At 46.4% G+C, this 57,671-nt stretch carries 54 protein-coding genes and 3 pseudogenes (1 of these 57 running past the window's edge); 36 read left to right on the top strand and 21 right to left on the bottom strand.

Features of this window, described 5'->3' with window-relative positions; all coding sequences use genetic code 11:
* The 6 genes and pseudogenes from GJ688_RS21540 to GJ688_RS08680 form a co-directional block, all read right to left on the bottom strand.
* Window positions 1-297 (bottom strand): annotated as a pseudogene (locus GJ688_RS21540) (sugar diacid recognition domain-containing protein); its annotated part reaches 96 nt to the left of the window's first position; the annotation flags it as partial.
* 143 nt (window positions 298-440) lie between these two features.
* Window positions 441-932: a DoxX family protein gene (locus GJ688_RS08700; RefSeq protein WP_155476163.1), complete on the bottom strand. Its 492-nt coding sequence runs from the start codon at window positions 930-932 to the stop codon at window positions 441-443.
* 125 nt (window positions 933-1,057) lie between these two features.
* Window positions 1,058-1,561 carry a DinB family protein gene (locus GJ688_RS08695; RefSeq protein WP_155476162.1) on the bottom strand — a complete coding sequence of 168 codons (504 nt, stop codon included), beginning with the start codon at window positions 1,559-1,561 and terminating at the stop codon, window positions 1,058-1,060.
* Between the two features lie 105 nt (window positions 1,562-1,666).
* On the bottom strand, window positions 1,667-3,220 hold the full coding sequence (locus GJ688_RS08690; protein ID WP_155476161.1) for a divergent polysaccharide deacetylase family protein: 1,554 nt from the start codon (window positions 3,218-3,220) through the stop codon (window positions 1,667-1,669).
* An 89-nt stretch (window positions 3,221-3,309) separates the two neighbouring features.
* Window positions 3,310-3,468, bottom strand: coding sequence for a hypothetical protein (locus tag GJ688_RS08685; RefSeq protein ID WP_155476160.1), 159 nt, complete (start codon window positions 3,466-3,468; stop codon window positions 3,310-3,312).
* Between the two features lie 196 nt (window positions 3,469-3,664).
* Window positions 3,665-4,738: a cation diffusion facilitator family transporter gene (locus GJ688_RS08680; RefSeq protein WP_155476159.1), complete on the bottom strand. Its 1,074-nt coding sequence runs from the start codon at window positions 4,736-4,738 to the stop codon at window positions 3,665-3,667.
* A 413-nt stretch (window positions 4,739-5,151) separates the two neighbouring features.
* Between GJ688_RS08680 and GJ688_RS08675 the strand changes: the two genes are divergently transcribed.
* The 4 genes from GJ688_RS08675 (at window position 5,152) to GJ688_RS08660 (ending at window position 10,339) form a co-directional block, all read left to right on the top strand.
* Window positions 5,152-7,050 (top strand): efflux RND transporter periplasmic adaptor subunit, encoded by a 1,899-nt coding sequence (locus GJ688_RS08675; protein WP_155476158.1) that lies wholly within the window; start codon window positions 5,152-5,154, stop codon window positions 7,048-7,050.
* 2 nt (window positions 7,051-7,052) lie between these two features.
* Window positions 7,053-7,775 carry an ABC transporter ATP-binding protein gene (locus GJ688_RS08670; protein WP_170291810.1) on the top strand — a complete coding sequence of 241 codons (723 nt, stop codon included), beginning with the start codon at window positions 7,053-7,055 and terminating at the stop codon, window positions 7,773-7,775.
* Entirely contained in the window at window positions 7,776-8,993 is a 1,218-nt protein-coding gene (locus GJ688_RS08665) for an ABC transporter permease (protein WP_155476157.1), read from the top strand.
* 161 nt (window positions 8,994-9,154) lie between these two features.
* Window positions 9,155-10,339, top strand: a complete 1,185-nt coding sequence (locus GJ688_RS08660) for an MFS transporter (protein ID WP_155476156.1) — start codon at window positions 9,155-9,157, stop codon at window positions 10,337-10,339.
* Window position 10,340: 1 nt separating this feature from the next.
* On the opposite strand, the gene GJ688_RS08655 is transcribed toward GJ688_RS08660, so the two are convergent.
* Window positions 10,341-11,108 carry an EcsC family protein gene (locus tag GJ688_RS08655; RefSeq protein ID WP_155476155.1) on the bottom strand — a complete coding sequence of 256 codons (768 nt, stop codon included), beginning with the start codon at window positions 11,106-11,108 and terminating at the stop codon, window positions 10,341-10,343.
* A gap of 75 nt (window positions 11,109-11,183) precedes the next feature.
* Window positions 11,184-12,893 carry a methyl-accepting chemotaxis protein gene (locus GJ688_RS08650; RefSeq protein WP_170291809.1) on the bottom strand — a complete coding sequence of 570 codons (1,710 nt, stop codon included), beginning with the start codon at window positions 12,891-12,893 and terminating at the stop codon, window positions 11,184-11,186.
* Window positions 12,894-13,156: 263 nt separating this feature from the next.
* Here GJ688_RS08650 and GJ688_RS08645 point away from each other — a divergent pair, with 263 nt between their 5' ends.
* From GJ688_RS08645 to GJ688_RS08630, 4 genes are all read left to right on the top strand, one after another.
* Complete coding sequence (locus GJ688_RS08645) at window positions 13,157-13,888, top strand: nucleotidyltransferase family protein (RefSeq protein WP_155476153.1); 732 nt, start codon at window positions 13,157-13,159, stop codon at window positions 13,886-13,888.
* Between the two features lie 212 nt (window positions 13,889-14,100).
* A complete protein-coding gene (locus tag GJ688_RS08640; protein ID WP_235910877.1) occupies window positions 14,101-15,600 on the top strand; it encodes an AAA family ATPase in 1,500 nt (499 codons plus the stop codon).
* A gap of 12 nt (window positions 15,601-15,612) precedes the next feature.
* Window positions 15,613-16,191: a hypothetical protein gene (locus GJ688_RS08635; RefSeq protein WP_155476151.1), complete on the top strand. Its 579-nt coding sequence runs from the start codon at window positions 15,613-15,615 to the stop codon at window positions 16,189-16,191.
* A gap of 19 nt (window positions 16,192-16,210) precedes the next feature.
* A complete protein-coding gene (locus GJ688_RS08630; protein ID WP_155476150.1) occupies window positions 16,211-16,744 on the top strand; it encodes a hypothetical protein in 534 nt (177 codons plus the stop codon).
* A 67-nt stretch (window positions 16,745-16,811) separates the two neighbouring features.
* Here the strand turns inward: GJ688_RS08630 and GJ688_RS08625 are convergent, their stop codons facing one another.
* On the bottom strand, window positions 16,812-17,993 hold the full coding sequence (locus GJ688_RS08625) for a VanW family protein (RefSeq protein WP_155476149.1): 1,182 nt from the start codon (window positions 17,991-17,993) through the stop codon (window positions 16,812-16,814).
* A gap of 256 nt (window positions 17,994-18,249) precedes the next feature.
* On the opposite strand from GJ688_RS08625, the gene GJ688_RS08620 reads away from it, so the two are divergent.
* Both GJ688_RS08620 and GJ688_RS08615 read left to right on the top strand, forming a co-directional pair.
* Window positions 18,250-18,486 (top strand): hypothetical protein, encoded by a 237-nt coding sequence (locus GJ688_RS08620; protein WP_155476148.1) that lies wholly within the window; start codon window positions 18,250-18,252, stop codon window positions 18,484-18,486.
* Between the two features lie 126 nt (window positions 18,487-18,612).
* On the top strand, window positions 18,613-19,005 hold the full coding sequence (locus GJ688_RS08615; RefSeq protein WP_155476147.1) for a hypothetical protein: 393 nt from the start codon (window positions 18,613-18,615) through the stop codon (window positions 19,003-19,005).
* A 93-nt stretch (window positions 19,006-19,098) separates the two neighbouring features.
* Here the strand turns inward: GJ688_RS08615 and GJ688_RS08610 are convergent, their stop codons facing one another.
* Window positions 19,099-19,638, bottom strand: coding sequence for a nitroreductase family protein (locus tag GJ688_RS08610; protein WP_170291808.1), 540 nt, complete (start codon window positions 19,636-19,638; stop codon window positions 19,099-19,101).
* 201 nt (window positions 19,639-19,839) lie between these two features.
* Here GJ688_RS08610 and GJ688_RS08605 point away from each other — a divergent pair, with 201 nt between their 5' ends.
* The 6 genes from GJ688_RS08605 (at window position 19,840) to GJ688_RS08580 (ending at window position 29,503) form a co-directional block, all read left to right on the top strand.
* Window positions 19,840-20,121, top strand: a complete 282-nt coding sequence (locus GJ688_RS08605; RefSeq protein ID WP_155476145.1) for a hypothetical protein — start codon at window positions 19,840-19,842, stop codon at window positions 20,119-20,121.
* 119 nt (window positions 20,122-20,240) lie between these two features.
* Complete coding sequence (locus GJ688_RS08600) at window positions 20,241-21,503, top strand: hypothetical protein (RefSeq protein ID WP_155476144.1); 1,263 nt, start codon at window positions 20,241-20,243, stop codon at window positions 21,501-21,503.
* Between the two features lie 104 nt (window positions 21,504-21,607).
* Window positions 21,608-24,484 carry a DEAD/DEAH box helicase gene (locus tag GJ688_RS08595; RefSeq protein WP_235910872.1) on the top strand — a complete coding sequence of 959 codons (2,877 nt, stop codon included), beginning with the start codon at window positions 21,608-21,610 and terminating at the stop codon, window positions 24,482-24,484.
* 128 nt (window positions 24,485-24,612) lie between these two features.
* Window positions 24,613-25,929 carry an amidohydrolase gene (locus GJ688_RS08590; protein ID WP_328597341.1) on the top strand — a complete coding sequence of 439 codons (1,317 nt, stop codon included), beginning with the start codon at window positions 24,613-24,615 and terminating at the stop codon, window positions 25,927-25,929.
* A 282-nt stretch (window positions 25,930-26,211) separates the two neighbouring features.
* A complete protein-coding gene (locus tag GJ688_RS08585; protein WP_170291807.1) occupies window positions 26,212-27,471 on the top strand; it encodes an HD-GYP domain-containing protein in 1,260 nt (419 codons plus the stop codon).
* A 133-nt stretch (window positions 27,472-27,604) separates the two neighbouring features.
* On the top strand, window positions 27,605-29,503 hold the full coding sequence (locus tag GJ688_RS08580) for a coiled-coil domain-containing protein (protein ID WP_155476141.1): 1,899 nt from the start codon (window positions 27,605-27,607) through the stop codon (window positions 29,501-29,503).
* 68 nt (window positions 29,504-29,571) lie between these two features.
* Here GJ688_RS08580 and GJ688_RS08575 read toward each other — a convergent pair whose 3' ends face one another.
* The gene (locus GJ688_RS08575) at window positions 29,572-29,787 is read right to left on the bottom strand and encodes a Sec-independent protein translocase subunit TatA/TatB (protein WP_328597340.1); all 216 of its coding nucleotides are present in this window, start codon (window positions 29,785-29,787) and stop codon (window positions 29,572-29,574) included.
* Between the two features lie 188 nt (window positions 29,788-29,975).
* On the opposite strand from GJ688_RS08575, the gene GJ688_RS08570 reads away from it, so the two are divergent.
* The 10 genes from GJ688_RS08570 (at window position 29,976) to hisIE (ending at window position 38,287) form a co-directional block, all read left to right on the top strand.
* Window positions 29,976-30,299, top strand: a complete 324-nt coding sequence (locus GJ688_RS08570) for a YerC/YecD family TrpR-related protein (protein ID WP_155476140.1) — start codon at window positions 29,976-29,978, stop codon at window positions 30,297-30,299.
* Window positions 30,300-30,372: 73 nt separating this feature from the next.
* Window positions 30,373-31,581, top strand: coding sequence for an ATP phosphoribosyltransferase regulatory subunit (hisZ, locus tag GJ688_RS08565; RefSeq protein WP_155476139.1), 1,209 nt, complete (start codon window positions 30,373-30,375; stop codon window positions 31,579-31,581).
* Window positions 31,582-31,669: 88 nt separating this feature from the next.
* Window positions 31,670-32,332 carry an ATP phosphoribosyltransferase gene (hisG, locus tag GJ688_RS08560; RefSeq protein ID WP_155476138.1) on the top strand — a complete coding sequence of 221 codons (663 nt, stop codon included), beginning with the start codon at window positions 31,670-31,672 and terminating at the stop codon, window positions 32,330-32,332.
* A gap of 3 nt (window positions 32,333-32,335) precedes the next feature.
* Window positions 32,336-33,616, top strand: a complete 1,281-nt coding sequence (gene hisD, locus GJ688_RS08555) for a histidinol dehydrogenase (RefSeq protein ID WP_155476137.1) — start codon at window positions 32,336-32,338, stop codon at window positions 33,614-33,616.
* A 112-nt stretch (window positions 33,617-33,728) separates the two neighbouring features.
* Entirely contained in the window at window positions 33,729-34,850 is a 1,122-nt protein-coding gene (gene hisC / locus GJ688_RS08550; RefSeq protein ID WP_155476136.1) for a histidinol-phosphate transaminase, read from the top strand.
* Complete coding sequence (hisB, locus tag GJ688_RS08545) at window positions 34,850-35,440, top strand: imidazoleglycerol-phosphate dehydratase HisB (RefSeq protein ID WP_155476135.1); 591 nt, start codon at window positions 34,850-34,852, stop codon at window positions 35,438-35,440. The genes hisC and hisB overlap by 1 nt, the downstream gene beginning before the upstream one ends.
* Before the next feature lie 54 nt (window positions 35,441-35,494).
* Entirely contained in the window at window positions 35,495-36,106 is a 612-nt protein-coding gene (gene hisH / locus GJ688_RS08540; protein ID WP_155476134.1) for an imidazole glycerol phosphate synthase subunit HisH, read from the top strand.
* On the top strand, window positions 36,100-36,837 hold the full coding sequence (gene hisA, locus GJ688_RS08535) for a 1-(5-phosphoribosyl)-5-[(5-phosphoribosylamino)methylideneamino]imidazole-4-carboxamide isomerase (RefSeq protein WP_155476133.1): 738 nt from the start codon (window positions 36,100-36,102) through the stop codon (window positions 36,835-36,837). Before hisH ends, hisA begins: the two co-directional genes overlap by 7 nt.
* The gene (gene hisF / locus GJ688_RS08530) at window positions 36,831-37,616 is read left to right on the top strand and encodes an imidazole glycerol phosphate synthase subunit HisF (RefSeq protein ID WP_155476132.1); all 786 of its coding nucleotides are present in this window, start codon (window positions 36,831-36,833) and stop codon (window positions 37,614-37,616) included. The genes hisA and hisF overlap by 7 nt, the downstream gene beginning before the upstream one ends.
* Window positions 37,604-38,287, top strand: a complete 684-nt coding sequence (hisIE, locus tag GJ688_RS08525; RefSeq protein ID WP_155476131.1) for a bifunctional phosphoribosyl-AMP cyclohydrolase/phosphoribosyl-ATP diphosphatase HisIE — start codon at window positions 37,604-37,606, stop codon at window positions 38,285-38,287. The genes hisF and hisIE overlap by 13 nt, the downstream gene beginning before the upstream one ends.
* A gap of 61 nt (window positions 38,288-38,348) precedes the next feature.
* On the opposite strand, the gene GJ688_RS08520 is transcribed toward hisIE, so the two are convergent.
* The 4 genes and pseudogenes from GJ688_RS08520 to GJ688_RS08505 form a co-directional block, all read right to left on the bottom strand.
* On the bottom strand, window positions 38,349-38,702 hold the full coding sequence (locus GJ688_RS08520; RefSeq protein ID WP_155476130.1) for a DUF4405 domain-containing protein: 354 nt from the start codon (window positions 38,700-38,702) through the stop codon (window positions 38,349-38,351).
* 675 nt (window positions 38,703-39,377) lie between these two features.
* Window positions 39,378-41,213, bottom strand: a complete 1,836-nt coding sequence (locus tag GJ688_RS08515) for an APC family permease (protein ID WP_235910871.1) — start codon at window positions 41,211-41,213, stop codon at window positions 39,378-39,380.
* A 257-nt stretch (window positions 41,214-41,470) separates the two neighbouring features.
* Window positions 41,471-42,735, bottom strand: a pseudogene (locus tag GJ688_RS08510) (ISL3 family transposase).
* A 281-nt stretch (window positions 42,736-43,016) separates the two neighbouring features.
* Window positions 43,017-43,511: a hypothetical protein gene (locus tag GJ688_RS08505; RefSeq protein WP_155476128.1), complete on the bottom strand. Its 495-nt coding sequence runs from the start codon at window positions 43,509-43,511 to the stop codon at window positions 43,017-43,019.
* A gap of 326 nt (window positions 43,512-43,837) precedes the next feature.
* Here GJ688_RS08505 and GJ688_RS08500 point away from each other — a divergent pair, with 326 nt between their 5' ends.
* From GJ688_RS08500 to GJ688_RS08475, 5 genes are all read left to right on the top strand, one after another.
* Window positions 43,838-44,356, top strand: a complete 519-nt coding sequence (locus tag GJ688_RS08500; RefSeq protein ID WP_155476127.1) for a hypothetical protein — start codon at window positions 43,838-43,840, stop codon at window positions 44,354-44,356.
* Window positions 44,357-46,395: 2,039 nt separating this feature from the next.
* Window positions 46,396-48,174: an eCIS core domain-containing protein gene (locus tag GJ688_RS21315; protein WP_328597339.1), complete on the top strand. Its 1,779-nt coding sequence runs from the start codon at window positions 46,396-46,398 to the stop codon at window positions 48,172-48,174.
* A 194-nt stretch (window positions 48,175-48,368) separates the two neighbouring features.
* On the top strand, window positions 48,369-49,208 hold the full coding sequence (locus GJ688_RS08485; protein WP_155476125.1) for a 4Fe-4S binding protein: 840 nt from the start codon (window positions 48,369-48,371) through the stop codon (window positions 49,206-49,208).
* 357 nt (window positions 49,209-49,565) lie between these two features.
* On the top strand, window positions 49,566-49,910 hold the full coding sequence (locus GJ688_RS08480) for a putative signal transducing protein (protein WP_155476124.1): 345 nt from the start codon (window positions 49,566-49,568) through the stop codon (window positions 49,908-49,910).
* A gap of 314 nt (window positions 49,911-50,224) precedes the next feature.
* Entirely contained in the window at window positions 50,225-50,515 is a 291-nt protein-coding gene (locus GJ688_RS08475; RefSeq protein ID WP_170291806.1) for a hypothetical protein, read from the top strand.
* A 78-nt stretch (window positions 50,516-50,593) separates the two neighbouring features.
* On the opposite strand, the gene GJ688_RS08470 is transcribed toward GJ688_RS08475, so the two are convergent.
* The 4 genes from GJ688_RS08470 to GJ688_RS21010 all read right to left on the bottom strand — a co-directional run bounded on the left by GJ688_RS08470 (window position 50,594) and on the right by GJ688_RS21010 (window position 51,788).
* Entirely contained in the window at window positions 50,594-50,866 is a 273-nt protein-coding gene (locus GJ688_RS08470) for a methyl-accepting chemotaxis protein (RefSeq protein WP_170291827.1), read from the bottom strand.
* Window positions 50,848-51,201, bottom strand: coding sequence for a hypothetical protein (locus GJ688_RS08465; RefSeq protein ID WP_155476121.1), 354 nt, complete (start codon window positions 51,199-51,201; stop codon window positions 50,848-50,850). Before GJ688_RS08465 ends, GJ688_RS08470 begins: the two co-directional genes overlap by 19 nt.
* Before the next feature lie 315 nt (window positions 51,202-51,516).
* Window positions 51,517-51,639 (bottom strand): hypothetical protein, encoded by a 123-nt coding sequence (locus tag GJ688_RS21015; RefSeq protein ID WP_268892054.1) that lies wholly within the window; start codon window positions 51,637-51,639, stop codon window positions 51,517-51,519.
* A 20-nt stretch (window positions 51,640-51,659) separates the two neighbouring features.
* On the bottom strand, window positions 51,660-51,788 hold the full coding sequence (locus tag GJ688_RS21010; protein ID WP_268892053.1) for a hypothetical protein: 129 nt from the start codon (window positions 51,786-51,788) through the stop codon (window positions 51,660-51,662).
* A gap of 1,859 nt (window positions 51,789-53,647) precedes the next feature.
* On the opposite strand from GJ688_RS21010, the gene GJ688_RS20630 reads away from it, so the two are divergent.
* From GJ688_RS20630 to GJ688_RS08440, 5 genes and pseudogenes are all read left to right on the top strand, one after another.
* Window positions 53,648-54,061: a jacalin-like lectin gene (locus tag GJ688_RS20630; RefSeq protein ID WP_155476120.1), complete on the top strand. Its 414-nt coding sequence runs from the start codon at window positions 53,648-53,650 to the stop codon at window positions 54,059-54,061.
* A 323-nt stretch (window positions 54,062-54,384) separates the two neighbouring features.
* The gene (locus GJ688_RS20430) at window positions 54,385-54,552 is read left to right on the top strand and encodes a hypothetical protein (protein ID WP_207708785.1); all 168 of its coding nucleotides are present in this window, start codon (window positions 54,385-54,387) and stop codon (window positions 54,550-54,552) included.
* Window positions 54,553-54,564: 12 nt separating this feature from the next.
* Window positions 54,565-54,708: pseudogene (locus tag GJ688_RS21535) on the top strand (tyrosine-type recombinase/integrase); the annotation flags it as partial.
* A gap of 299 nt (window positions 54,709-55,007) precedes the next feature.
* Complete coding sequence (locus GJ688_RS08445) at window positions 55,008-55,445, top strand: VOC family protein (RefSeq protein ID WP_155476258.1); 438 nt, start codon at window positions 55,008-55,010, stop codon at window positions 55,443-55,445.
* Window positions 55,446-55,817 carry a hypothetical protein gene (locus tag GJ688_RS08440; RefSeq protein ID WP_155476119.1) on the top strand — a complete coding sequence of 124 codons (372 nt, stop codon included), beginning with the start codon at window positions 55,446-55,448 and terminating at the stop codon, window positions 55,815-55,817. It abuts the gene before it with no gap.
* On the opposite strand, the gene GJ688_RS08435 is transcribed toward GJ688_RS08440, so the two are convergent.
* Both GJ688_RS08435 and GJ688_RS21005 read right to left on the bottom strand, forming a co-directional pair.
* On the bottom strand, window positions 55,804-57,186 hold the full coding sequence (locus GJ688_RS08435) for a methyl-accepting chemotaxis protein (protein WP_155476118.1): 1,383 nt from the start codon (window positions 57,184-57,186) through the stop codon (window positions 55,804-55,806). The two genes, GJ688_RS08440 and GJ688_RS08435, sit on opposite strands and share 14 nt — an antisense overlap.
* A 268-nt stretch (window positions 57,187-57,454) precedes the next feature.
* Window positions 57,455-57,583, bottom strand: a complete 129-nt coding sequence (locus tag GJ688_RS21005; RefSeq protein ID WP_268892052.1) for a hypothetical protein — start codon at window positions 57,581-57,583, stop codon at window positions 57,455-57,457.
* Window positions 57,584-57,671: the final 88 nt, after the last annotated feature.

The following is a 57,671-nucleotide window of genomic DNA, read 5'->3' as shown; positions in this document are numbered from 1 at the left end:
TATTTCTATCGTTCCAGCAATACCAAAAGTGCCAATCTTTTGACCGTTAAATTTAACAGCCAGATTGATTCCCACTTTTAAGGTTCCATTGGATTTTGCCACTTCTTCGGCAGTAACGGGGTATCTATCTATATTGCTATTCATAATTCTTTGGGAACCCATATGGATGATGCCGACTCGGCTGCGTTTTGAGTCGGCAATAATACGACCACTTGGATCGCAGACAATCGTATCGAAACCTGTCTGTTCTAAGATGAAATCAACTAATTCAAAGGCTACCCGTTCGCTTAAGTTCATTCGCTGTATTCCCTCCACCGGAAACACCGTATTCGATCTATATGTAACTTTTTCGACATTAGTTTCATAGATCCCTTTTTCACTAATAGTATAAAAATTAAAAAAGGGGGATGTAAAAATCCCCGAATATGGTTGCGTAGCTTTTACTGTTTATTTTGGAATCGTTGACGAAGGACTGGCAGAATAAATCGATCTAAACCGATGATGCCAGCAACAGGCCCCGCAGTGAGCAGGAGCAGTTGTAAGACAAGCATCTCCGGATTGGTGCTTGAAGTACCCGCCCAGAGGTAATTTAGATTCATAAAGGCGCCTACAAGGGCGGCGAAAGTAGTAAATAAGCCAAGAACTAAGGCAATGCCCACGAGTACTTCACCGTAAGCAACGAGGTAGGAAAAGAGCTTGGCGTTAGGCAAGGCGATACTGTTGATTAAATTGGCGTACCAACCATGAACTTCCGGATGAGCCCCTTCAGCCGCCTTGGCGATGGCGCCTTTCAAAAATCCTGTTACGGCTGTACCAGCACCTGCTCCCGTCCATGCAGGGTTCCCGACTTTCTCCAAACCTGATGATAACCATTCATAGCCTAGCCAAAGCCGAACGAGTAACCACAAAATCCCTAAATTTTCTCGTTGCAACCCAATAATCTCCTTTCACATCGATTTCATTACGCTTATCCTGTACAACCTTTTGAGAAACCATACGAAAGAAGCCGGCCCCCAAAAAGGGCCGGCTTCTTTCGACTCCGCTATAGGGCGGTTCGCTATAGTTCCGGTGTTTCCATCCCGTATTGACTCCATTCTTCCCGGGAAGGACCATAGATTCCGGGAACAGATAGACCGGCTTGACGCATCAAAACGGTCATCTGCCCCCGGTGATGAATCTGATGGTTGATTAGCACCTGTAAGGTGAAGCTATTCTTCCATGACTCTCCATATAGATTTCGCTCTTCTTGAAGCCTGTCGTCCGTCCAAGAACGCTCCATAGAGGACAGTAGGTTCTGACTGGTTTGCTTATAGGCATCAATGATTTCCTGGGCAGTAGCGGGGACAGGAGATTCGGGGTCGACGGAGGAGAACTCCAATCCTGTTCGAGTCATCATCTCTGGAATCGTCGTTACGATGTGCCAGGCGATGCGTCCTAAGGTGCGATCTTGAGCGGTGACAGACTGTTGCAGCGAAAGGTCTGTTAGAGCGTTGAAAATTCGCAGGGTTCCTTCCGATTCGGAACGCCAGACTTGATAGAACTCAGGCAGAGAAGTGAACATATGAGGTCCTCCTTGTGCTCCTTATTACATAATCTGCCCAAAAGTTCGGTTTCCATGGAAGGTTTTCCTGCTGCTCCGATAATTTTATAACTCATCTTATTTCCGCTAGGGTGAATTCAAAAGATCCGATACAAAAACAAATTCCACGCCCATTTTCTCTAGTGGAGAAATCATCTCTTGAATTGCCTGTGCGGTGTAAGGCCCTTGACCACCTACGTGTCCAATCGCGATTGCCTGGCCCTTTTGGAGAGCCATTTTTCCTGCTTCCAACAACTGTTGTTTGACGTATTCAAGGGAGCCGTCTTTATTGTGGTCCAAAAAGACATTTCGCTGTAAAAAGGGAACTTTCACTTCCTTAGCCAGACTCGGGAAGACCGACTCATCGGTGGTCCGGCTGTCAACAAAAATCCACTGGTGCTTTTTGATTTCCTCCAGGGTAAACCGGGCGGAAGTCTTATCTTGGCTTACGCCAACCCCCATATGGTTATTCACACCGATAGCGAAAGGCATGATGCTTTTTGCGTCATCGAGGATGTTTTTTACGTCTTCGTGACTCATACCTTTAGCGATGTAACGAGGGCCATGCCACGTGACAGGCACTTGGTTCGATTCCATCGGCATATGTACCATCACCTCAAAACCTAAGGTATAGGCACGGGCAGCTAATTCTTTCGAGTCTTCAAAAAAGGGCATGATGGCCATCGTCAGCGGACGATTGATGGAGAAGAACCGATCAACACCACTGGCATGGTTGCCAAAATCGTCGATGATGATGGCCAGTTTTCCTTTTTTTCCTTGAGACGTGTTTGTGGATACGGTCGATGTGAGCGGTTCCATGGGACTATCGACGTTCAGAATCTCTGGAATCTCTTCCGTCGACAATTCATCGGTCATCGTCTTTTGGGCCGGATCTTTCGAGAAATAGCGAACGACCCCTTCGGCGATTCGTTCAGCAATGGCATCTTGAAAATTCTTTTGCCCGAATAAAGTCCGGTCATTATCGTTGGTGATGAAGCCCATTTCGACGATCACCGACGGCAGTTTCGTGTACTCCAATACATAATAATCACCGGATACAGGCTGATGGCGGTATACTTCTCCTTTTTTTGCCTGTTCTGAATAGAAACTGTTCAGTTCTTTTTGTAAGACAAGAGCTAATTCTTTCGATTGGGGCGTATGCGGCTCTTGGGGATGATAGAGCAGAATGGCACCGCGTACATTGGGACTGCTGGAAGAGTTCATATGTAGGCTCAGCAACAAGTCTCCCTTATTTTGATTGGCCCAGTCAATACGGTTGTTCAAGTCGGTACGGTAACGGCGAGGATCATTGGGGGGGAGGTTGCTTAAATCTTGATCCGTCTCGCGGTTGACGACGACTTCGCCGCCTCGTTTTTCGATCGCTTGCTTGAGGGCTAAGGATACATGAAGATTGATCGTCTTTTCTAAGGTTCCGTCTTTGGTATTCGCACCGCCGTCGATTCCGCCATGGCCCACATCGATGAGGATTTTTTTTCCGTGGAGGGGAGGATGAGCCACCGGTTCTTCCGAGGGCGGGGGAGAGGGACTGGAACGGAGGTACCAATATAAGCCTGATCCGATCGCGGCAAGGATGATTGCTGCTATAGCCAATACCCATCTTCGTTTTGCCACCAATATCATTCCTGGCGCGCCTCCTATTGAAAATTTAAACCCAGCCGAAGGGGCTGGGAGTGGCGTTATGGAAACATTCGGTTGAATCGAGATTCATTTTATGAAGGGGTCGTATTTTTTGTATTAGATTGTTCGGGATGACCTCCGTCATTTTGTTCATCCTTCTCTTTGTACGGTTCAAGTGCTGCATTCTCGTCGCTGTAACGTAACAGAGTTTGCTTGCCAATGTAGGTACCATTCTTCCCGATATGTTTCATTGGCGTCACCTCCACTACAGGATTATGAGTAGAGAAGGCCGCTGATGCTTTTTTCCAAAAATAAGCAAGGGCGCCTCTCCTTTGTAAGGATGGGCGCCCTTAAGCACACTTTCATACTTGTAGCGGTTGATTTTCGCAAAAAAGAGGTCATCCAATGAATCAATGGGGACGATTCCACATCATGGTCGGGGATGAACTAACTGGCCGCCGCCGTGCCTGTATCTTCACAGCTTTGGTGAGACGAATGAAAGGAATCGTTTTTGCCAGTTGATCTTTTTCGGCGGAGTCGGCCATATTCCCGAGAACCCCAACGGCTCAATGCATCGTCCTCTTGAATATTCAGCGTTACATTGTGAATATTGGGGTAGATTTTTTTCAAACGATTTTCGATTTCATATTTCACGTCTTCAGCTTGAGCGACGGACATGTGTTCCGGCAGTTCGATGGTTCCATCTACATCCAGATAAGAACCTTCTTGGACCACATCTAGTTCATAGACGTCCTCAACACCGTCGACTTTCATGATGGTATCAGCGATTTCATCGACCACCTCTACTGGTGCTGTAAAACCGATGAGACCCTTTATATTCTCCCAAGCGACTTTTACAGCGATGCCAAACAGCAATACCCCGATGATTAATCCGGCCAATCCGTCCCCCCAAGGAAAGATATCTAGATAGGTCAAGGTAATGCCGGTGCTAGCGATGACGATGGCAACGGTAGCGAGTAAGTCCTCGAAGAAGACGAGACGAGTTTCAGGAGAAGCTAAGTGGTACTTTTCGAAAGACAATTTGATCAAAGCGATTCCTCGGGCCTCTGATTCGGCCTCTTGACCGATGTCTTTCATGGCCTGGTATAACACATAGCCGTCGACAAGTAAAGAGGCGGCTAGAACGGCCTGGTTCCACCAGAAACCACTGACCGTAGTCGCTGCAGGATGGAGAAAAATAGCCTGATAACCATGTTGAATCGTTTTAACGGCGTTTATTCCCATGAAGATGGCTACAAAAAGTACGATCAGGTTGGACAGACGGCCGAAACCGTTGGGGAATGAGGGATTCGGTTTGCGGGCGGCGCAGACAGAACCGAGAAAAACGGCGGCCTGTGCCGAACCATCGTTGAAACTATGGACAGCCTCGGCTTGCATAGCCGGGGAGCCCGTCGCTTGACAGGCCGCCCACTTGAACACTGCAAGCAGGTAGTTGCCCAGGGCGCTCTGCAGAGCCGTGAAGTTGGCCTGTTTTAGCAAGTCTAACGCTTGCCTACCCAATGATAAAATCAACTCTCCTTCTTAATCCCGGTGGTTGTGATCTCTATGGTGCTGGCCCCATGATGACAGTCACAGTTTCATGTGTATTACAAGAAGACTTGACTCATCACTATTGTAGAGGATATTCCCGGGAGTTTCCAACGCTTCGAGAGGCGAAGGTAGCGACTGAAAGACCGTATGTGCTCGATTGTACCGTCCTTATCGATTTTAGTGAATTTCTTAGTCTCTCTCGCTGTTTTTCTCGATACTGCATATCCGTCACCCAGCTAACTTGCATATATATGGGATTGCTCCCGTAAAGATGCCCTAGTATTCGTACATACAGAATTGTAATATTCTTGTATGCAAAATATCTCACTATGTTTTGCACTGTTAATCTGATCAAACTATGATTAAGGAGAGCGAAACCGGAAATGGTAAAGCGAAAGCTAGTTGCAGTGGGAATCGGTGTTCTCCTCATCGCTGGTACAGGCTACGGTGTATACGCCAAAGAAGTGGCGGCCAAGGAGAAGGCTTTATCGGTCCAGTGGGCTTCTGTGGAGCGAGGGGATGTTACGGAAACGGTCTCCGCCTCAGGTACTGTTCAGACGCCGGAACAAATAAAGATGAGTTTTTCCGGAAGTTCCGGTAGACTGACATCGATTACCGCAAAAGTGGGCGACCAAGTCCAAGCGGGTCAAGTATTAGCCACTGTAGATAACCTTGCCGTAAAAGCACAAGTCGCCAATGCCCAGGCAAACGTCATCTCTGCCCAGGCAAAACTGGCCCAAGCCCGCCAGGGAGCTACCGCAGAGGCGATTGCAGTACAGCAAGCCAGCGTAGATAAAGCGAAAACCGCTTGGGATGGGACAAAACAAGCCTATGAAAATCAATGGGTACTCTACAATGATCGTACGGCAGCCCAACAAGCCGTGACCAATGCACAGAATCAGTTAGATAACGCCAAGATTCAAGTCCAATCGGCTCAAGCAGGCTTAGAAGGGGCCAATGCGAAACTGGCTGCCGCCCAAAAAGGGCCTTCCGACGCAGACGTAAATGCAGCCCGAACGAGTGTCGATGTGGCTCAAGAACAGTTGGATAATGCCCGGGATCAACTGAACAACGCAGAGAATCAGTTAGACTACGCCTATGCAACAGCGACATCGGCCAATAATTCTTCGAACTCAACCAGTTTAGATGTTCAAAAACAGATCGATCAAGCTCAATCTGTTCTTAACCAAGCTCGTTCTGCTTATAACCAAGCGAGAGCAAATCTGGCGAATGCCCAAAAGCAGTTGGATAATCTGGAGGCAGGCCCCGATGCGAATGTGGTCGCTCAAATGCAGGCGGCTGTAAAGCAGTCCCAAGCCGCTTTGGATCAAGCACAAGCTGCCTATAACGCAGCACAACAGAATCTATCCTATGCGAAACAAAATTACGAAAACCGAGCACAGGCAAAAGCGCAGCTTGATTCCGTAAAAAACAACGTCGATCAAGCGGAAGCGGCGTATCAATCTGCCTTAGCCCAACTCAATCAAGTTCAAGCCCCTCCAGACAGCAACACGATCCTGGCTGCCCAAGCGGTAGTGGCACAAGCGCAAGCACAGCTTCAACAGCAACAAGCAACTTTGAACAACTATACGTTGACATCGCCGATTGATGCGATCGTCACGCAAGTCAATGGCAAAGTGGGTGAGATTCCCTCGGCCAGCAATCCTGTCGTTATTTTGAATGATGCGAATACCCATAACCTACAGGTGATGGCTCAAGTCAGCCAGACTGACGTGGGTAAACTGCAAAGTGGTCAAAAGGCTGAATTCAGTTCTTCAGCTTATCCCGATAAGACTTTTTATGGGAAAGTGCTGATGATTTATCCGGAAGCGACCACGCAAAATGGTGTTACCAGTTATAACGTGCTTCTTTCCGTCGATAACAACGAAGGCTTGCTGAAAGCAGGCATGACGACGAATGTGACCATTATCACCGGTGTTCATAACAATGTCTTGTTTGTACCTGCGCAAGTGTTGAAAGAGGTAAATGGGCAGGACGGCGTCTATGTTTCCGATTCCAATGATGCGGGAACTAACGGTGGGGCAAAGCAAAATAAAAATACTAGCTCCACAACTGGCACAAACGCCAACGTTACGTTCCGTCCTATCACGACCGGTCTTTTTAGCAGTGATCGGGTCGAAATCACATCTGGATTGAGCGAAGGAGATAAAGTTGCCATGAGTCTTCCAAGCTCTGCCGATAAAAAGGCAACTGGTGGATTTAGCCTCGGCGGCGGGTCTTCCAAAGCAACGGGAGGTCTTGCTGCCAAGGGAGGGAAATAAAGGTGAACTCGGTCATTCAGATACAAGACCTAAAAAAAATCTACCGCATTGGTGACCAGGAGATTCATGCCCTCCGAGGTGTAAGCGTAGCGATTCATGAGGGTGAGTTCGTCGCCATCATGGGACCTTCTGGTTCGGGAAAGTCGACGATGATGAATGTGATTGGGTGCTTGGATAAACCTACATCGGGCGAATATTTTCTTGATGGACAGGCCATATCGCAAGCGCATGACGACGAACTTGCTCGAATCCGGAATCACAAAATCGGATTCGTTTTTCAAAGTTTCAACCTGCTTCCTCGGACGGAAGCCGTAGAAAACGTGGAACTTCCCATGCTTTATGCTGGTGTCGGTACAAAAGAGCGACGGCGGAGGGCCTTGGATGCACTAGAAGCGGTGGGGTTAATCGAACGGATTCACAACAAACCGAATGAACTTTCCGGAGGTCAGCAGCAGCGCGTCTCCATTGCAAGAGCTCTGGCAAACGAACCGGTAATTCTTCTGGCTGATGAACCGACAGGAGCCTTGGATACCCGCACAAGTATGGAAATCATGAGTATTTTCCAACGCCTCAACGACGCCGGGAAAACGGTCATCTTAGTGACCCATGAACCGGACATTGCCCAGTACGCCAAAAGAATCGTTCGATTCCGGGACGGACAGATCATCGAAGACGGTCCGGTATTGGATCGCCGGACGGCGGCCCTCCCTGAGGAGGTGGCGTAGTTGAATTATTTGGAAAGCCTACGTCTGTCCCTCCGAAGCGTCAAAGTCAACAAGATGCGTTCCTTTTTGACAGCTCTCGGGATTATCATCGGCGTCGCCGCAGTCATCACGCTGGTCGCTATCGGACAAGGTGCTTCCAATAGTATCTCCGATCAGATCCAAGGCTTAGGAAGCAATTTGCTGATTGTATCACCGGGACAAGCCACCCAAGGCGGCGTAAAATTGGGGGCCGGCTCTTTAAATACGCTTACGCTAGATGATGTAAACGCGATCAGTAAACTGAATACGGTATCCGCCGTGTCACCGGATGTACGAAAGACGGCACAGGTGGTATATCGCAATGAGAATAGCTCTACCAGCATCGAAGGAACGAATGCCGATTACCCGAAGGTACGCAGTACCGATTTACAATCGGGCCGGTTTTTCAGTAAGTTTGAAGTTCAAGGACAAGCGAACGTGGCTGTGGTGGGAACAGATGTGGTAGCCAATCTATTTGGAGATCCCAATGCGCAGGTCATCGGCAAAAAAATTGAGGTTAACCAGATGCCTTTTACGATTATTGGGATCTTGGCTAGCCAGGGCAGCGTAGGAGGGATGAGTTCAGACGATCGCATCATTATTCCTGTGACTACGGCGATGAACCGCTTGTTTAACATGAACAAAGTGAGTACAATTTTCGTATCGGCTAAATCATCCGACTTGATGGATCAAGCTCAAGCGGATATCACTTTAGCCATACGAATTCAACACAATCTACCGCTGAAAGAGGATAATGATTTTCAAATCACCTCGCAAGCACAAATCTTAAATACGGCTCAAGGGGTCACCAGCATGATGACGGCATTACTCGCCGGCATTGCCGCCATCTCCCTGGTCGTCGGGGGAATTGGCATCATGAATATCATGCTGGTGTCGGTGACGGAACGTACCCGGGAAATCGGGATTCGAAAAGCCATTGGAGCCACGCGAGGCATCATATTGCGACAGTTTCTCATCGAGTCGGTTGTGTTAAGCCTAGCCGGTGGGATCATCGGCATTCTAATCGGCCTTGGCGGCTCTGAATTGATCAGTCGGCTCACTCCGTTAACCGCCAAGGTTAGCCTATCACCGGTCCTTTTTGCCTTTCTTTTTTCCATGTTTGTGGGGATTGTTTTCGGGGTCTATCCCGCACGAAAAGCGGCCAGCTTAAATCCTATTGACGCACTGCGATATGAGTAAAGAATGGGCCTATTGATTTCAGGCAATCATAGAGGGGCAATTTCCATGCCCCTCTGCCTATCCCACTATGCTATATAATCAATGTTCTGATCCAGTGCAGGGTTATCGTAGCCTTCTCTATTGTACATAACGATCATATCTGAACGGTGTAAGGAGCAAATATGGAGAACAAACAAGCGTTGTGGACAAAAGATTTTATTTTTATCTGTCTAATCAACTTATTGATGTTCACGAGTTTTTATTTCCTTTTACCGACACTGCCTGTCTATGTGACCAATACATTAAAAGGGGACGAGAGCAGTGTCGGCTATGTCATTGGCATTCTTTCGCTGACGGCAGTGCTTGTGCGTCCTTTTTCGGGTTACCTGCTCGATGCGGTCGGCCGAAAAAAGATCTTGCTCTTTGCGCTCATCGCTTATTGCATAGTGACTGCTGCCTACCATGCCGTCACCGGTTTGGTGATACTCTTTTTGTTGCGGGCGATCCACGGAATGACCTGGGGATTTACCACGACAGGGGCCGGTACGGTAGCGTCTGATGTGGTTCCTCCAGTACGTCGAGGGGAAGGGATGGGTTATTATGGCCTTTCCAACACCTTGGCTATGGCTTTAGGGCCGAGTTTAGGGCTCGCTATCTTGAATTATTCCGGATTTTCCCTTCTCTTCTCAGGAAGTCTTCTCCTGGCTTTTGGGGCCTTGCTCTGTGTTTTCGGTATCGATTATGACGAAAGCGCCCACAAAGGCGGGGAGATGAGCAAGGAGAAACCTGCCTTTGGGTTAAACAGTCTCTTTGAAAGACAGGTCTTTTCCCTTTCAGGGAATATGTTTTTTATCGCTATCGTCTATGGCGGTATTGTTTCCTTTATCACCCTCTATGGGAAGGAGAACGGGATTCAAAACGCCGGAAGCTATTTTCTGATCTTTGCCTTGACTTTGCTCATCGTTCGGCCCTGGGCCGGGAAATCCTTCGACCGAAAAGGGCCTCGGCAGATCATGGCCATCGGATACAGCGGCATCGCAGCGGCGCTAGTGCTGCTTTTCCTGTCTCACGGTTACACCGGTTTTGTTCTCTCGGCAGTCATGATGGGAGTCGGATTTGGTATTGTCCAGCCTACGTTGATGGCGATGGCGATCAATCGGGTGCCCCCTTATCGAAGGGGTGCGGCGAACGGTACGGTTCTCAGCGCTTTTGACTTGGGAATTGGCTTAGGTTCCATCGTTCTCGGCTATATCGCCAAAATGGTGGGATTACATACCATGTACCTGTTCTGTAGCGTCGTTGTCGTCATACCGGCAGTGCTGTTTTTCCTCATTGAGGGGGCAAGATCGGAAACAGCCCCGAGCTGAGTTACCTCGGATCGGCATATAGTTCTTCAATGCAGAGGGACTGCAGGTAGCGAAGTCGAAAAGCGTTTTGCGCCACTTCACCTAACGTGCCTGTCAAGGAAAAGTTCGCCCATGCGCTTACAGGCGTTCCGATGACGGGGATGAAACCCAGTGTTTTTTTCGTTTCAATTCCTTCACGATATTCTGTATAAAATTCTCGCCAGTCAAAGTCTAGGTCGGCCGAGGGACGAGCCATTATAGGAAGTCTGTCCCAGTGGCGAATTTTACGGTAGATCCGTTGTTGAGACTCACCGGAAGCGAAGGCGAGAAGAAACAGATGGATGAGGTAGTACCGCTCCGTGGGTCTGCGAATATCATATCCGTAGGCCCAGGCCATCTCCTGGAGCATTTTAATTTTTATGGCGATAAGGGCTGGAAAATCGATGGCGGCCAATAGGATTCCACCCATTCCCGTGCCAGTGCCTTCAATGGCGGCCACTTTTTTATACTTTTGAATGATAGCGGAAGCTTGCTCATCCATTAACTGCAACGTGGCTGGCCGCGGTTCAGATGGCACAGGCAGCAAAGATACTCCGGTCATAAACGCTTTGATTGCGACTTCTAAGGCGGTCGTTACAGTAGCGTGCACTTTTTCGGGGATGAGGTTGTCGATCTTTTTTTGCATCTGACGAACCATCCGATCTACGAGACCGGTTTTTTTCTTCAACATCTCCCGATCCCATTGAGTCAGCATGTGGTAGATTTGCCGTGTATAGGCGTCCAGGAACACCCCTCCTTCCTAGCATATAAAATAATAATCGGCAAGACCTGCTGGACCGAAAATGGTTACAGCAGGTCTTTTTTACTAGTTTAACTTAAAACCTGAAATTTGATGTTGAAGTTTTGTCGCTAACAGGGATAAATCTTCCGAACGATGGGCGATGTCGTCTACCATCGATGATTGTTCAGTTACCGACGCAGATACCTCTTCTGAGGCAGATACGGCTTCTTCGAGGTTCATGGTTATGCCTTGAATAGCATTTTCAACTTGCTCAATAGTAGACAAAAGAGAAGCGAAGAACTGTTGAATACGCTTGGCATCGGACTCTGTCTTGCAGGCATTCCTGTCAATATCGGTCAATGATCGACCTATGCGATTGATAAATTCGGCCTGTTGCTCTACGGCGATCAAGCTGCCTTGGATAGATTGAAGTGCCTGAGAGGTCTCGCTTTTTATACGTCCGATAATCCTTTCAATCTGAGCAGAGGATTTTTTCGAATCTTCTGCTAACAGGCGAACTTCTTCTGCAACGATAGAAAACCCCTTTCCTTTTTCGCCAGCTCGAGCTGCTTCAATCGCTGCATTGAAGGAAAGCAGATTTGTTTGATTAGCGATGTCGGTGATCATGGTAACAATTTTGCTTATTTCCTCTGAATAGCTATGGAGCCTGTTCATTGTAGAGGTGGCGATTTGTACGGTCTCAGTTAACTCGTTTAGATGTTCATAGGCATCATTAATTATAAGGCAACCCTTTTGGGTTGATTGTGTTGACTCAGAAGCACTGGTTACAGAGGAGCTTATCTCTTGTTGACCAAGTTCAATAATCCTGCGAGCATCGGTCATCATTTTCAAGATATTGTTGGCATATTCCGATTGGGAGGAGGCACTTATGGTAGATTCGCGCATGGTGCAGGCAATGGTATCGGAAGTTTTCTCAGTGATGTGAGCCACATAGGATAAGTCCTGCGATATTTGGGCCAAACGCAACGATTCTAAACGTATATTGCTCAAGATTTCTCGAAGGTTTACGAGAAACTGATTGACCGATTGAGCCAAATCACCGAATTCATCATTACTATTAAAACAAATCTCTTTCGTTAAGTCTCCGTGACTATCGGCTAGTTTAGAGAATTCTGTTTGAAGTAACCCAAGAGGAGTACCGATTGTCCTTCGTAAAAACCAAAAGCTGAAACTCATGATGACGACAGATAGACCGATTACGATCGATAGGCTCTCGAACATCATACTTTTGGCTAAAGCAAGATAAGTCTTTTCAGGGACGCCGACATACCAGATGCCTATGGTTTCACCCTTAGCATTAGTGATAGGCTCATAGGCGGTTTGATTCCAGTTACCGACGACGTTTGCTCGACCCAAGTATCGTTGTTTCTGTTCAAATATCCGCTGGGCTACTGTTTCAGATACCTTCGTACCCACAGCACGGCTTCCATCTTCATTTTTCACGTTTGTGGCGACACGCGTTTCTCCTTGAAATAGGGTGACCGTATCACCGCCGGTCATGGTTCCGATCTCGTCAACGATGGAAAAGTTTCCGTTAATCTTTTCATTCCCCTTATATAAATCGCCCTGTTTGATTTCCCATGGACCTGGATACTTTTGGTCGAGATAGGCATACCCAAGTTGTAAGTCTGATTCTAACTTTTCTTGTGCACTCTTTATCAAGTACTCTTTGGAAGAGAAATAGGTTATGACGATGATGCTCAGCGAAATGATCAGAATACTCGTCATGAGGCCCAGAATTATCTTGGTTCGGATACTTCTTGCCCAAGTCAAACTTGTCAATCCCTCCTTACGTAAGCTACCCAACTCCATCGAACTACATAATTTTAACATATTTTTGAAATTAAAAATATTATTGGGTGATAGGGGATATGGAAACAATCTTTAACGAAGTAGGGTTGTTTTGTTTTTCCTGCTTTTATTCCTGATAAATTTTTAGAATGTGGAAGAAATACTAAGCAACATTTTTCTTCTGTGCAATAGACTGAACAGTGTGGTTACCAAACTTTCGTGTTGAAGGAGATGCCGTAAAGCCTATGAAAGCCGTGATTATGGCGGGCGGTCTCGGATCGAGACTTCGCCCATTAACCGATTCTATGCCCAAACCGATGGTCCCTATACATGGACGACCGGCCATGGAATACGCTGTAAATTTAATTAAACAATATGGAATTCAGGAAATCGCTGTGACCTTATGCTATCAACCGAAAATCATTACAAACTATTTTGGCGATGGTTCTCGTTTTGGTGTCCGCTTTCACTATTATATGGAGACGGAGCCCTTGGGAACGGCCGGATCAGTTAAGCAGGCTCAGGACTTTCTGACCGAACCCTTTCTGGTGATCAGTGGAGACGGGATTACCGATATCGACCTCGGAAAGGTGATCAGCCATCACCAGGAAAAAAGGGCCCTGGCCACGATGGCGTTGACACAAGTGGAAGACCCTACCCAATTCGGCATCGTCATCACTGACGAAGAGGGCCGAATTCGTCATTTTATTGAAAAGCCGAAACCGGAAGAGGTCTTTTCCAACACGATCAATACGGGAATTTACGTGATGGAACCGGAAATCTTCCAGCACATTCCCAGCGGCTTTTATGATTTTTCAAAGCAACTGTTCCCCCGATTATTAGCTGAGGGTCGACTTTTTTATGGGGTGCGAGCCGACGGGTATTGGAAAGACATCGGAACTATGGAACAGTATCGTCAGGTCCATATTGATATCGAAAAGGGAATGCTAAGACAGGAATTGAAGATGGTTATCTAACGAAAGCTAACTATCTTGAATCCCATATGAGTTAACATAGCAATCGAAAATCTACGTAGAGAGAATGAGCAAAAGACCTCCCGGGACGATCGTCTCGAGAGGTCTTTTGCTGGATTCGATTCCGGATTCCTCACAAATAGGGCGAAAAGAAGGATTTCAACGAAAAAAGGCGTAAATAGAAAAGCAAGTTTCATAGGGAGTGATTGCGATTGATGCTAGAAAACTACATAAAGTCCGGCTACCCGGCTGTGGCTGTACTCTCACCGGAAGAAAAGCGGGTACTGTCAGAATGTCAACGGATTGCCCGACGATTCAGCATGAACGTGGCAGCTTGGACAACGACAAACCATTTGCACTATTTGCATATTGACAAAAGTGCTTCTGCTGGAATGGGTATGGTAGAAAAAGCCCGACTTAAGGCGACCGATCCAGTAGAAGCCTTGAACAAGTCAGCACAACTTTTGCCGAACACGATCTACTGCCTGCTCGACTTTCATCCTTATTGGCGCTCCCCGGATGTGTGGCGGACGGCGAAAGATATGTTCCAAGTACAAAAGCGAAGAGGTATCGTCTTCGTCTTTATCTCGTCTGTGATGGATATTCCCGTAGAATTAGAGCGGGAAATTGCGATAACAACCATTCCCTTTCCCGGACGGGAGGAGATGGAACCAGTCATTCGAAAAGTGTCCCAAGCGGCTCAGGTGGAGATACCTGAGGACATCACCGCTGTCGCTGATGCCGCACTGGGGCTCACTTTGAGTGAAGCAGAAAACGCTTTTTCCCTATCCCTAGCCATGATGAAGAGCTTTGATCCGGCCATCATCATGAAGGAAAAGGAACAGATCATCCATAAGAGCGGCGTCTTGGAAATCGTCAACGCCGGCTTGGATATGTCCTCCGTCGGAGGGCTGGCCGTGCTGAAACAGTGGCTCCGTACACGCGTATCCGCCTTTTCCCCAGAGGCGCAAGCGTACGGTCTTCCCTTTCCCCGGGGCGTTCTGCTCGTCGGGGTTCCAGGCTGCGGCAAGAGTCTTTCGGCCAAAGCATTGGCATCGGAGTGGCAAAAGCCCTTACTCCGTCTGGATGCGGGACGACTGTTCAGTTCCTTTGTCGGAGAGACTGAGGCGAACACTCGCAATGCCTTAGCGGTGGCGGAAGCTGTATCGCCGGCAGTCCTTTGGATCGATGAAATTGAAAAAGGTTTAGCTGGGGTGCAGTCCAGCAACCGTACCGACTCGGGTGTCACCGCACGGGTTTTCGGCCATTTCTTGACCTGGATGCAGGAGAAAAAGAGCCCTGTCTTCGTCGTGGCGACAGCGAACGATGTGAGCCAGCTTCCTCCCGAATTTTTACGGAAGGGACGCTTCGATGAAATATTCTTCGTCGATCTACCTGACGCAGAAGAGCGGATGCAGATCTTTGAGGCTCAACTCCGCCGCCGCCGTCGCGATCCTCAGTCTTTTAACTTAGAAGTACTGTCTCAGGCTGCCGAAGGGTTTTCTGGTGCCGAAATCGAGGAAGCTGTCATCATGGGCATGTTTCATGCCTGGAGCGATGACAAGCGGGAAGTCAACACAGAGGACATCCTGCAGGCCGCTCGGTTGATCATCCCTATGTGCCGCAGCGAAATCACCCGGCAGCGCATCGAGGCGCTGCGGGAATGGGGCCACCGAGCCGCTCGTTTGGCCAACGGGACAGGTTCTAGGAAATGAGGAGGAACTAGGATGAGCCATCTGACTTTGGTGCTGACGAGTGCCATCGTGAATCTGGAAGTCCTGAGCAAAGCCGTGAGGCGTATGGGTTTTGAACTGCTTGAAAATGACTTTTGTCGATATTATTTCGGTAAAAAACGCAAGGACTATGTCATTCGCCTTCCTGGAAAGTTTGACGCTGCGATCGTGGAGATGGAAGACGGCACGTACCGGATAGAAGCTGATTGGGACGGTGATCATGTGGCCAAGTACATCGGCCGGGACGGGGAGATTCTGCTGAAATACTACGCCGTCGAACTGGCCAAGTCCGAAGCGATCAAGCGCGGATACTCCGTCTCGGAGCGGCAAGAGGGGGCTGCCATTGTGGTGACGGCTCGTGATAGCGACGGCAGCGCCTTACATATCGAATGCCTCGGGAGCGGAACCTTCCGCTGTCAGCCGGAACACATCGTTGGGGAAGCTTGCATGAAGTATTATGAGTTGGAAAAAGCACTGGGAGATATTCAAGAACATCACAAAACAAGCGCCTTCTGGGGCGGCCAATCATCGCTGGAAAAGCTCCGGGTCCAAGGCCGCTACCTCTGCGGTTGACGGAAAGGGAGAGCAGCCTGTGTCCTTGTTCGAGCATATCAAAAAACTGGTGCTCGGTACGGCCAAGTACCGAAAACAAAAAATCGAGTCTTTGTTTCCTATCTGCTATTGCCAGATTACTTCACTACAAAACAGACAGACGGAAGTTGAATGGTTGCTACAGGATCTCCATGCACAGCGGTATGAACTTGTCGACTATGATCGCTATGGTGACCCTTTTTGGAGCATGCTTCACTACCGTTTTCTAACGTCGGAAGATCAACAACACCTGCCGATGATTGAAAAGATCATTGCCGATCTGAGCGAAAGGAAGCAATTAAGTTATGAGAACATCTTTTACCTCAATCGCCTCTATGGTTTTGACATCCCCAAAGTGGGTGCCTTAGCCTGCCCGGTGACGACGTCTATAGCCACGACGGTGGTAGAGGAACCGATGTTATTTGAACAAGTATCCATGATTACAAAAGAGCCGACCGAGGCTGCGGTCGTCAGGGAAGAAACCGATGGTTCTACCGTAGATACCTCGGAACCTGTTCGAGTTATTCGTTTTTAATCGTTTCAAAAAAGAGCCGCCCTGCGACCGGAATCTATCGGTCATCGGGCGGCTCTTTTTTCGGCTTTTATTCGACGGCTTGCCATAGACGAAGACCAAGTGCTTCCGGAGTTTCACGCTTTTCGAAGAGTAGATCATAGTCGCCGTTGCGGAAGCGGTAATCAAAGACGCCATAATAGACGGTAGCGTCTCCTCCTGGTTCGACGTAAGGAGCCCTGATGGAATGATGGTGATGTTCGAGGATTTCAAAGCCCGTCTGTGCGACCGCCTGATGAACGATGGTGGAGGCGAAACAGATGCCTCCGCCCACTTCTCGAACATATTGGTTTCCCTGCAGCACATTTCCTGAGATAAAGCCGGTTTCTTCCGTTCGGGGACCGACATCCCGGTTAAAGGAGAAGAGTGCCTTCGGCGGTAAGACCAAACCGTCGATCTTACTCAAAGCTGTGCTCGAGTTTTGTCCGCCTGATACGCTGACATGGGTCAATGGAATTAACGTATCTGCGATGACGCGCCAGGAAGGGATAGTCATCTCGGCATCTTTGGCGTCGAGGAAGGCTTTGGCAATGCGGTCCACAGCGCCCTCGCGCAATCGAAAAGAACCATCCGGCACCCAGTTCACAAAGTTATTCGCTTCTTCCGTAGCTTCTTTTGGGCTTATGGCAGGCCGGTAGGACCATTTACCCGATTCTAGTTGTGTTAAGGCCTCTCCAGCGGTGAAGGTGAAGGTGTTATCACTGATATGTAAGATCAAGGTGCCGCCCTTTGGTGGACGTACAATTTCAGGGATTGGCGGAGTTGGTTTTTCAGCAGGATTTTGTCCGTTCGGCAATGTCTGTGCAGGTAAGGGAACAGTAGGGGAGTTTCCAGGAGTTTGGTTTTGTGTCGTGCCAGATGTCGATCCCGAAGCCGGCCCTGGAGTTACTGGAGTTGATGAGCCTGGTGAGGAAGTCACGTTCGGTTTGGTGATCTCCGAAGACTTTGTATCTCCAGCAACGGGTTCAACGGTGACAGGGATTTGGGTGCTTGCAGGGCTTGATTGTGAGGGTAAAGTCGGATTTGCAGTGGACTTAGGGTCGCTCGTTTGCGTGGGGACTGCCGGATAGACAGGGACAGTATTCTCCGAAGAGGAAGTATTGACCGCAGTCACCGACGGTGCTGCACCAGCTGCTGTACCGAAAAACAACAAGGTGCAAAGTACTGCAGTACCGATAAAGATATTTCTTTGTCCGTAGGTCAGGCGAATCACCTCCGAGAGGATGAAGCCATTGCCGAAGGCAAGGCATCGGTGGGAGTGTATGCGTCAATGAAACGATGTTCACTCCTCACACTGGATCAATTTATTCGCCTGATGTGATAGGTATGTCCAAAACATTTTCCTATATTTTGTAGAAAAATGGGGTGGATAGAAGGGAAATTGAAGTTAATGGAGTAATTAAATGTAAACATTCGTATTGAGAATTGGAGATATATGTATTAATCAAGCGCGACTGGAGATGAGTATCGTGGGCGAACAGAACCACAAGGATGAATTTTTGGATCAGTTTGATTCCATCGGCAAGCTTTTTACAGAGTTGGATCGACAGCGGGTGAAGAGAGGTGAATCGATTCGAAAAGCGACAAACTGTATGGAATGCGGAGGACAGGCGGTCGTCCTTCTCTATCCGAGAACGTGGGGAGGAAAGCCCGGGATTGGCATTCGGGGAAGTTGTATCAACGAATGCTGGAAATTAGTATTTTAACGACTCAGAAGGGTGCAGTAGCGAACAAGAAAATATAACCGAAGGAAAGCTTTGTCCGTGGCTATTTGCCACGGTTTTTGTTTTTGTTACAATAAATGAGTCTCTTCTAAGGAAAGGAGGATGGATGTGAGCTTTGAGCGTAACGTTTTGGAATACTGGCAATTGAGCGAATCGGTGAAGGAACTGAATGAACGCAGGCAGCGCTTGCGTGAAGAAATCGCCGGCGAAATGGAACAGAAAAAATGGATCGAACAAGTTGTCGAAGATGAGCGGGGAGAACATATTACGATTGAACGACCAGTTCGTTATAAAGATGAGTTGGACAAGGACGCCTTGGCAGCTGAATTAGGGGTTGCTAAAAAAGACTTGACACCGGTTTTGATGGTGCAGCTCGTCGAGGAAGGGCGCCTCACCTTGAGGGATCTTAACCGGCACATATCGGAGACTCAAAAAATTGGTTTAAGCATCAAAAAGGCAAAACGGAAAAAGAAAAGAAAAGCGAAAGAGGAAGACATCTAATCAATAACAAACAAAGAGGGACTGCCCAAATTATTGGGTAAGCCCCTCTTTGCTTCTTTGAGTTTTATCAATGATTGTAAATAATAGAAGCAGCTATACAAAATGAGTCCATTCTTCTATGGGTTTGCGGATTCGGGGTGTTTCATCTTTCGCTCGCGTCTCTGCGTCTAGATCGCTTAAAGAACCGGGGAGCCCTACGAAAACGACAGAGAGGACTCGTTGATTTTCGTTGATTGCAAAGGTTTTTTTCAAGGACTCCTCATTCCATCCGGCTGTTGGATGGCTGCAAAGGCCGAGTGCGGTGGCCTGGATGAGCAGATTCTGTACAGCGAGGCCGCAGTCGAAGAAATAATATTCTTTTCCGTCGATGGTGGCGTCATCCTTCGGGTCAGCGCTGACGATGAAAGCCATCGGCGCCTTGGCAGCCCATTCATTGCCTTTCGCGAGGCATTGAGCCAATTTCGCTAGACTGACCTTGCTTTCTACCACAACGACACGCCAAGGCTGGTAGTTGCGACAAGAGGGCGCCCAGCGTAAAGCTTCCAGCAGATCGTGGAGCATGCTTGGGGGAATCGGGTCCGGGAGAAAGGACCGTTTGCTTTCACGCTGTTCGATAGCAGGCAATAAGGCCATAACCATTCCTCCTCTAGAAACAAAAAGATTGCCAGGGAAAAAACTTGAGACATACTACCAATATACTACCAACAACTTTTGACAACAACTAAAAAGTACATCCCTTTTTCGAGCGAAAGGAAATCGATTCTCTCGTTTTTCTTTGCAGGATTTGTCGTATTCTGCGTCTAATAGTACCTAAAAGATGCAAGGGGTGATACCATGGATACGCTGATGGAACTGAAAAAGAAGGTAGAACTCTCCGGTGGTTCACCAGAAACCGTTCAAGCCTTTCGGGAGACGTTAACGGAGACTAAAAAAGCCCAGCGACAGGCTCTCCGTGATGTGGCGGCTGCGGCTGCCAAGCTCGCCATGGATGCCCCGGCTTCCGAGAATGGTCTGGTGAGCATCAGCCTGACAGACCTCAATAAGCTTTGTGAAGAACTGGTAACCTTAAATCAGATTGATAAGGACTTGAATGACGTCGGTGAGTTTGAAGACTGACCCTATAAACTCACAGTTTATCTGTCGCCGGTTTTACCCCTTGCTGGTAAAAACCGGCGATTTGTTTTATGCTATAAGAGAATGATGATGACGGAGTTATCCCGAGTGGAGGCTGTTCGGTGCGCCAACAGGTTGAAAAAACAAAAAATACGAAAGCTGCCTGGGCCAAGATTGGCCGGCTGAAACCTACAGGTCCTGTGGCTGACTGGCAGGCTTTTTTTAGCCAGGAGTTTGACAGGGCCTATAAGCCGCCCAATACCTTTTTTATGTGGAATGATCTAGCATGGCAGATATATGACCGCTTCATGGAATCCCTGTCGGCGCGCAGCGCTCACTGGACGCCGGTGGCGAGTGAACTGCTGCGTTTTCACGGACATCTGTTCTTGTTGATGCGTCTAGAGCAGTTGTTCCGTTCGGACCATAGGGTGTATATGCAAGGGTTTTTTAATAAGTATCTACATTACTTCTTTGCCAATGTAGACAATCTCTCCAACCATGAGATCAACGAAGAATTCGAGCCTCTCGTCGAAAGGGCCATGGTTATATTGCGTAACCGTCTTCTTCTAGGTATCCCGGTGCGCGGTATCGATTGGCAGATCTTATACCGTCTGCTTTGGCAGGAACTATTCCAGAGAGGACCTTGGGCAGAACAAGAGATAGCCCACCTGCAGGACCTATTAGAAAAAGACGACTTGTCTCCCGATGGTCGGTATCAGGCCCTTTTTGCTCGTGCCCATTTTGCCATTGCAGCGAATGATGACGATAGGGCCAGAAGTGTATTAGAAAAGCTATCGGGTCAATACCTTTACACAATTGTTCGTGACTTGCGTTTTTATTTGGAAGGATTCAGTCAACAGCAGCAGTGGGATAGGCTTCTGCAGTGGTTACGTTGGCTCATCCCGTATACGTCTTTATCGGATACGGTCAACTATGAAGCCCTTTGCATCTACTGGAACCAAGTCGCCGTAGCTTGCAATGTACGGGGCGAATTTATGGGTGCTTTGCGACAATGGCTGCCTCGGAGCCGTCGGTTGTACAGCCAATACCTGCTTGAGATGGGCGAACACCGCCGGTGGGCTGAACTGTGGGTCGCCTACGGAGCGAATCCGCTGGAACTGCCCCGAGACGAACTGTCTATCGTAGAGGCTCGAGAACCGGCCTCTTTGTTGCCCCTATATCATCATCAAGTCATTCGTCTCATCGGTCAGAAGAACCGTCAAGCCTATAAGGAAGCCATCAAGTGGTTGAAAAAACTGCGTACCCTATATAAAAAAATCAAACGCACCAGTGACTGGGAGCGATATATGCATACGTTGACAGAGCGCTATTCTCGTTTACGAGCGCTGCAAGAAGAGTTGCGGAAAGGAAAGCTGATTTCCTAATGACAGTCCTTCGATTACACATTAAGATCAAATGGATCCCCGACAGGGGATTTTTCCTTTGGAGCCCTAGAACGGAACGACTGGGCAATGACGCGTGGGAACATATGCGAGAATGCAACTTTCGCCTTTTTTCTCATCATGCCTCATCCTTTTATGGAAGCTTCACCGATGTGGTAGAAGATATAGACGGAACCGTAGGTATCCTTGTTCCATCTTTGATGGCGTTAGAATTGTTTGCTAATCCGCCCGGCAATGAATTTGTCACCTTTGACTGGTCCGACGAGATCAGAACATTACAAGCGTTGGCTCCTCAAATTAGAACGGCCTTGACGGAAGAGCGTTTTTCCCCTGATTTTGTACAATGGCGCAATGGAAAACAGGGCTGGAAGCTGGAACAAGGGATGGGCACAACCGACTTTCCCCCTTATGTTCCTGAGTGGATTAGCGTAACCATTGATGCCTACGTGAGGGACAACGCGAAGCTGCAAGAGCGATGGGGAAAGATAGTCGAGGCGTCCCCCCTTCTTCAACCAGAATCGCTCCAACGGATTCCCTTCGCCGATGAGCGGGAATGGCTCGAAACCATCGGCTGGCTCTCTGATGAAACCCCCTTTCAAGTGGGACTGCGCCTGGCGGAGCCGGAAGAAGAAAAGGCGGCCGAAGCGGGATTGGACCATTGGTCTCTCCAGGTGGTCCTACAGGACAAAGAGGATCCGAACCGGATCTTTGAAATCGACTTTGACAGTCTTTTTCATAGAAAGCTCCCTGCAAACAAAGACTTCACTTCCACTGTATACGGAGAGGATGGTTACGATTCAATAGGTTTGGCCCATATCCCGCCTGAGTGGCAACCTTTTGGTGAACGCATCGGCAGAAGCGTGAACAAATGGTTAAACTTATTGCCCTGGCTGCGCCCAGAGCTGACGGAAGAACAGGCTTGGGAGTTTCTTTCTGACGGCAGCTTACGGCTCGCGGAGGCGGGTATCACCGTTTTTCTTCCCCGCTGGTGGGAAGAGATTCGCCGTACCAAAGGTCGATTGAAGATGGCTACCCGCTCCTCTATCGGTTCAGGTGCCGAAACGATGTTTGGCATGCAGCAGATTGTTCAGTTCGACTGGAAGATGGCTTTAGGTGATGTTGAACTGAGTGAAGAGGAGTTTCAACAGGCTGTCAGCACGAACCGGCGTCTCTTGCACATTCGCGGCAAGTGGATTCAACTGGATCCGGAATTTGTCCATCAAGCCCTAAAACTCATGCGTCAGAAGCGAAAAGACCTCTCGTTGGCCGAAATTCTTAAGTTCCATTTTCTCGCATCGGAAGGAGATGCTGATTCAAGCGAATTGACCGATGAACTGCTTAAGGCTGGAGGCATACAGACGGGGCTGGGGAGCGAAAGAGGGAACACTGCAGCAGAGGACAGCTTGCGCCTAGAAGTCGAGTTGAACGGGCAATTGGCTGTACTCGTAAAGCAATTGTCGCAGATCACCGAAGCACCTGTCTTCAAGGAACCACCTGGATTTCAAGGCGTCCTTCGTCCTTACCAGCGGCTCGGTTTTTCATGGCTCTATTTTTTGCGCCGTTTCGGCCTCGGTGGATGTCTCGCTGATGACATGGGTCTCGGTAAAACGATTCAATGGATCGCCTATCTCTTGCAAGTGAGAAGTCAGGAAAAATCCTTACAGCCGTCACTGCTCATCTGCCCCACATCGGTCATCGGGAACTGGCAAAAAGAGCTGTCGGCCTTCGCGCCGGAACTTACTGTCTGTCTCCACTACGGACCGCAGCGACCCAAGGGAGAAGCTTTTGCAACGGCCATTAATGGTTCTGATTTGGTTGTTACTTCCTACAACCTAGCTCAGATCGATGAGGCAGAACTGACATCGACGACCTGGGACTGCATCTGCCTCGATGAAGCCCAGAACATCAAAAATGTCTATACGAAACAATCCATGGCCGTCCGCAAGCTGGCTGGACGGCATCGGGTGGCCCTAACGGGCACGCCGATGGAAAACCGTCTGACCGAACTCTGGTCGATCATGGATTTTCTCAATCCCGGCTATTTGGGAACTCTGACGGAATTCAGCCGCCGCTTCGTCGGCGTCATCGAACGGCGCCGCGAGTCCGGGGAGATTGGGCAGATCCAACAACTGATCCGTCCTTTTTTGTTGCGCCGCGTGAAAAAGGATCCTGCCATTGAACTGGATCTGCCAGAGAAACAGGAAATGAAAGAATATGTTCCCTTGACACTGGAACAGGCATCGCTCTACGACGGCGTCATCCAGGAAGTCTTTGAACGGCTGGAGAAGGAAGAGGGAATGGCCCGGCGGGGTGTCATTCTGGCCGCCTTGACCCGACTGAAACAAGTCTGTGACCATCCGGCTTTGATCCTGAAAGAGAAAAAGCCTAATGATTTTCGCGCCCGGTCCAACAAAGCCGATCGACTGTTGGAGATGGTGGAGGAATTGCGCCAGGAAGGTGACCGCTGCCTCATCTTCACCCAGTACGTGGAGATGGGTCATCTGCTTCGTGCGTTCCTGCAGGAAGAACTCGGTGAGCCCGTCGAGTTTCTTCATGGCGGCACGCCTCGTAGCCAGCGGGACGAGATGATCGACCGTTTCCAAGACACCCGTGTAACGGGAGAAAAGGCCTGTTCCATTATGGTCCTATCCTTACGGGCGGGGGGCTTAGGCCTCAACCTGACTGCAGCGAACCACGTCTTTCATTTTGACCGATGGTGGAATCCGGCTGTTGAGAACCAAGCGACAGACCGAGTTTATCGCATCGGGCAACGCCAAAAGGTACAGGTGCACAAGTTCATCAGTCTCGGAACGATGGAAGAGCGCATCGACGAGATGATCGAGCGCAAGCAGGGGCTGAGCGACTCCATCGTCGGCAATGGTGAAGCCTGGATCACAGAACTATCGACAGCGGAACTGCGGGAAATCTTTGCTCTGCGCCGGGAGTGGGTCGGGAGAGAATAGTTACGATGGACCCAGTTCTCTAACAAATAGGGACGATCGTCCAGCAGGAATAGAGCTCCTAAAAATGGAAATAGAGGGGGTTAGCGAAAATAGGCTATACTTTCCGAATTTCTAAGGAGGCGCGAAAGGTGAACAAGCTTCTTGTCAAAAAGGGCAGAATGCTCCCGATGACGACAGATGTTCCTCGTATCCAAACTGTTGATATACTCATCGAGGGATCGACAATCACCAACATCGGCGAAAATCTCCCGGAAGAAGGCGTCGATGTCATTATCGACGCTGTCGGAAAAGTAGTACTACCCGGCTTCATCAATTGTCACAACCATGGGGCTATGTCTTTGTTCCGGGGATACTCTCTAGACCTGCGTTTAATGGAATGGTTAAGTCAAAAAATCTGGCCAGCCGAGGAGCGCCTTGACGCTGATGCAGTCTATTGGGGAACGATGCTGGCAGCAGCGGAGATGATCAAATCAGGAACGACAACCTTTGCCGACATGTATTTTTTCATGGATGAAGTGGCGCAGGCTGTCAAAGATTCGGGTATGCGAGCCGCTCTTTGCCAAGGACTGCTTTTCATCGACGATCAAGGGGAACGACGCCTCCAGTCGGCCCAAAAGCTTTTTGAAAACTGGCAGGGAAAAGCGGACGGTCGGATCACCACCATGGTTGGTCCCCACGCGCCTCATACCTGTCCACCCGATAAGCTGAAAGAGGTCATGGACATGGCCCGCTGCTTTGATTGCCCGATTCACATCCACCTCGCCGAGACTGTCGAGGAGGTAGAACATATTTTTCATCACTACGGCAAATCGCCTGTCAAATACCTCTACGACCTCGGTATGTTTGAGGACCATCATTGCCTGCTGGCTCACGCCGTCAATGTATCCCGAGATGATATGTACCTCCTACGGGGATTCAGAGGCGGTATCTCCCACAATCCCGTTAGCAATCAAAAACTAGGCTGCGGTGTGGCACCTGTGGTGGAACTTCGAAAAATGGGCATTACAGTTGCCTTGGGTACTGATGGAGCCGGCAGTGCTTCCACCCTAGACATGTTTGAAGAAATCAAAGCGACCGCTTGGATGCAGAAAAACAGGGCTGCCGATCCAACCGCGATCAAAGCTTATGACGTTCTGCGTATGGCGACCATTGAAGGTGCAAAAGCACTCGGTCTTGAACAGGAAGTGGGGACCATCGAAGTGGGGAAACGGGCTGATTTAATTCTCGTTGATGTAGAAAAGCCTCATCTCTATCCCCGTACAGATATCTGTGCATTGCTCGCCTATTCTGCCAACGGTGCCGATGTGGACACCGTCATCATTCACGGTCAAGTTGTTATGGAGCAACGGCGTCTACGGTGCATGGATGAAAAAGAAGTCCTGAGAAAAGCTCAAAGGGCAGCTTGCAGAGTAATTTTGGGTCAGCAGAGCGAGTTCCCGATCTAAAAAAGAATGACGACAGGCTCGAGAAAAATTTCGCGCTAAAGTTTGTTTTTGTATTATATCTTAATGCATTTTCGGATAATGCGAAAAAAATCCAAATATACCTAGAAAAAAAGAAGGAAAAAATAATAAAAAGAGAGAACGCATAACAAGGGCTAAGGGTCATTGCGGACCGTAGTTCTGTTGTCGATAAGGGTAAGACGATGGGGCTGTCCCTATATAGAGAAAATAGGGACAAAAGATTTGTTCGCGTCAAAAAAGAAAATAAGGCCGGTGGTGTGTACGATGATTATTTCCCGGCATTACAATGTTGGCGATGAACTGGGACATGATATCTTTTCTTTGAAGGGTCGCTTGCTGATACCTAAAGGAACGGTGATCACCGAAAGGATTTATCAGCAAATCCTCAAGTGGGAAGAAATCGGCATGTTAACTAGTAAGACCGCCGAAGATTCCGATGAATCCACTGATGAGGAACAACCATCACAGGTAGGGGTTAGCGTCAGTGTGCGACGACCGACTTCAGATTCTCAAGCAAGCGAACCGGGTGCGACGATCCCTGTGGAAAAACCCCCATCAGGAAAGATCGATAGTATCAGCGAATCGGGCGATAAAAGCCAAGAAGTACTCTATGAAAAATTCCTCTCCCTGAAGAAATCGAAACAAGAGGAAAAGCTGTTCCAGGAATCCATTGAGACTGTCCGAGATGTTTTTATGGACATTCGCCAGGGCAATGGTTTTCAGGAAGAACCGGTCCGAAAAATGACTTCGGACATCGTAGATACGGTGGTAAAAGACGAAAAAGTCAGCTTGCGCCTATCCCGGTTATGGGACTTAGACGATCATATACTTCACCATTCTGTCGATGTGTGCTTATTGAGTACGATGATCGGGATCAACCTTGGCGTCAGTGGAGACGATTTGAGGCGGCTCGCCACCGGAGCGATTCTTCACGATGTGGGGAAAATCTACATTCCCAAATCAGTTCTCAATAAACAGGGACCGCTGACAGAGCGCGAGACGGAACTGCTTAAGAAGCACCCGGTTTTTGGTGTGAAGTATTTCCAAGATAAGGAGTCAATGCTGTCCAAAGAGGAATACTTCTGTATCCTTCATCACCACGAGAAATGTTCTGGGAATGGCTACCCCCAAGGACTGCAATACGCTCAGATTCATCTCTTTGCCCGGATCGTTGCGGTCGCAGACGTTTACTCGATGGCGACGTCTAACTTCGGTCATCATGATAAGGTTGACCAACTGCACGCCGTCGATATCCTCGCCAAGGAGATGACGGATTACCTCGACAAACATATCGTCCATGTGTTTGTGGACCGCATGCGGGATCTGATGCTGAACACGAAGGTCCGCCTAAACACTGGAGAAGAGGGATATGTGGTCAAATTCTACATAGATTCGCCTTTACTCCCCACGATCTTGTTGACCGACGATAAAGATGGACGAAAAGTGGTCAGTCCCTATCTGGTGCACTTGCGAGAACGACCAGACATGTTTATCAAACAAGTGCTCCGGGAAAAAATGACCTAGCAAAAAACGCGCGCCGGATTCCACCGAGCAGCGCGTTTTTTGCTAAGGACTTCGAGAAGACAATTGACAATTCAGCTGAACTAACGGAATATGATGGTGATAAGTGCTCCTAAGAGAAAGGTGAGCGACGAAATTGAAACGATTTACGGCACGCGCCTTTTTTGACGGCATGAACCGGCTTTTAGAGAAGGAAGCGAAAGAAAAATTAGCGCAAATGGAATTTCGCGTCATCGCTGAATTATTGCCAGAACGCATGCCTATCGGACAATCCTGCCTCTGGTCGGTCCTCGACAAAGAGGGCCGAACCATGTACTGGATGATGCCGGAGAACATCGCTTGCCGTTGTAAACCGGGAATGGTAGTAGCTGCTGTAGGACACCCCGTCCTATGGCCGTCGAGCAAACAGGGAAAGCGTCTCGAATGGCTGCAGGTAAAAAACGTAGAACCGGTTACAACAGGAGAGATCTCCAGGCAAGAACAGGTTCGCCAATTGGTTGAGGAAGGTTTCATTGGCAAGCGGGAGAAACGGGACTGGCCTGTCGATGCTGAAAAAGGCTCCGTCAAGATACATCTGATCGCCGGAGAAAAAAACCCCTTCACTCTAATGGTGCAACACAAATTTCGAAAAGCCCGGCGCTTTCAAGTTCACTTGCACAGCGCCGATATGAACCAGCCTGAAGAAGTAGCCCGGGCCATCTTAGAAGCGTCACGGCAGGGCGGCGACTTTCTGCTGATCATCCAGCATGAAGAAGACAACATCTTGACTTTTGACGAACCTGTCCTGTTGAGCGCCTTAAAGCTCACCGACATGTATAGCTTTTTTGTCCATCCAGAGTCGAAGATAAAACCCTTCGGCTATTGGCTCATTGACGAATGGATCGATAGCCCCCTGGCAGCGGCAAGGCAAATCGTAACTCGCTGTTGGCGGACCTGGAAAGGACCGAAGGAGAAACATCGCTTAAAGGAAGCTTTGGTCGAACAATCTCAGAAAGACCGGGCTCGATTGGTCGGCGATTTACACCGGCTGCGTGAAGAGAACCGCAATCTAGAAGAGAAACTGCTCAATTGCAATCCGCAGAAGGTGCAAGAGCTAGAGAGAAAGCTGAACCAGGCTGAGGTTGAACTAAAACGGTCCGAGGAACGGCGCAAAGTCATACTGAACCAGTTGTTCAGTATGGAGCAAGATCAAGAGGAACTGAAACGCAAGGTGGCCTTGCTCGAAGCGGGCGGTATAACTCCCCAAACCCCTGTGGATGTAACCGCGGAGATTGAAAAAGTAAAGCGGCAGGAATCTTTCCATCGGATGTTGGCAGAAGAAGAGCGGGATCGCTTGCAAGAAGAGAACCGGCGGCTCCAGGCCCGTATGGGTGAAACGACTCCCCTGCTCATGGAAGAATTAAAACAAAGTCTGACCTCACTAGGCCAAGAATTGGAACGTTCGGAAGAACGGCGAGAACAACTGTCCGAATTCCTATTCATCTTGGAGCAGGAGAATCGGGAGTTAAAAGGTCGATTGGGTTTCCGGGAGGATTTGACATCTTCCGAAGGCCAGCTTCAGGGAGCGAAGCGCGAAGAAGAAGAGTTGATCGTCGGTAAAGCCCGCTTGTACGAAGAGATCCATGACATGCTACTCAAAGAAGAACTGGAAAAATTACAGCGGGAAGTCAAACGACTGCGAGAATTACTCCGGTCCTGTTCGCACGAAATGATGGTGTCCCTTCAAGATGAATTGGCGATCACCCGAGCCCAATTAGACCATTCGGAAGTGCTACGGGACGAACTGCGCAAAGAAGAGGAACAGATCCGAAAAGAATTACATCATATGCGTTTGAACGCTGAGCCGCAGTCGCTGATCCCGATGGACAAACTGAACGAGAAACGGTCTGCTCCAAACCGGCTCGAAAAAGAAGAAGAGCAAGTTGAAACAGAATGGAGCGATCCAGAACAAACAGACATGATGGACCAGTTGGTTGGAAAAACGGTCGAGTTTTTCAAGCACGGATTTCGTTGGGGGAAGAACTCCGGGAAATAGAAGGTGTTCATTATATAAAGGAAGATGGCTGCCCCGAAAGGATCGCGGGGACAGCCATCTTTAATCTTTTACTCTTTTTTCTCGTTGTCAATAACCCGAGCTTCCACTTCTTTCGCTTTATCGCCTGGAGTTTTTTCGGGAGCCACCTCGTCTTTAAACTCCTTGATACTTTTACCCATAGCTTGTCCAATTTCCGGCAGCCGCTTGGCGCCAAAAAAAATCAAGACGATGACTAAAATGACAAGCCACTGAAGCGGACTGTTGATGAACCCGAAGGTGTACACAGTTACCTCCTCCTGACGTCGGACATTTGTATAAGTATAGCAGAAACAAATTGAGGGCTCAAGGGTCCGAAACTATATATACCCCTAAATGGGGTTTTTCATCGATTTAACACATAAAAAAGGATAATGGAGTAGAAAACAAGAATTAGTTTATATTTACCGATACTGATAAGTGGGAGAGTTGTCGTTTGACATCGTCAAAACTGAAAGACCCGGCTTTGGACAAGCTCTTCGAAGCCATCCTCTTGCTGGAGAACGAAGACGAATGTTACCGTTTTTTTGAAGACATCTGCACCATCGCCGAATTAAAAGCGCTGGGGCAGCGGATGGAAGTAGCAAAAATGTTGGAACAGGACAGCACTTACACTCATATCGCCGAAAAGACCGGCGCCAGTCCGGCGACGATCTCTCGAGTCAAACGTTGCCTTGTTTATGGCGCGGACGGCTACCGTCTCATCTTAGAGCGGTTGAAGGAAAGAAAAAAAACCGTTGACAGCGAAAAAACCCCATGATACCCTTAATTCATCACTATGTTACTTCACTTAGATGAATTGATAAAGCGCTTAAGAGAGGATGAGGGGTACCATGGCCAAAGAGCGAAACTTGTTGCAGATCCCGGCGGGGATGCGAGATCTGCTGCCGGGAGACGCCCGGAATAAACGCATCTTAGAAAACAAATGGACCGACTTGTTCACCACCTGGGGCTATCAAGAAGTGATCACCCCAACTGTGGAATACATGGATGCCTTGGCTGTCGATACAGGAGAAGAGATCCGGGACGACCGGATGTTTCAGTTTTTTGACCGGCAAGGGCGTATCCTGGCTCTGCGGCCTGAGATGACCACACCCATTGCCCGGGTGGTGGCTACGCGGCTCAAAAAAAGCCAATTCCCCTTGCGCCTTCACTATGCAGCCAACGTCTTTCGCTACGACGATCCTCAGGCTGGCCGGCAGAGAGAGATTTTTCAAGCGGGAGTGGAACTGATCGGCGCTCCCGGTCCTCTCGCTGACGCGGAAGTGATCGCTTTGGCCGTTGAAGCGCTGCGTCAGTCGGGTTTGGAAGATTTTCAGATTTCCTTGGGTCAGATCGAGGTCTTCAACGGTTTGATGGAAGAACTTCCCCTATCCGATGAACAGAAATCCAAGGTCCGCAGCCTCGTCGCCAAGAAGGACTTCGTGAGCCTCGAGGAAATGCTGGCAAAAGAAGGTCTCAACGACAGCCAAGCAGAATTGCTATTGAAACTTCCTACCCTGCATGGTGGGCGAGAAGTCCTGGTACAGGCTTTACCGCTGGCGGTCAATGAACGGGCTCGTCAAGGCTTAAACAACTTGCGCCAGGTCTATGATGCGCTGCGAACTTACGGTGTGGAGGATTATGTAGCGCTCGATCTAGGAGTCTTGCGGGGATTCGATTACTATACAGGCATTGTTTTTGAAGGATACACGGTCGGCCTCGGCTTTCCGATCTGTGGCGGCGGCCGTTATGACGGACTGCTTGGTCAAGTTGGCTTCGACTGTCCTGCAACAGGTTTTGCCATCGGACTGGATCGCGTCCTGCTCGCCTTGTCCCGCTCCCGGGAGCCTGAACCGGTTCCGGTGCCGGATATGCTGATCGGTGGAGACAACACGGAAAAAATCATCGCCGTCGCCGGCCGTTTGCGCCAGGAAGGCCGCTCCGTCGAGATCGACGTGCTCGGACGGGAAGAAGCGGAGCTAAAAGCCTATGCCGCTCTGCGTGGAATCGAGGAAGTAGTTTTGTATCGCAAAGGCGGCGACGACCCAGCCGAAGCGTAACTGTTCTAATCACTATAGATTAAGTCTGCAAGATGAAGGGAATTGTCAGTAGCGAATTCTCATCGGAAGAAAGATAGGGGGCGAACCCATGAAAGATATGCTCACCATAGCCTTACCCAAAGGAAAGCTCTTTGAAGACGCGATTCCGCTGCTTCAAGAAGCCGGCCTTTGCACGAAAAACCTCTCGGAAGACAGCCGTAAGCTCGTCATCCGCCATGAAAAAGAGCGGTTGAATTACATCATTTGCCGGCCCACAGACATCCCCACCTTTGTCGAATACGGTGCCGCCGATATCGGCATCGTCGGTAAAGATACCATCGTCGAGCAGGACAAGGACATCATGGAGCTGGTGGACTTGAAATTCGGTCACTGCCGTTTCGTCGTAGCCTTACCGGAGACGGCGGCCAAGAAAGGCCGCGACCTGACCCAGTTCAACCACCGCCGGGTGGCAACGAAGTTCCCGAAAGTGGCCGAAAGCTTTTTCGCCGAAAAAGGCATGCAGGTGGAGATCATCAAACTTCACGGCAATATCGAATTGGCACCAGCTGTAGGCTTGGCGGACATGATCATCGATATTGTCTCCTCAGGCCGCACCCTAAAGGAAAACAATCTGGTCGCCGTGGAGGACATCTTCCATGCCACAGCACGACTCATCGCTAACCGTGTCTCCTACCGATTAAAGCACCAACGTATTCAGCCGGTGGTAGAACGGATTCGAAGTCTCGTCAAAGACAGAGAGGTGACATACTAAACAATGGTACGCCTGATCACCTATCCCTCGATCGATGCCGATAACTATTTGCAGAAAAAGACTCTCGACGATGCGAACGTATCGGTCCAGGTGGCTCAAGTTCTCGAGACGATTCGTTGCAGAGGAGTGGAGGCTGTTTTTGAATATACGAAGCGTTTTGACGGTGCCACTGTAAATGAGGCGAACTTCCGTGTTTCCGAAGCGGAAATCGATGAAGCCTACAGCAAGGTCGACCCCGAGGTGCTCGCTGCATTGCGCCGGGCCCGGGATAATATCCGGCGCTACCATGAAAAACAACTGCGCCCCTCCTGGATCGAGCCGGAAGCCGATGGAACCATGCTGGGCCAACTCATCCGCCCACTAGAGCGGGTGGGAACCTATGTGCCAGGCGGCTTGGCCTCTTATCCATCATCTGTATTGATGAACGCAGTACCTGCCAAAGTGGCCGGCGTTCCCCAGGTAGTGATGGCTACACCGCCGGGAAAAGATGGTTCCATCAACCCGTACACCCTGGTGGCGGCTCGAGAAGCCGGTGTTGACGAGATTTACCGCATGGGTGGTGCTCAGGCGGTAGCCGCTATGGCCTACGGCGCTGGATTAAAAGCCGTCGATAAGATCACCGGTCCTGGGAATATCTATGTCACCTTAGCTAAAAAGCAAGTCTATGGGACTGTCGATATCGATATGTTGGCCGGTCCTTCGGAAATCCTGGTTATCGCCGATGAAACGGCTCCGCCCGCTTATGTGGCGGCTGACTTCTTGTCTCAGGTGGAGCACGATGTGCGGGCAGCGGCAGTCCTGGTGACACCGTCAGAAATACTGGCCCGAGCCGTCGAAGGGGAAATCCAGCGGCAAATGGATTACTTGCCCCGCCGGGAGATCATGGAACAAGCCTTAAAAGATAACAGCGCTGTCATCGTCGTCAAAGACCTGGATGAAGCCTGTGAAGTAGCAAACCGCTATGCGCCCGAACACTTAGAAGTGTTGACAAAAGAACCGTTCGCCTTGTTAGGCAAACTAACCCAAGCGGGTGCCATTTTCTTAGGTCCCTATTCACCAGAGCCAGTCGGTGACTACTACGCCGGCCCCAACCACGTTCTGCCTACAGGTGGAACAGCCCGCTTTTACTCGCCGCTGAACGTGGATACCTTCATGAAAAAGACGAGTGTCATCGCCTATTCAAAAGCCCGTTTTGAACAGGCGGCCGACGATATTCTCGCCTTAGCCAAATGTGAGGGTTTGGATGCTCACGCGAACGCAGTCGCCGTACGAATCGAAAAATAAAACGAATCCCGTTGCAATCACAATTGTAATTATATCAACGGAATTATAATAGTGGCCTAATGACAATAGGCCTTCCACAATTACACAGAATCAGAGAGCGAGGAATGTTGGCATGACGAATGATCCGCTGCGCTGGGTGCGGCAAGACATCCGGGATATTGTTCCATACCAGGCCAAGGTCTACCCGGAAGGGGTCAAGGTGGATGCCAACGAGAACCCCTTTCCCTGGCCCCAACGCTATGTCGAGCGCCTTCAGCAGGAATTGGCATTTTATCCATTCACTCGTTATCCCGATGGTGAAGCGAAAGAACTTCGTCAAGCCTTAAGTGAATATACCGGCCGTAATGCCGCCGAAATCCTGGTCAGCAATGGTTCCGACGAAGCTATCCAGTTGGTCTTGCTCACCTTTGGCGGGCCGGGACTCGCGACGGTTGTCTCCAATCCCACCTTCGTCATGTACAGCATGGCAACCCGCTACATGGGCGGGAATGTCATCGATGTGCCCTTGAACGAAGAGGGTAATACCTTTCGACTGGATGTCCAAGGTCTGTTAGCCGCGGCGGCACGGGAAGAGGCGCGGGTGATCATCATCTGCAACCCCAACAACCCGACCGGCAATTGTTTCGCCGAAGAAGACATCCTAGCCGTCGTCAGGGGAACCGACAAGATCGTCATTGTAGATGAAGCCTATTACGAATTCGCTGGGAAAAGCCTCATGGGGCGTCTCGACGAATTCCCAAATATGGTCATCATGCGGACCTTTTCGAAAGCTTTTGGATTGGCTGGGCTGCGGGTCGGTTATACCGTAGCGTCTGCTGAAATCATCAACGAAATCCACAAGGTGAGACAGCCCTTTAACGTAAATGCCTTCTCCCAGCGGGCGGCTACGATTGCCATTGAAGAGCGAACTGCTTTCGAAGCGCAGGTAAAAGAAGTTTTGGCCGAGCGGGAGACCCTCTGTGCAGAACTAGGTCGCTTTGCCTGGCAGGTCTTCGCTACGGATGCCAACTACATCTTTTTACGTTTGCCTGGGTCTACGAAGGAAGAGCAGGTTCGCCGGGCGGCGGAAATTCACCAAGGTCTGATGGACCGGGGTGTTCTGGTGCGAAAATTAGGCGGCGGACCCGGCCTCGACGGCACTTTGCGCGTCACCGTCGGCCGGCCCGAAGAAAACAGGAAACTCTTAGCCGCCTTAGGGGACCTCGCCGACCCATCGACTGGGGGGTGGCGTTGATGAGCCGCAACGCCTCGGTCGTTCGCAATACGGCGGAGACCCGAATCAGCATTGACCTGAACCTAGACGGGGAAGGTCATTATGAGGGGAAGACTGGCATCGGCTTTCTCGACCACATGTTCACCTTGCTCTCCCGGCACGGTCAATTGGACCTGGCTGTAAGCTGTAAGGGCGACCTGGAGGTCGACACTCACCATACGGTAGAGGACCTGGGGATCAGCCTAGGTACGGCCTTGGCAAAAGCCTTGGGGGACAAAAAAGGCATTCGCCGTTACGGCCATGCCTATGTGCCCATGGACGAGACATTAGTTCGTGTCTGCCTTGATCTAAGCGGCCGGCCATTTCTCGTCTACAAGGCGAAGATTCCCGTAGAGCGGGTCGGTCAACTGGAGACGGAGATGGTAGAGGAATTTTTCCGGGCTTTCTCTAATACCGCTGCCATGAACTTGCACATCCATCTTCTCGAAGGCGGAAACGGTCACCATATCATTGAAGCCATCTTCAAAGCTCTTGGTCGTGCTCTGAAAGAGGCTGTGTCTATCGATTCCGCAAATAAAGATCGGGTGTTGTCGACGAAAGGCCTATTATAAAATCTAATTACAAGTCCATATAGGAAGAATGAAAACCGAAAGGGGGCGGGCACTTTGATCGCCATCATCGACTATGGAATGGGAAACTTGCGGAGCGTGCAAAAAGGGCTAGAAAAAGTCGGATACAGCAGCTATATCACCAGCGATCCGGAAGCGGTGCGCAAAGCCCCCGCAGTCATATTGCCGGGTGTGGGGGCCTTCGCTGACGCCATGGAAAATTTACGTCAGACCGGCATGGTTGAACCGATTCACGAAATCGTCGCTGCCGGGAAACCTTTTATGGGCATTTGCTTAGGTTTTCAACTCATGTTTGAAGCGAGTGAAGAAGGCGGACACTTCGAAGGACTTAGCATTTTTCCCGGCCAAGTCCGGCGTTTGCCTCCGGGACTGAAAGTGCCTCACATGGGCTGGAACGAATTGACTGTACGGAGATCCAACCCGATCATGGAAGGGATTGAAACCGGTTCAGAGTTTTATTTCGTCCACTCTTACTTCGTCGACCCTGGTGACGAAGAACTGACGATCGCTACGGCAGATTATGGTTTTGACTTTTGCGCCGTAGCCGGACGAGATAATGTCTTTGGTGCACAGTTTCACCCGGAAAAATCGAGCGATCTGGGATTGCGCATTTTACGGAACTTTGGAAAGCAGGTGGAAGCATGCTGATATTTCCGGCTATTGATTTAAAAGAAGGACGCTGCGTACGCCTGTACCAAGGCAAAATGGAAGATGCGACCGTATATAACGACGATCCGGTGGCCCAAGCCCTTTCCTGGCAGGCCAAGGGAGCTCAAATGGTTCATCTCGTCGACTTAGACGGTGCTTTTGAAGGGGAACCGAAAAACTTCGACGTCATTCGTTCCATCGTTCAGGCCCTCACCGTCGGTGTGCAATTGGGCGGCGGCATCCGCGATATGAACATTATCGATAAATATTTACGCCTCGGCGTTTCCCGAGTCATCCTCGGAACAGCCGCCATCCGCAATCCAGAAATGATGGAAATCGCTTGTAAGGAATACGGCCAGCGCATCGTTCTCGGTCTAGACGCACGAGACGGGTGGGTGGCAACGGACGGATGGGCGGGCACCTCTCAAGTGACCGCATTGGAACTGGCTGTGGACATGAAAAAACTCGGTGTTCGCCGCGTCATTTATACGGACATATCCAAAGACGGCACTTTGGCCGGCCCGAACTTGAAATCGACGGCTGAACTAGCCCGTAAAACAGGACTGAAGATCATTGCCTCTGGCGGATTCGCCACCATCGACGATGTCAAAGCTTGCGCCGCACTGGAAAAGGACGGTGTGGAAGGGGCTATCTTAGGCAAGTCCATCTACACTGGCTCCATTGAACTGGCTGAAGCGCTCCGGATCGTCAGGGGGGAAGACGCATGCTAGCGAAACGCATCATCCCCTGCCTTGACGTCCATGGGGGACGCGTCGTGAAAGGAACGAACTTTGTCAATTTACGGGACGCCGGCGACCCCGTAGAACTGGCTGCTGTATATGACAAAGAAGGCGCTGATGAACTGGTTTTCTTGGATATTACCGCTTCTTCTGACGGACGAGCCATCATGCTTGACGTGGTCCGGCGGACGGCGGAAGAGGTCTTCATCCCCTTTACCGTCGGCGGCGGTCTGCGAACAGTCGAAGACATTCGGGAGATGCTGAAGGCAGGCGCTGACAAAATCTCTCTGAACACATCAGCGGTGCAAACGCCGCAACTGATCGGAGACAGTGCCTGGAAATTCGGTTCCCAATGCATCGTCGTAGCTATCGATGCACGACGTCGGCGGGACGAAGAAGGACGCTTGTTGGAGGGATGGGAAGTCTACACCCATGGCGGCCGGAAACCGACCGGTATCGACGTGCTGGAATGGGCTCGTAAGGTGGAAGAACTAGGTTGCGGTGAAATCCTGTTGACCAGCATGGACAAGGATGGAACCAAAGATGGTTACGACATCCCCTTGACTCGGGCCGTAAGCGAAGCTGTAAAGATACCGGTCATCGCATCGGGCGGTGTGGGGAACTTGGAGCACATCTGCGAAGGTTTGACGGCTGGCAAAGCCGATGCCGCCTTGGCCGCCTCCATCTTCCATTATAAGGAGTACACCATTCGCGAAACCAAAGAGTACCTTCGGGGAAAAGGAGTGCACGTGCGAAAATGGCGCGACTGAACATAGATCCGGCATTTATTGAGGGATTAAAATTCGATCATCAAGGCCTCATCCCAGCTGTAGTCCAAGATGCGAAAAGCGGCCGCGTGCTGATGGTGGCCTATATGAACAAAGAATCGCTTTCAAAGACACTAGAAACAGGCGAATGCCACTACTATAGTCGCAGCCGCAAGGAATTGTGGCATAAGGGCTCTACGTCTGGCCATGTACAAAATGTGGTGGCCCTCGAATACGATTGCGACCGCGACTGCCTGCTCTTTCAGGTCGAACAGACCGGCGCCGCCTGCCATGAAGGTTCTTTTTCCTGTTTCCGGCCTATCGGCGGACAGGCCGGGGAGACCGTTGGATTTGAAGCTGCGGCTATCTCTGACGGCTGTGACGATAAAACTGAGATTGGGGCGATTCTGGAGGAACTTTCCGGTGTCATTGCCTCACGGCAGAAGGAAATGCCTGAAGGTTCCTATACGACCTACCTATTTTCAAAAGGGCAGGACAAGATCTTGAAAAAGGTGGGCGAGGAGACCGCTGAGGTCATCATCGGTTCGAAGAACAATGACCGAGGCGAGATTGTCTATGAGACGTCGGATCTCTTGTATCATCTGCTGGTGTTGATGCGGTATCACGGGATCGAATTAGACGAAATCGCCCAGGAGTTAAAGAAGAGAAGATAATTCAATAGGGAACATAAGGACCATAAAGAAAGCGTGAAGCAGATGCATCACGCTTTTTCTACTATTCGTCCTCTTGTACCGGTCTTTTTCGGAGACCCAATTCTGCGACCAGTGTTTTTGCGTTTAATCCAAAGTGCAGCAGGACCGCAGGTATCATCGCGAGCCCTGCCACCTCATGAATTCCTTTCATGGGATTTCCTCTTCGTTCAAACTCTTGTGAATTTCGCTTTTCATTGCCCGACTGGGCAGGAACAACAGGTTCAACGGTAATACGTTGTTTGAAATCCCGCGGTTCGTCATGTTCTCCCATCATAGAAAGACCAGTGAAGGCAACCGTAAGTGAGGATACCGTAAGTATTACAGAAATGATTCCCTTAAGCCTGGCTTTTTTAGGAATGGGACTGTTTTCAGACAACCGAATCAACTCCTTGAAATTTCTCAAAGAGCATCTTATCGCAGAACTCTTAAAAACAGATGAAAACTTTTATAAATTTTGTGAACCAGCCACAATACTAACATTAAGATAAAAATAGGTCTATGGTCCTTTGTTAAGTTTGTCGAGACATGCTAAGCTTAAAAATAACTTTTTTTCTTATATTCAATGGCTTCGACGACAACAGGGAGGTAGACATCATGATAAGGGATGAAGAAAAATTCAATCCTGAGCAAACGGAAAGACGTCTTAACGGCGTTGAACTTCTAGTGACCATAGCAATAGTATTAACAGTAATCCGACTCACCCTTTGATTTAAATACCGAAAACAAATATCCCGCTATAAACAGAGATCTCGTCACCTTGACTAGATCTCTTATTTATGTCTTAATTCTAAACTTAGGAACTATAGGCTTGCAGGTACCTGCATTATCGGTTACTCCAGCTGTCTCCTGCAGGACGGATTTCAAATAAAACAATCGAAAGTTTTGGGCGAATTATGTGCTTACAGGGGATATTAAAAAAAGTCTTAGAATGAAAAATTGACCGACTTGTTTTGTAAGCCCGAAATCTAAAAAAGGCCCAGGATTTCTAGTCCCGAACCTTCGATAGTCACCTTCAACATCGTGTAAGTGTAAAATCTTTACATCATTTCAGTTACATACCTTTTAAGTGATAGGGGACGGAAGCCACGATCGTATTCTTCTTTAGAAGTAATACAGTACGTAGAAGAAAACCAGTCTGGTTATGCAATAAATAGTGCCACCAAGTATGTGTAACAAACTCAGGGACGATCACTGTGATCACTTCGCCGATTTTCAAATCTTTTTCTAAGTTATCGATGTAATTTACAAGTGGATCGATTAATTCTCTATAAGGCGATTCTACAATTACTAATTCAAAGTTAATCTGTTTTTCTTCAAGCTTTTTCCTTAATTTATCTGCTGTTTCTGGATTTGAAGAAACATGAACTATCCTTATATCCGTATCTTCGTTGGACATCGATTTAGCAAATTCCAACGCATTTAGCGCTGGTTTAGAAAGAGACGACATGGGAATTAGGATGTAATTCTTCACCACATAATAAGGAGACTGATTCTGAGAAGACAATTCATGAGAGATGGCGGAATAGTGTTTTTTGATTTTCTTAAATAGCAACACTAATAAAGGTATTGCTATTAGTACGAGCCACGCACCAGCCATAAATTTTGTCGTTGCGATGACGATAGTGACGATTCCTGTAACCGTTCCGCCAATTCCGTTGATAAGTGCATTCAACTTGTACCCTTTAGGTTTTAGCCTGTTCCAGCGGACAACCATACCGATTTGAGCGATGGTGAATGCTAGAAAAACACCGACGGCATATAAGGGAATGAGGGAATGCACGGAACCATGGAATAGAATGACTAAACTGATTGCACCTGCACAAAGAAGTAAAATGCCATTGTTGAATACAAGGCGATCGCCCCGAAGTGCAAAAATTCGTGGAATATATCCCTCTGCGGCTAGTTTAGCTGCCATAATGGGGGCGCCAGCAAAAGCGGTATTGGCGGCCAAGATGAGAATGACTGCCGTGGCGGCTTGTAGAAAATAATACATGAGATTCCTGCCGCCAAAAACTAGTTCAGCAATTTGAGAGACAAGTGTTTCGCCATGTTCAGGTAAAACGTGGATCCAACCTGCCAGAATACTGATTCCCCCAAAAAGAATCACCGATAGACTGCCTAAAGCAAATAAAACCTTAATAGCGTTGCTTTCCTTCGGTTCCTTAAATGAAGGGACACCATCTGCCACTGCTTCCACACCGGTGAGGGCAGTACAGCCGCCTGCAAAAGCTTTTAACAGAATCCAAACAAACAAGAGGCTTCCTAAATTCGCAGTATGCGCTTGTACGGGGGTTACAGGGGGTGTAAAGTCTCCGGTAAGGTAACGGTAAACACCAGTGACGAGAAGGGACAACATAGAGAATATAAATAAGTAGGGAGGATAGGCGAGTATATTTGCGGATTCGCTGATACCTCTCAGGTTGATAATAGTTAATACGACAATAAAAAATACAGCTATGTACACAGTATAAGGGAATAACCAGGGAAAGGCTGAAGTGATCGCCGCAGTGCCGGAAGATATGCTTACTGCGATTGTCAACACATAATCAATAACCAAAGATGCACCAATAATACAACCGTAAGTAGGCCCCAAAAACTCCTTAGCTACTGAATAGGCACCGCCACCCTCTGGGTATGTTTTTATCACTTGTGTATAGGATAGGATAACGGTTAATAAAAGTAAAACAATACAAAAAGCGATGGATGGCAAATAATGAAACGCAAGCTGACCTAAAGCAGCCAAAACAAGGAGGATCTCTTCGGTGGCATAAGCTACAGAACTAAGAGCATCCGATGCGAAAATGGCCAAGGCTTTGGGCTTGTTAATCGTTTCATGAGAAAGTTGTCTGTTGTGGAGTTTACTCCCTATAAGCAGCCTTCGGAGCAAGTTGCTTCCTCCCTGGATCATAATCAATGAGCATGGATGTAGTCTAATGCTATGATCGATTTTAAGCAATGCCAAAATAATAATTGATTAGGTTTGAATTACTCGAAAAAGCTAGAATAAATAACTGATGTCTCCGTTAATCGTACTCGTTCTTTAATTTCCGGGGATTTGCATAATCGGAAATAGATCAAACATTTCCTTAACTGACTGAGGATTCTTTCGCCAGTCACTTCCCACTACATCAACATGGCTCTTCGCTATTTCGTGTGGGCAAACGCATGTTTGCTGAATATGTATCTACTTTTAGCCGGTGCTATGTTCATGTTTAAGTCACCGGCTACCAGGTATATCATGGCAATAAAATTGCGTGCGGATCGGTATCCGCGAGCCTTACGTTTAGCCGCCTGAATTAAGCTATTGATGCCTTCTTGCAATCCATTCGTGATATTTGAAACAAACCATCGTAGGATTCCTTTCTCGTGCCGTTTCATCGTATGTGCAACGGAGTTCAGCGGTCTAACCGGCTATGGGTTGCCCAGAAGTACCACTTTTTCAGAAACATCGGTGCATCTATCGGGTCTTTCTCATACATTTCTTGAAAGGTAAGTCTCATCTGGTAGGCTCGGGCCGTCTTCGAGTTTCGCTGAGAAAGGACGTCTTCCATAACTGCTTTTTGCTTCATCGTTAAGTTCTTTTTATTTTTAAGCCAAATATAGCGAGTTCCTTTTAATTCTGGCATCGTTATTTGTTCTTCTCGTCGAACTTGGTCCACCGCTTCGTTAATCAGCTTAATGACATGAAACTTATCAAAGGTGATCGCTGCTTCCGGAAGATGTTTTTCTACCCCTGAAATAAAGGCCGGCGACATATCCATACAAACATCGGTGATGTTCTCGCTACAGCCTCCGTGAGTTTGGAAGTCTTCCATGAATTTGGGGAGGACATCGGCCCCTTTTCCTTCTGTGGCAAAAATCACCCGCCGTGCCTCTGCGTCCATCACGATGGATACGTACTTGTGGCCTTTCGCGCGGGCCGTTTCATCCACACTGACCTTAGAGACAGAGGCAAAGTTCTCTTCCTGACGAGCTTGGTGGACATAGTGATGAACGATTCGCCAAATGAGTGAGTCATGCTCATGAACGATACGAGATACCGCGTTCACAGGCATTTCTTTGGCCAGTTCCATGACATAGGCTTCGAAGAGTAAGGTGAATCCACTGCCGGGTCGGCTCCATGGCACAGTGACCTGATGAACTTTGCCGCATCGGTGGCATTTGGTTCGAGGTACACGCGCATGAATAAAGCATTTGTGCTGAAAGAAATTGAGATGTCTCCACGTTTTCTCCTTCGTATCATGGACTTTGCAATCGGCTTCAGCACAAGTTGCGCAAGTAAATTCACTTCCTGGGATAAAGTCAATCGTGATATGTAGTTCTTGATATTCGGCATTAAACCGGGTACTGACGACATACCACGGTGCTGTCAAGCCAAGCGCTAATTGAAATAAATCTGTATTTTTCATATCTATATTGTAACATGTCTACATTTGCCAACCCACACGAAATAGCGAAGAACCCATCAACATGTGCTTTTATTATAATACCTGTATTGGAGAGTGGATACAATGATCACTATGAAGTTAAGAAATCTATAGCAAACTTTTCTGTATAAACAACAATGACATTCCGTTACATTTATAGACTGTTTTAAACCTGCATTAGATATCGGTCGATGAAATTTGTTCTCTAAAAAGAGAAGGATTCTCAATGGAAAATTATAAGCATGTGTCTTAGATTTCTATTTTTAATCGGGAGATGGAAGCGGAGTCTGCGTAAGTTCTTCGATTAACGCTCTGACCGTTTTTAAGGCATCTTTATCTTTGCTTGAAATCTGAGTTATACGGTAACATATATAATTACTTAAAGTTATCTTCGAGGGAAAAATCCATAATAAAATATGATCTCCCTTTTTAGCATAATACTTATATTCCTTTTCGCACAGGCCGAAAATCGTTCGAATCTCATTCTCAGACAAATGAAGATTCTTTGCTTCTGCCCAACGTATAATTCGAAGTGCCAGATCGGATAGATCCTTAGAAAAATCATAGTACATTTGACCCAGTTCGTCTTTGGATTGTTCCAACGCTTTAGCTTCTAGCTTCAGTGCAACTAGGGATTTAGCGTATTGATGTTTTAGTTTTCTTCGGAAGGGGAGGCTATTTCTTTCGAAACAGAGTGCCATCTGATGTAGCTCTTTGACGATTCGGCTAGAAGCCAGGATATAAGGCATCACATTCATGGAACCGTATCGCATCCTTTCTTAGCCTAAGACTGTGGGAAAATATTAAAGTTATTACCTCTGGCAAGAAATTATTGTACCTTTATCCAAGAACCAATACGTTTCAATTATAACAGAAATAGACATAAAACATCAAAAAGGCTCAAGACTTTTCCCCCTGGAGCCTGCCCTATAATATGAATATTATGAAAAAAGGCCTGACATTAAATCTAAATGTGTTTGATTCATAATTCGACAAAACATCTTATTTTTAACCCCTTGTAGCAATAAAAATCTATTGTATGATGTAAACATACATAATTTTCATATTTTACAGGGGGATTTCAATGAAGACACTTCAGCTAACGTTAACGCACAAATTTTTTCAAAGTTCGGCTGAACAAATTCGTGAGCAAGGGGTACCCCGATGCTATGAATGCCTGCGAATTCTTCACGCAGGGGACAAAATTGACTCCTGGTGGCCTCAGTCAACCAGGCAAAACGTATGTCGTGCTTGCGAAGAAAACAATGCGGCAGAACGTCGCCGTTTCGCTTGGAATACCCCCTGTATGGCTAAACCAAAGGAAATTGAAACCGCTAGGTCGCTTCTCGCCATGTATCGGGAATCGAGACAAAACCAGAAGCACATTTCTGATAAATTGCTTTCTGAGGGATCCGTCGATAAGGAGACTTTTCGACTTAGTCAACATGATTATCGTTCTGCTATTTTAAGCATTGCTAGGGCGGGTCTGCCGGAGAGAGCCTGGAAAGCTGCAGGATTAACGTTTGATGAAATCGAAGAAGCAGAGCTCGACTTGCTGTACGGTTTTACATTTAAGGATCACCAACCAAGGTTGGTGCTATAATAACCAAAAACCGAAAAGCTTTGTCACTAAAAGGCGTCCGGCTGCATCCTCAGCCGAACGCTTTTTTTGCCTAAAACCTCTAATTCCACAAACATTTATTAGTATCCCTGTGAAACCTGGCAACGAATACAATCGACTATAATTGATGGCATCAAGCTATTGATTCCCTCGTACGGCCTGTTGGTAATATTCGATAATAAACCAACGTAAGATTCTTTTTGAGTGCCGCTTCATGGTATAGCGACCAGAAGAAATGGAGCAAGCCATCTCGAATCTTTGCACTGACTATCAATTCAAGGCGCAAATAGATGATTACTCTCGACAAAAAACGTAATATTACTGTAATTATTATACTTTATCAACAGTTAGAGTAACTATTTCTGTGGATATCGTGAATAACTTAGGAAAATTGAGAACTTTACTTTAAATATTTGTCGAAGATAAAGTGTAAACGGCATTTAAAGTATCCCCTCCATGGCAGGTCCGGCGGGTACACTGGGTGAAGATGAGTAGGCAACCCCATTTTCCGGGTTTATTGTGGCATGACTGTGTATCACCCTCGGGTAGCGCTACGATTCATTAAGCATAGTGTTCAATTGAAGGAGTAAAAGCTCTATGTTGAGGCTAATCACTATTTGTCCAAGTGTTTCTCTGGTCTGTTGAATTATCTCAAAGTTATCCACGAAATTACCTCGAACAAAAGATTTTACTTACTTTTCGGAATCCTTATCTTCATCCAAACGCCTCATCGAAGGAGCTAAAATTGGTCTAATCAGTGACTTAGGGTTTTTAACGCCCTCTTCATTGAACTGCCGTTTTATTATTGCCAAAATGAGGTATCTTGCGAATATACTGGCTGCAACAACCATGATAAAGTAATGAACCAAAGAGTAGAATTTCCATTATCCTGCTTTTGTCAAGAAGCTTCCACCAGCTATAGTGAATAACTACCAGCATCCCTACGATTGAACACCAACCTCTGGAAAAAAGCTCGGATTGCAGGTAATGCTGCAGCGATAGTTGGTTAAACAAGATTCTTGCGTCCAAAAGCATTGCATCAGTAACCATTTTAACCCTACCTTCTATTTTTGTTGCAGAAAGTAGGTTTCCCAAAAGAGTCAGTTTCAAACGAGACACTCAACAAAAAAAGCCCAACATTTAAAACTTCGACTTCCCTTTTCGCCCCACTGGGGATAACCTACACCTGCCTCCTAGAAGATCTGTTGATCTTGAACTTGAAAGGAGCGGTGTTTCTTTATGACCTCCCAAGGTATCAAGCTCGGCCATAGATGCGTCTCCCCACGCATGGTCGGTTACTGGGTAGCCCATGTTTTGTTAGTTAAAAAATCATATTAAAGAGGAAAACGTTCGGTCCATTGTGGACGAACGCTTAGTATGGTTTAGAAGAAGTACAGTTTTGGAACCATTACCGTCGGTCTGTTAAACAAACAACGAAAATGAATAATAATTTTCTTCCTCTGAGTTTAACGGAATAACAATCATGTGATACCAATCGTCCCCGGTTGGTCTTACACAATTATACCTATGGATATATTGTTTCGCTGAACCGTTCAAAACAGACTTTATCCCTCTAACAACATCCAAAGCATCTGCGATACCATCTCCAGCTGCTTTCTCGCAAATCTTAAAGTAATTTACTCCTACACCAGCTAGAGACGTATCGCTAACATCGTTTTCTATTGCAGTTCTATCCCAATAATTATTAACGTAGGTGATGTAGCCCTTATCGTTTATAACCGATAGCATTACTGGAAGTGAATCAAGTATTAAAGATCTAAACCCTTCACTTTTCCGGAGTTGCAGTTTTGGGGGCAGTGATGCCGTTGGGGGTATAAGTAAAACGGGGAATACAGAAACTTTTGGTGTTCGTGAGCTGAGTGAAAATTTTCACAGAAAAAATTGGACTGTTATTGATTGACAGAAAATAATTATAGTTGGTACTATTACTATAACATGTGATTGTTATGACAATGGGTGAAACAAAACCCCCAATGGCGAATATGTAAGGAGGGATAGTCGTGTCTGAATTTGAGAGCGTAAAAAAAGGTTCGGAAACGAAGTTGACCGGAAAATCTAGTAATCACGTGCCTCAAACTCTTCATTCGAATATTAACGGGATATTACAGATGGCACAAATCAACCCAAATTTATTAACACCTCAGCATATTCTACAACTTCAGCGGACTATTGGAAACAGGGCAGTTCTACAGTTGTTGACGCAGAAGCCAGTTCAGAGAGGGCAGGAAACTAAGGGGGAAGAAGAGGTCCCTGTACAAGGGAAGGTTGAGATTGTTCAGAGGGTAGGGGAAAAATCCGAGGAAGATGAGGAAATGGATTCTCTTCAGATGATGCAGGAATCTTATGAAATAGTTCAAAGGGAAGCCTTACCGGAAGAAGCAGAGGAAGAAATGCCGATTCAGGGAAAGTATGATACGGTGCAACACTTTTCAGAAAGTGCCGCACCGATTTACGCAAAGACCGATTCCACCAAGACTGGAAGTGGTGTGCCGATCAACGATGATCTTTCTCTTGAACATGAGGCCGACGTGATGGGAGCAAAGGCGTTGCAGCGTGTGGTCGAAACGGAAGAAGAGGAAACGCCGGTGCAGGGGAAGTTAGGCGAGGTTGGGCAGAAGAAGGAAGGCAAAGCGATGCCGAACAATACAGGATTACCGGATAATTTGAAGGCAGGCGTGGAGAGTTTAAGTGGGATGAGTATGGACAATGTTAGGGTACATTTTAATTCAGATAAGCCAGCACAAGTGGGAGCGTTGGCGTACGCACAAGGAACGGATATTCATGTGGGTCCAGGACAAGAGCAGTATTTACCGCATGAGGCGTGGCATGTGGTACAGCAGAAGGAGGGAAGGGTTAGACCGACGGTGCAAGTAAAGGAAGTAGCTATAAATAATGATGCTGAGTTGAAACGGGAAGCCAATGAGATGGTAGCATTCTCGAAAGGGACTCCTTCATATCAAACCATACAATCACAGATTAAAAGTATGAAAGCAATTAATGGTAATGACAATCGTATTATGCAAAGAATGGTAGCAATCGCGAAAAAATCTATATCGGGAGATTTTATCGAATCAAACTCAATTCAATATGCGTTGGAGCGAGCTGGAGGTCCGATCGGGTTATTAACAGATCTTAAATATAACGAACTTTTAGATGGTGCCACTCTATACATAGTAGCACACGGTTCAAAGGAGAGCTCTGGGGAGTATACCGGAGAAGAAATAGCTAATATATTGATAAAGAATGGATTAAAAAATCAAAAGAATATAGAAATTATATTCACCTCATGCCATGCAGGAGAAGGTAAAAGTAATCCCAAAACAGATTCAGTTGTAGCGATAATTGCTCAAAAATTAAAAGAGAGCGGCATAACTGAAATAACAATATCGGGAGCAAAAGGATTATCAATAAAATCGAGTGCTACAGGAGATGATTTTTTTGTAATTAAACCAGATAAAGAAAGTAAGTATTGGCCTATACAAAAGGCATTAATCGATAAATATAGTCCGAAAAAAGAATTTGAACAGTGGGTTGCTACACATCCAAAACCGACAATAGAAGAAAGAGCGTATGCTGCATCACAAATAGCCCGAGACTTTTATACAGAGTTAGTTTCAGAAATTTCTAAAGAAGAAGGATTAATATATCCTAATCAAGAAGCTATTTCAACTATAAAAATTAATGAAAAAGGCGAATTGTTTTATAAAGAACGAAATATGGGTTTAAGTCCGTTTGCATTCGATATCGAAGACTATGGTAGTCAATGGGAGAAACTCTGACAGTAATTTTCGCTTATTTTAACTGCTTGCTTATCCCAGCTCAACAAGTACACGACGCGAGTATCCCAAGTCGTTGAACAAAAAAATGATGTCAACACAACGAAGGAAAAACTGGAACTGATGTTGTAAGTTTGCAGAATGTCACATTATCAGGTATACCGGCTAAAAATCGCCGTGAAAGGGGGGACGATAATTTGTCCGCTTTTATTCCGTTATTTATTGCCATTTTGGTTGGCACAATACTATACATAACTATAGGATGGTGGGGGTTTCTTGTAATTTTCCCTTGGATTGGTACATCTATTTCTTTGGGCATGTACTTGCAACGAAATTTACGTACAGAACGAAAAAACGTAGGGCGTCGTGTTTCCATCCTACTAATCTTACCTGTGTTTTTATTTTTCCTACCTATAACTGATAAACAAAACCTACAGTTGGAAGGGATTGTTTTTCTACTATTAGTCGGGTCCTATTCTGGAGGAGTAATCCACTATATTATAGCAAAAGTAATAGGGCCTCTCATATGGGGAAGGGGGTTTTGTGGTTGGGCCTGTTGGACAGCAGCAATACTCGATTGGCTACCTGTTTATAAAACAGATAAAATCCCAGACGCCATGAGGAAATTTCGCTTTATCCCTTTAGTGATTTCAATTATGGTTCCACTGATTATGGTCTTTTTGTTTAGTTATGATGTGAATCGGGACTATTTGGACAAAAGAGAAATAATTTGGATGATGGTTGGAAACATTGTGTATTACCTCATTGGTATCCCTTTGGCATTTTTACTTAAAGATCGTCGAGCTTTCTGTAAGGTCGCTTGTCCCGTATCGATAATTATGAAAGTACCCAGTTCGGTTAGTTTGGTTTGCATAAAACCAACAAATAACAAATGTATTCGATGTGGGCGTTGTAACAAATCATGCCCTATGGATGTCGATGTGATGGGTTACATAAGCCAAGGGAAAAAAGTAAGAGATACAGAATGTATTCTTTGCTTTGAATGTACTCAAGTTTGTCCAATAAAAGCAATTTAATAAAGAACGGGTATCAACCGATTAACGACAATCCATAATAACCTCTTACAATCGCCCATTAGTGGTAATAATCTACCCATTATTCTTTACCTTTCCTCTTGTAACCCATATCTCAGTTTGTAGTATCGTTAATAAAAGTGCAAAAAGACGTATTCTGCATTATAATATTTCACACCATTTTTGTGGGTTAGTATATCATTCTTACTTCCGATTCTAGGGATGGTATTTTACTGGTTCATGAATCACTCAGCTCTCACTAGATCAGGGGATTAAGTGAGGAATAACTAAAATCTTTTTTTATATTATTGAGAATGACACAACTTGCGATTGATTAAACAAGTTGGGTGTTGATAAGCCGTGGACAAAGATACATGGACACATTTGATTAACGTCGCCGATGTGTACGAAGCTGAAGTTGTCGAATCCATACTTCAAGAAGCAAACATTCCATTTCTGCGTAAATACGTTGGAACAGACGGATATCTAAAGATAGTAACTGGAGGTACTTTTAATAATGTTGAATTATATGTTCCAGAGATTTTTTACGACGATGCGGTCAATTTAATCTCTATATCGTATGAAGAAGATAATTCCAGTGATGAAACATATCAACAAGATAAGTCACATTGGTCTGAAATTATTCTTATCGCGATTGCTTTCTCCTTACTATATGGATTATTTATGGTTTTAGCTAATCAATAAATATGAGTGAGATTTCCGTCGTTTTTTAACAGTCTACCGGATAATGAATCGATCATCCAAAATAAACCTAACACCAAGATCTTAACGGAAAAGTTTACAAACAAAAACGACTACAAAAGAGAAAGTTTTACTTTATTTGAAAAAATGAATATATAGAGGGGATTTTTTCATACAACATAGTTTTCTCTTTTAATCGGATGTACCTACCTCTATCATGCTCAGAAGGAAAAGTAGTTCAAACTATCGTTGAGCCTCAGAATTACCCAAAGGATTATTTGTTTAAGAACCGTGAAGAAGATTAAGAAGTTGTCTTTTTGACACAAAAAGCCGATTGGTCGCTTTTGGACATCGAACATATGTTTTCCACAGACGTAAAATTAATGAAAACCACAGCCTCCGGCATTAGTGGACGTGCCTCCCGACTGAGCCGTGTCGGCAGCATGGTTATGCCGTCAGATCGAATGTCGGTGAAGGGCAAGCGAGATTACCGGCGGCCAGGTCTGTTGATCAGGGTTCCATTTGATGAGTTTGATCGGATGAAGTACGTGCAATATGTCCAACTGCTGCCTAAATGGCAGGAGAAGTATGGCGAAAATTATATTTGACGGGAATGGGGGCTGACAAAGTATAGATGGGAGGTTATTATTGAGGCCTTGGAATCGATAAAGCCGGAATTACCAACGTTAGATAATCTCAGCAACTTTTTCGATTTCTGTGGCCGATGAAGCTAATTGCTCCATTGACGCCGATATTTCTTGTGTTGCGGCCGCTTGTCGTTCTCCTAAAGCAGCAGTATTATTAACCTTTTCACTAATTAAAAGCATAGATTTCTTAATTTCCGAAAGTATATTGTCAATCTCTTTAACGGATTTTTCGCTTTCGTTTGCCATCTTGCGAATTTCCTCAGCAACAACTGCAAATCCTTTTCCTAGGTCATCTACCCGTGCCGCTTCAATTGAAGCGTTGAGCCCGCACCGATGACATTTCCATTTTCATAAGTAATTGGTACAGTAGTTGATTTAACAGGTATTCCGTAAACTTCCTTCGGAACTAAAAGTATGATTTTTTCACCTGTATCTAAGCATCGACTCACACCACCTGATGGAGGTAATCGATTGCCCGCCGTGATTTTTGTGTCGATTTCCTTCCCTGATAGGTAATAAAGAAACTTTTCTTTATCTGTGACTGCTAACATGCCATCGAGCGGGAGAACTTTTTGGAAATAGGGCAGAGTCGTTTGGAACGCTTTTAACAAATCGTCGATATTGGAATCTTTTCCTTGGCTTGTCACATTACCAACACCATTTAATTTTATTTATTTCATAATATCACCATTAAGCGTAATGTTCAAAAACAATACACAAAAACTGATATGAATTTAATTCTCTTGTTTATCTAAATATCTTTGCATCTTTCTGTAATATTTTCTCGTAAATACTTACTATACTAATGCTCCTTTCCTAGATAACCTACACCTGCCTCCCTTGTAATCAGTCAATCTTGAACATCGAGAGAAGCAGGTGTTTCTTTATGACCTATGCCCGATCAAGAAATATAAAAAGCGTGCGCAGTTTCCACCGCCGCACGCTTGAAGTAAGTTTGTCGATTAGTAAGCACCAAAACCCATACCAAAACCGGTGCCGAGGATGGCTATAATGATAATCAAGATAGCCAAAGCTACGATGCTATTTCCGATATAGCCACCGGTCATGCCACCACATGCACCCATGTTCCTTCCTCCTCTCTTAACTAACAACCGTCACCAGCGTAACCGACGCCAATAATCGCAGGGTAAAAAGCTCCAATAACGATGAGAGTAATAATAAGTCCCACTACAGTCGGGAACCCCACATAACCACCAGCAAAAGCAGCACCCATGGGAACTCCTCCTTTCAAATTTAAATGAAGGCTTACTTACAATACCAGTTTATGGTGGAAATATATTCCATGTGAACAAAAAACCGCCGGGAATTCATTCCCAACGGTTAAGCATTGGAGCTTTGGCTATTTTGATCATCATATAACGATTCTCGGTACCCATTATTACTTTATGAAAAATTCACCCATTTGTGAGTTCTTTTATAAGGAATCTAGCTGTTATGGATTTTATCCTGTATAGGTAATGATCTTTTATTACAGTTGGGGCATTTCACGTAGCGACGAAATCCTGCATGGAGCGAAAAAATATATTTCCAGAAAGTTAGCTTAAACGACTGACCACAGTTTGGACATGCAAAGTGCGTAATTCTCGCTCGAACGGCAGCTATGGCAAACAAAAAAATTATGATAATGAGGGCTTTTGAGCGAATCATATTCCTTCCTTTCCTCTAGTCGTTTAGATTAATATAAGTATGCCCAACTCTAAAATTAAACTTCTCTTCCCACCCAAACTAGAGATAACATACACCTGCCTCCACGAAAATCAGTCGATCTGAAACGGCGAAAGGAGCAGGTGTTTTATTATGGCATCATCACAAAATAAGACTGGACAAGGCTCGGAATATCAAAATAGAAATTTATTGGGTGACCCAAGTCCATACCGACCAAGATGTTAGAGGAAAATCGAAATACGCCCGAAGAACTTTCAAAACAGAGGGCGAAGCCCTACAGTTCGGAAGCCCAAACCGTCTCCCAAGAAAATCAGCGTCTTCACCGTAGATCAAATGAAAGAATTTATGTCCTGCAATATATCGAACGGACGAGTAAGAGAGAAGAGTACGTGGATGACGTGTTGGTCTTAACGACCAAAAATGGAAAGGTGGTTAGCCAACGGAATCTGGGAGAGAGATAAGTTTATTAAAGATTGCTATAATCAGTTAAAACCAAACGGATATATGACTTTTACTACTATTTCAAAAGAAGCTCCAATGTATGGAAAGGGTAAACAACTGGGTAAAGACTATTTCGAGACAAAGGAAGGGGTAAAAATGTTTTTTTATGATTCTCACTCGATAAAACAAGAATTTGGAAAATGTGTACTGGTGGAATTTGCAAAGATTCACTTGAGTAAAACGTAATAACTCCTCCGAATTTTGAAGTAAATTATTGAAATTAGTCTCTAAATAGCCAAGCTTTTCTAATTTACCCATCCTGTTCGTTCAAGGCTATTAATAGCTCCACTGGTCAAGGTGTGTTAATAGCATAAAGCAAGTAGCCTACGGGGAGCTAACGATACAACAAGTAAAAATAACCTCTAATAACGAGATTGGACTACTTGGTAAATCTCTGAATGTAATGACTTTATATAGGACGGTAAGGAGTTCGGCGACAGTAAATGCTAACTTAGGGGAACTACCCCTATATCCCCTGTAAGGCCGCTGTAATGGCTTACGTACGATTTGACCGCTGTTATGATGGTATAGGAGGTCGTTCTAAAGGGCGTAGGGGGGCCTGGAGGGGGGATTGGATGGAGAAAAATGATAGAAAAAACAGGTATTAAGTCAATTGTCCTTTAATTTCTGAGTATGATAATCTTAAAATCCCTTCATTTTCAAATTTCCATCTGCCTACCGGGATGTTGAGCTCCCGTTATTTTTTTTTGAGGAATTTTAGGGTGAGCTATGTCTAGCAAAAAACTCAACCGCCCGTCACAACCGTATGGATAAGACACGTATTGGAGGCAGTGAAGAGGGGCGGTTTTGATTGTAAAATCGAGCTTAAAATAATAGATGTATATGTAACTATAATGCCGCATAAAATCTATCGTTCTCGACAAATATTGGTGAGGAGGAATATAAGTGGCTTTCAAGAAAAGTCCGTTATTTGGTGGGACTGGCGGAGGTTATTTTGAGGATAATTTAACCGAAATAGTACAACTTATTAAGGTGGATATCTATAGTGGAACATATATTGATTCAATTCGATATACTTTCAAAGACGTTTACGGAAATACGCGTGATATAACACATGGCGGTGGTGGTGGGAGTCTCGCGGCAAATATTATCCTAGCTGAAGATGAGTATATAAATTTTGTAAGTATAAAGTTCGGGAACGTTATAGATCACCTTGAACTGGAGACTAACAAAGGGAGACATTTCTATGCGGGTGGGACTGGTGGTGGTAAACCGGTAGAATTTTCTGGACGTATAAGTGGTTTTTATGGTAGAGCAGGTAGCCTAATAGATGCAATAGGATTCTTTATTCCAGCTTAGGGATGATATTTCTCTGATTCTGAAGCAGCCCGTAATTATTATGGGCTGTTTTTTTTATCACCAACGGCCGATGTACAACTTGTCACATCGGCAAATGTACAGTTGGAATAAATTGGTTTTATTACCCCTAAACCCCCATATCCACTTTAAGGCCGCTGTGATGGCCCACGTTAGATTTGAGACCCGTTGTGGTATGAATGGACTGTACTGGTCAAAAACGAAAACGGCCCAAACAAGACCCACCAAATTAACCAAGATCCTAAAACGAAAAACGGTTACCGGCGAATTCCGATAACCGAGGATTTGGTGAGGCAGTTAAAGAGGTGGCAAGTTATACAGTACACGAGCTGATGGCAGAAGGTGAGGACAATGAGGACGATGGGCTGGTTGTGACAACAAAGAAGGGCCGGATGGTTACTCAGCGAAACCTGGCCACCAAGTTTCATCGACTGTTAGACAAAGCGGAAGTTCCGAAGACCAATCTTTACTGATTACGGCATACCTACGACACTCGGTTGCTTGAGGCTGGTGTTCATCCGAAGGTAGTGCAGGAATTATTGGGCCACGGCAGCATCAGAATCACGCTCGATACTTATAGCCACTCCGACGTCAAACAAGCGCCATCGATAAAATCGAAGGGATGTTAAGTCCGAGGAAGATGGGGTAATAACAACTGAATATCGGCCTTTAGAAAAACGTTAAAAAACTGATTAACAGTCAATGCAATAGATAAACGCTAGGAAGAAGGAGGAGGAAATCGACTGATGGCGTCAAAGAATAAAATTATTAACCAACAGGAAGGCTTAAGTCTTTTGTATTAAATAAAACGCAGTAGTCGGTTAGCTCCTCCTATTGAAGAAAGATTAATCGGAACCCTAATCATGCCCAAATGTTAGAATTTGAATTCGGGGTATTGCAAAAAACAGGAACACAGGAGATGTGGGATATGAAGATCAATCGAATAGATCATGTGGGTGTAGTCGTAAATGATCTTTCAGCGGCTAAAGCGTTTTTTCTCGATTTTGGACTTGAATTGCTAGGGGAAGGAGAAGTGGACGGGGAATGGGTGGATAGGGTTGTTGGACTTAATAACGTTAAAGCAAAATGTGTAGTTTTCAGGACGTCAGATGGTCAGGCAAATATAGAGCTATTTAAATTTTATACGCCCTCGGATGAGCAAGGTATTCTAAAACCCTCTGCAAATACACTGGGTATCCGACATATTGCATTTGCCGTTGACGATATTGAAGCTATTGTTGCCAAATTAAAAAAGAAGGGCACGGAAATCTTTAGTGAGATACAGCAATATAAAGAAAGGTATAAGTTATGCTTAGTTCGTGGGCCAGAGGGGATTATTTTGGAGTTGTCTGAGGAAATCAAATAAGTGCGTAACTTGCCCACAGTCGACACTGATATCGAACGATTATTTTTCACCGACGTAAAACAAAAGAAAACCACAGCCTCCGGCATCCGTGGCCATGCCTCCCGACTGGGCCGTGTCGGCAGCATGGTCATGCCATTTGATCGGATGTCTGGGAAGGCCAAGCGAGATTATTGGCAGCCTGGGCCATTGATCACTTATTCATTATTTGAGGATTTAGTGCCTTTCGATGTGTTTGATCGGATGAAGTACGAGCAACATGTTCAACTGCTTCCTAAGTGGCGGAAGAAGTACGGAGATGAATATATTCGTCGGGAATGGGGGCTGTCGAGGTTCGGGTTTAATATAATTTTAGAGGCTATTACCTCGCGGTGACTGATTGTTTTAGCTCGTCCATAATTTTGAAAATGTCAGTTGACAATCTTTCTAACTCTAAATTTAATTTTTGGGTTTCTGTAATATTATTTTTTTTGTACATTTGAATTGCCTCAGCACATTTTTGATGAAATTGGGAATGTAATAAGCCAAGTTGCTTGAACGATTCAAAATGTGAAAACAATTTTTGACCATCGCTATTATACCACTTACCTAATTTACAAGCATTATGGTCACTTACGTTTTTTTCATCTAATTCAAGAAGACCTCTAAGCATGTAGGAAATACGCACTTTCCATAATAGATGGTCTGTTTTAGTTAAATCCAGAACTTCATTCGTCGATAAATGAATTTTATTTTTTCCTATCTCGGTTCTTACAGCATTTGCTGAACTCAATAATTCAAGGAGACTAACATTGCTTTTCTGCATCATTTCATTAAGAGAGGATGTACGGAAAGATATATCATTTATTGTCGCTTGGATTTCCTCGAAGGTGGCAGTTTGTTCCTGAGCGATAGGAGCGAGGTTTTGGATTGAACGGCCTATATTTTCAAAAACTTGAATTAAGCTTGTTGCGTTTCGACTTACCACGTTAACCGCTCCGGAATTTTGATCAAAAGATTTATTCATATTATGAAAAGATGTATTCATGTTTTCTACTTCGGAGCGTATGTACCCCAACTGCTTAGTTATCTGTTCTACAGATAATTGTGACTGATTGGCAAGAGTTCTTATTTCTTCAGCCACAACTGCAAAACCGCGACCATATTCACCGGCCCGGGCTGCTTCTATAGCAGCGTTCAACGCCAATAGATTCGTTTTATTTGATATAGACTTTACCGAGGATACCAGAATATCTATTCGACTGGTCGATTGATGCAATTCATTTACTTTTTTTGAAATCAGGTCCAAGTTCGTTTGAGAGTTAGAAGTTTCATTTATAACTGTCGATATACTAGAATTTGTTTCGGTTATCGAAATTTTCCCATCGTCGGTCTGATTTGCTGTTAAGTCAATTGTCTGAGCGAAGTCACTTACGGACTCAGAAAGTTGAGTTACAGCTGTTGCAATCTGCTCAAAATTGCTAGTTAAAATTTCGAATTGACTAGATAACTGATTAACATAATTCCCACTATGTACTCCTTCATATACAACATTATTTAAGTCTATAGTAAGGCGTCTTATTTGCGATTCATGCTTATCAATTAACCTGTTGATTAATAAGGAAACCGGGGCTAAAGGGTTATCTCTTGGTAAGTTAATCCTTAATGTATAATCTCCCTCACAGATTTTCTCAAGGGAACTAATGATGGGGGTTAAATCAATTCTCTCTGTTGATGTTGAATGCTTTTCTTGATGCCAGAACATGACATAACCTCCTAGGAATATTCGTATAATATTTTTCTAACCTAATTATAACACTTGGAGTTGGGGTTAACTATAATTCTGATTCACTGTACTTACCAAAGATACTGTATACATCACAAAAGTAATTTTATGATAGGTTAAGCCCGTAATTTTGAAAATAATCGAACATCAGCAACAAAGGGAGCAGGGTACTGCAACTAACTCACTGGAGACAAATAATAAAGCGTGGGCAGTTTCTACTGCCGCACGCTTGAATTAAATTTATCGATTAGAAACCTGCACCGAAGCCCATTCCAAATCCGGTGCCTAGGATGGCTATAATGATAATCAAGATAGCCAAGGCAACAATGCTATTTCCGATATAGCCTCCGCCTGTGCCGCACCCGCATGCACCCATGTTCCTTCCTCCTCTCTTAACTAACAACCGTCACCAGCGTAACCGACGCCAATAATCGCAGGGTAAAAAGCTCCAATAACGATGAGAG

The organism is Heliobacterium mobile, assembly GCF_009720735.1.
GTDB lineage: Bacteria > Bacillota > Desulfitobacteriia > Heliobacteriales > Heliobacteriaceae > Heliobacterium > Heliobacterium mobile.
The sequence above is the reverse complement of the archived record's forward strand: the minus strand, read 5'-3'. Positions and strand labels throughout refer to the sequence as shown.

Bases quoted from the DNA above. Each gene is read 5' to 3' on its own strand.
- GJ688_RS08695 (WP_155476162.1), bottom strand. From the start codon at position 1,561: ATGTTCACTTCTCTGCCTGAGTTCTATCAAGTCTGGCGTTCCGAATCG.
- GJ688_RS08690 (WP_155476161.1), bottom strand. From the start codon at position 3,220: ATGATATTGGTGGCAAAACGAAGATGGGTATTGGCTATAGCAGCAATC.
- GJ688_RS08685 (WP_155476160.1), bottom strand. From the start codon at position 3,468: ATGAAACATATCGGGAAGAATGGTACCTACATTGGCAAGCAAACTCTG.
- GJ688_RS08675 (WP_155476158.1), top strand. From the start codon at position 5,152: ATGGTAAAGCGAAAGCTAGTTGCAGTGGGAATCGGTGTTCTCCTCATC.
- GJ688_RS08660 (WP_155476156.1), top strand. From the start codon at position 9,155: ATGGAGAACAAACAAGCGTTGTGGACAAAAGATTTTATTTTTATCTGT.
- GJ688_RS08645 (WP_155476153.1), top strand. From the start codon at position 13,157: ATGAAAGCCGTGATTATGGCGGGCGGTCTCGGATCGAGACTTCGCCCA.
- GJ688_RS08640 (WP_235910877.1), top strand. From the start codon at position 14,101: ATGCTAGAAAACTACATAAAGTCCGGCTACCCGGCTGTGGCTGTACTC.
- GJ688_RS08635 (WP_155476151.1), top strand. From the start codon at position 15,613: ATGAGCCATCTGACTTTGGTGCTGACGAGTGCCATCGTGAATCTGGAA.
- GJ688_RS08610 (WP_170291808.1), bottom strand. From the start codon at position 19,638: ATGGCCTTATTGCCTGCTATCGAACAGCGTGAAAGCAAACGGTCCTTT.
- GJ688_RS08605 (WP_155476145.1), top strand. From the start codon at position 19,840: ATGGATACGCTGATGGAACTGAAAAAGAAGGTAGAACTCTCCGGTGGT.
- GJ688_RS08595 (WP_235910872.1), top strand. From the start codon at position 21,608: ATGCGAGAATGCAACTTTCGCCTTTTTTCTCATCATGCCTCATCCTTT.
- GJ688_RS08585 (WP_170291807.1), top strand. From the start codon at position 26,212: ATGATTATTTCCCGGCATTACAATGTTGGCGATGAACTGGGACATGAT.
- hisZ (WP_155476139.1), top strand. From the start codon at position 30,373: ATGGCCAAAGAGCGAAACTTGTTGCAGATCCCGGCGGGGATGCGAGAT.
- hisG (WP_155476138.1), top strand. From the start codon at position 31,670: ATGAAAGATATGCTCACCATAGCCTTACCCAAAGGAAAGCTCTTTGAA.
- hisD (WP_155476137.1), top strand. From the start codon at position 32,336: ATGGTACGCCTGATCACCTATCCCTCGATCGATGCCGATAACTATTTG.
- hisC (WP_155476136.1), top strand. From the start codon at position 33,729: ATGACGAATGATCCGCTGCGCTGGGTGCGGCAAGACATCCGGGATATT.
- hisB (WP_155476135.1), top strand. From the start codon at position 34,850: ATGAGCCGCAACGCCTCGGTCGTTCGCAATACGGCGGAGACCCGAATC.
- hisA (WP_155476133.1), top strand. From the start codon at position 36,100: ATGCTGATATTTCCGGCTATTGATTTAAAAGAAGGACGCTGCGTACGC.
- hisF (WP_155476132.1), top strand. From the start codon at position 36,831: ATGCTAGCGAAACGCATCATCCCCTGCCTTGACGTCCATGGGGGACGC.
- hisIE (WP_155476131.1), top strand. From the start codon at position 37,604: ATGGCGCGACTGAACATAGATCCGGCATTTATTGAGGGATTAAAATTC.
- GJ688_RS08505 (WP_155476128.1), bottom strand. From the start codon at position 43,511: ATGAATGTGATGCCTTATATCCTGGCTTCTAGCCGAATCGTCAAAGAG.
- GJ688_RS08500 (WP_155476127.1), top strand. From the start codon at position 43,838: ATGAAGACACTTCAGCTAACGTTAACGCACAAATTTTTTCAAAGTTCG.
- GJ688_RS21015 (WP_268892054.1), bottom strand. From the start codon at position 51,639: ATGGGTGCATGTGGTGGCATGACCGGTGGCTATATCGGAAATAGCATC.
- GJ688_RS21010 (WP_268892053.1), bottom strand. From the start codon at position 51,788: ATGGGTGCTGCTTTTGCTGGTGGTTATGTGGGGTTCCCGACTGTAGTG.
- GJ688_RS08445 (WP_155476258.1), top strand. From the start codon at position 55,008: ATGAAGATCAATCGAATAGATCATGTGGGTGTAGTCGTAAATGATCTT.
- GJ688_RS08435 (WP_155476118.1), bottom strand. From the start codon at position 57,186: ATGTTCTGGCATCAAGAAAAGCATTCAACATCAACAGAGAGAATTGAT.
- GJ688_RS21005 (WP_268892052.1), bottom strand. From the start codon at position 57,583: ATGGGTGCATGCGGGTGCGGCACAGGCGGAGGCTATATCGGAAATAGC.